Here is a 57204-nt window from a genome sequence, read left to right as displayed (position 1 = left end):
ACCATTACGGTGCATATTTGTCACCGAGACATTGGTCACAAAACAATTTTTCACTGAATTTTTAATGTTTATTAGTCAAAAATTTGAACCAAAATCAATAAAACGACCGATTATGTTAATTTAACACAAATATAACATACCACTCTCTGAAGCACCCTTTTGGTGCCAAGCTGCACTATTTACAAAATCATCACATTTCGTCATTCTAACTACTGTTTAGACGTATGTGGCAACTCAAAACACTATTTAAATTAATAATTTGAGAAATCACAAATCATTATCTACGCTTTAAACGGTCGTTACAAATTGCACCAAATCAGTTCAATTTTAACGACTTAAGATGCAACACAACAATAACTAGCACATTGTATTCAGGCTGGACCTGATTTACACGGAAATAACAGGAAGGATACACAATGGCAAAGAAACTCACTCTTATTGCTTCTTTAGTAGCGGCATCTGCTGCAATGATGAGTACATCAGCGTCTGCTGCTGACGGCACTCTCGACAAAGTCACTAAAGCTGGCGTTTTAACCTGTGGCGTTAGTACTGGTCTTCCAGGCTTCTCTAACCCTAACTCAAAAGGTGAGTGGGAAGGTATTGACGTAGAATACTGCCAAGCTCTTGCTGCTGCGGTATTGGGTGACAAATCCAAAGTTAAATACGTTCCATTGACTGCAAAAGAACGTTTTACTGCACTTCAATCTGGTGAGATTGATGTACTATCACGTAACACAACATGGACTCTACACCGTGACTCTGCACTAGGTCTAAACTTCGTTGGTGTTAACTACTACGATGGTCAAGGCTTTATGGTTAAGAAAGATCTAGGTCTTTCTAGCGCTAAAGAACTTGACGGCGCGTCTGTTTGTGTTCAATCAGGTACCACTACTGAGCTGAACCTAGCTGATTACTTCCGTAACAATGGTATGGAATATAAGCCAGTAGTATTCGATACTGCAGCTCAAACGTCAAAAGGTTTCGACTCAGGTCGTTGTGATGTGCTAACAACTGACCAATCCGGTCTATATGCACTTCGTCTAAATCTCCAAGACCCAAGCTCAGCGGTCGTTCTTCCAGAAATCATTTCTAAAGAGCCTCTTGGCCCAGTAGTTCGTCAAGGCGACGACCAATGGTTCAACATCGCTAAGTGGACACTAGCAGCAATGGTGAACGCTGAAGAATATGGCATCACGTCTAAGAACGCAGATGAAATGTTGAAGTCTAAAGATCCAAACATCAAGCGTATCCTTGGTGTTGATGGTCCTAAGGGTAAAGGCCTAGGCATACGTGATGATTGGGGCTACCAAATCATTAAACAAGTAGGTAACTACGGCGAGAGTTTTGAGCGTACAGTAGGTGAAGGTTCACCACTTCAAATCTCACGCGGCGTAAACGCACTATGGAATGCTGGCGGCTTCATGTACGCGCCACCAATCCGCTAATAACTATTAAGTGCTCAAATAAGGGCGGTTCATCCGCCCTTTTTTTAAAAGGATTTGAGGTTATAGCTGTATGAAACCTACTACGACTCAAGTCGCACCGCAGAAAAAACCTGCGAAAAGCGCAAATCTACTATACAACCCCACCTTCCGCTCTATTGTTTTCCAAGTTATCGCCGTTCTCGCTTTAGGACTCTTTTTCTATACGATCGTTAACAATGCGCTAAACAATCTAGCTGCTCGAGGCATCGCAACGGGTTTTGATTTCTTAAACCAAGAAGCTGGCTTTGGAATCGGTCTTACTCTGATCGAGTATGACGAAACCTTCTCTTATGGCCGAACTTTTTTCGTGGGGCTTTTAAACACGGCGCTAGTCTCTGTGCTAGGTATTGTGTTAGCTACTGTTCTCGGATTTGTCATCGGTATTGCTCGACTTTCTTCTAACTGGCTAGTTAGTCGATTTGCTGCAGTGTATATCGAGATTTTCCGAAACATTCCTTTATTGTTACAGATCTTCTTCTGGTACTTTGCTGTCCTTCAGGCCCTACCTTCCGCTCGTCAAAGTATGAGCCTAGGTGAAGCTATTTTCTTAAATGTTCGCGGTCTTTACTTCCCTGCTCCAGTGTTTGGAGAAGGCAGTAGTTTGGTGATCGGTGCTTTTATACTCGGCATTATTGCGACCATCATTATTAATATTTGGGCTAAGAACAAACAAAAGCTTACCGGTCAACAAACACCAATGTTTCGTATTGGTTTGAGCTTAATCGTTGTATTACCTGTTGTTGTGTTCTTTGTTATGGGCATGCCTATCACGGCGGAATACCCTGTACTCAAAGGCTTCAACTTTAAAGGTGGTATTAGCATTATTCCTGAGCTCGCAGCTCTGACACTTGCTTTAAGTATCTATACGGCGTCCTTCATTGCTGAAATCGTTCGTTCAGGTATTAATGCTGTAAACCATGGTCAAACCGAGGCAGCAATGTCTCTCGGATTACCTAAATCTCGGACATTAAAACTGGTCGTTATTCCTCAAGCAATGAGGATCATTATTCCACCACTCACCAGCCAATACCTTAACCTGACAAAGAACTCTTCTTTAGCTATGGCGATAGGTTACCCAGATTTAGTATCTGTGTTCGCTGGTACTACGTTAAACCAAGTTGGACAAGCCATTGAGATCATCGCAATGACTATGGCCGTTTACCTGACCTTGAGTTTGGTGACGTCTGCATTGATGAACTTGTACAACAAGAAAGTTGCATTGGTGGAGAGGTAATATGTCACAGCATCAATTTCAACCGGACCTTCCGCCTCCAGCCAATACTGTTGGTGTGGTTGGTTGGTTACGAAAGAATCTATTTAATGGCCCTGCCAACTCTCTACTAACGATTGTTTTAGGCTACTTTGCTCTCTCTCTACTTTGGTATACGTTCGATTGGGCTATTCTCAAAGCAGATTGGGTTGGTACTACTCGCGACGCTTGTTCGAGAGAAGGCGCGTGTTGGGTGTTTATCAGCGTTCGCTGGGAACAGTTCATGTATGGCTTCTATCCTCAAGCTGAGTTATGGCGCCCTCGCCTGTTCTACGCAACTCTGGCAATTTTCGTTGCTTTGCTTGCTTATGAACGAACGCCTAAGCGCCTATGGATTTGGTTGTTCTTTGTGAACATCTATCCTTTCATTGCTGCTGGCTTGTTATACGGAGGTGTGTTTGGACTTGAAGTAGTAGAAACGCACAAATGGGGCGGCCTACTTGTTACGCTGATCATCGCTCTTGTGGGTATTATCGTCTCTCTACCTATTGGTGTGGCGTTAGCTTTAGGTCGACGTTCAGAGATGCCGATTATTCGCAGTATCTGTACAGTATATATCGAGGTATGGCGTGGCGTTCCGCTAATCACTGTTCTGTTTATGGCATCGGTAATGCTGCCGTTATTCTTCTCGGAAGGTGTAGAAACTGACAAGCTTATTAGAGCATTGATTGGCGTTGTCATGTTCAGTGCGGCCTATATGGCGGAAGTTATTCGTGGTGGTCTACAAGCTATTCCAAAAGGCCAATATGAAGCAGCAGACGCGCTAGGTCTTACTTATTGGAAAAAAATGGGGCTTATTGTGCTACCGCAAGCACTTAAGATTACCATTCCTTCAATCGTAAACACCTTCATCGGTTTATTTAAAGATACCAGTCTAGTACTCATCATTGGTATGTTTGATGTACTGGGTATTGGCCAAGCCGCAAACACCGACCCCGAGTGGCTTGGTTTTGCTACGGAAAGTTATGTATTTGTCGCGTTAGTGTTTTGGGTGTTCTGTTTTGGCATGTCGAGATACTCGATTTGGCTAGAGAACAAACTGCATACCGGTCACAAACGATAAACGGAAATTCGAGGACGTATTATGACGCAACAAGAAGATTACATGATCCAGTTAAAGGACATGAACAAGTGGTACGGCGAGTTCCACGTACTGAAAAATATCAACCTTGATGTTAAAAAGGGTGAAAAAATCGTAATTTGTGGTCCTTCTGGTTCAGGTAAATCAACGATGATTCGTTGTATCAACCGATTAGAAGAGCATCAAGCGGGACACATTTTTGTCTCTGGTAACGAATTGACTGAAGACCTGAAAAACATCGAGGCGGTGCGACGTGAAGTGGGCATGTGCTTCCAACACTTTAACTTGTTCCCTCACCTAACGGTGCTGGAGAACTGCACACTTGCTCCTATTTGGGTCAAAAAGATGCCAAAAGAAGAAGCGGAAGCCATTGCGATGAAATATCTTGAGCGCGTTAAAATCCCAGATCAAGCTGACAAATATCCTGGTCAACTATCTGGTGGACAGCAGCAACGCGTAGCTATCGCTCGCTCATTGTGTATGAACCCGCAGGTTATGTTGTTCGACGAGCCAACGTCAGCCCTCGACCCAGAAATGGTTAGAGAAGTACTGGATGTAATGGTAGAACTCGCAGAGGAAGGCATGACCATGCTGTGTGTAACGCACGAAATGGGTTTTGCAAAAGAGGTTGCTGACCGAGTGATATTTATGGATGCTGGAGAGATAATCGAAGAAAACAATCCTGTTGATTTCTTTGAAAATCCGCAATCAGATCGAACGCAAAACTTCCTAAGTCAGATACTTCATCACTGATTGGCTCTTGATAAGAAATGGCGGCTTTTTCAAGCCGCCATTTTTACATTGTTTTGCCATTTGCAACGTAGAAATATCGTGTTACAACTTACTACACACTTAACCAGTTATTTTTATTATGATTTTGTTCAATGACTTGTATTTGTGGACTTGATTTTTCGAACAAACAGCCCCATAAATAGTCATATAAGTAAAAACAATCATCTATGAGGAAGATTATGAACGATCCTATGGTATCTCGCAGTTCATCTCAAGCGAGTGTACTGCAAACTAACAAAGTATTGCGAAATACTTACGCGCTGCTATCTATGACGCTACTTTGGTCTGCGGTCGTTGCAGCATTTTCTATGGCTATGAACCTACCTCGCCCAGGTTTGATTATTATGCTAGTTGGCTTCTACGGTTTGCTTTTCCTTACTGAAAAGAACCGCAACAACAGCATGGGCTTGGTATTTACATTCCTATTTACTGGCTTCCTAGGTTATACAATCGGTCCTATCCTTAACGCTTATGTTGGCGCTGGTATGGGCGATGTTATTGTTACAGCTCTAGGTGGTACTGCTCTAGCGTTCCTAAGCGCATCGGCTTACGCACTAACAACCAAGCGTGACCTATCGTTCCTTAACGGTATGCTACTAGCTGGTTTCGTTGTGCTATTGGTAGGTATGGTTGCAAACATCTTCCTACAAATGCCAATGCTATACCTAGCGATGAGCGGAATGTTTATCCTGTTCTCAACAGGTGTTATCTTGCTTACAACTCAACAAATCGTTCGCGGCGGTGAGACTAATTACATCTCTGCAACCGTAAGCTTGTATGTCTCTATCTACAACATCTTCATCAGCCTACTATCTATCCTAGGCATTATGAACGACGACTAATCAAGTCGCTGGATGTTAAGGAAAGCCCAAGGCAAGTTCTTGGGCTTTTTTGTATCTAAATACTGATTAAACCACCCTACCACTCTTGAAAAAAAGCGTGTAACTAGGCTAACCTTGCCACGTGTTTCAATTACAAGATCAAAAACATGTTTGAATTTAACGGTAAAACCATCGAAACCGACGCCGAAGGGTATTTGCTCAATCATCAAGATTGGGAGCCTGCGATGATCGAAACTCTAGCACAAGATGAAGGTATTGAGCTGACCGATGCACATATAGAGGTTGTAATGTTCGTTCGCGACTTTTATGTGGAGTTTAACACCTCACCTGCGGTACGAATGCTGGTAAAAGCGATGGAAAAGGCACATGGTCCGGAAAAAGGAAACAGTAAATATCTATTCAAGCTGTTCAAAAAAGGCCCGGCAAAGCAAGCTACTAAACTTGCGGGTTTACCAAAGCCTGCAAAGTGCTTATAAGTACTTAGAGAATTTTAAAACCACTGTAAACAGTACTTTGTTCGCAAGGCTCTTTGGTCACCGAATCAACCGTTGCGGTCCTTGGGCCTTGCATTAACCATTCACACAAAGCTTCAACTTTGGCTTGATCACCACACGCAACCACCTCAACCGAGCCATCATATAAGTTTTTAGCATACCCAGTCAGTCCCAATTTTAACCCTTCATGACAAGTGTGGTAACGAAACCCTACTCCTTGAACCATGCCTTTCACAACAACCTTCTGACAAATTTGAGTCATATCTTCTCTCCTGCATGAACAGCGTGCTAAGCTGATTTTAGTCCATCTATACAGTTTCTAAGTCAGGTTAGCGGAACTCTATTTGCATTTGTTTGAATCTTCACACAAAATAGCCAACCTTTTCTCTGTTTCAACTTCGTAAGGCATCCCATGGCTCCAGCTATTCATCTTGTTAAAGGTCGCGACAAGTCACTTCGACGCAAACATCCTTGGATTTTCTCTAGAGGTATTTCTCACGTCGATGGCCAACCGTCACTCGGCGAAACAGTCGACGTGTTCGCTAGCAATGGCGAATGGTTAGCTAAAGCTGCATACTCTCCTAACTCTCAGATTCGAGCACGTGTGTGGAGCTTCGAAAAACAAGATATTGACGTGAGCTTTTTCGTAAGCCGTATCAACCAAGCACAATTACTAAGGGAAGACATTATTGAACGCGATGGCCTGACAGGATATCGCTTGATCGCAGCAGAGTCTGATGGCTTACCGGGTATTACCATCGACCGCTATGAAAACTTCCTAGTTTGCCAATTGCTCAGTGCCGGAGCAGAATTCCAAAAGGATTCCCTTGTAGAAGCGCTTACGCAGTGCTTCCCAGAATGCTCTATTTATGAACGTTCTGATGTATCGGTTCGTAAAAAAGAGGGATTAAAAGAGCGCACAGGCGTACTGCATGGAGAAACACCATCAAAACCAGTCGTCATTGAAGAAAATGGCGTAAAAATTAGCGTCGATATCATTAACGGTCACAAAACGGGGTTCTACTTGGATCAGCGCGATAGCCGGTATCAAGCTCAAAAGTATGTAAAAGATAAAGAAGTACTAAACTGCTTCAGTTATACCGGTGGATTTGGACTTTATGCATTAAAAGGCGGTGCCAAACGTGTCATTAACGCCGACGTTTCTCAACTGGCGCTTGATACCGCGAAACATAATGCCGAGCTGAATGGTTTCACTGAGAAGAAAAAAGCGGTATTCCTCAATGCAGATGTCTTCAAGTTATTGCGTGAATACCGAGATCAAGGAACCAAGTTTGATGTGGTTATCATGGACCCACCAAAGTTTGCCGAATCGAAAGCTCAGCTCAATGGCGCTTGTCGCGGCTATAAAGATATCAACATGCTAGCAATGCAGATCTTGAAGCCCGGTGGTACCCTTTTGACTTACTCTTGCTCAGGGTTAATGGACGGCGCATTATTCCAAAAAATAATCGCAGACGCCGCTGTAGATGCTAACCGTTCTGTTAAGTTTGTAGAACGATTTGAACAAGCTGCAGACCACCCAACAGATACCGCTTACCCGGAAGGCTTCTACTTAAAAGGTTTTGCTTGTAAAGTTCTTTAGACCTAATGCACTCTAGAGTCAAGACTCTACAGCACTTTCTAAGCCATTCTTTTTTAGAAAAGAATGGCTTTTTTGATTGAGCTGTCTCAAAAATAAGACATTTTTTCATTTCCCTAATTGAATTAACGAATTTCTCTACTATTTTCAATAGTATGTGGCAATGTATAACAAAGCTAACATCTAGCCTGTACCTATCCCTCTTTAGGTTCAAGGTGTGATCGAGCTAGGTTGAAAGAACAAGGTTGTGCGCTATAGTAATTCTATGGTGCATTACCTAAGTTTATGACTTGACTCGAATAAATAGTAGTGAGTAGAAGTGATGAATTTGCAAGCTCAAAACCAAAAATCAGCAATTCGTCTAGCCAAGGATTAAGGAGAATAACATTGAACAGGTTCACTCTAACAGCAGCCGCTTGTTTTGTAGCCCTTAGCCTTCCGGTTAGCAGTCAAACATTAGAGCAAGCCGTAGCAAATACACTTGCTACCAACCCTGATATTAAAGCCGCTTATAACGAATACGTCAGTAAACGATATGACGCAGAAGCTTCTGTTGGTGCGTATCGTCCTAAAGTCGATTTGGACGGTGGTATCGGCTACGAAAGAACGGATTATGACCGTGAAAACTCTTTGAACAGTCGGAACGAGAGCTTAACTAGAAAGGAAGTTGGTATTAGTCTTACTCAATTAATTTGGGACGGCAACGAGACATTAAACGATATGGATCGAACTGCGGCGGAAGCAGAGTCCGTGAGATATCAATTACTCGCAGATGCCTCAGACATTGCGCTTGAAGTTGCTCAGATTTATCTCGACGCAACCAAAGCCTACGAAATATTAGCGCTCTCTGAAGCTAATCTAGAAGTACACAAGAAAATATATAAAGACATTAAAAAGCGTGTTGACTCAGGTATTGGTTCAACCGCAGACCTTTCACAAGTCGAAGCTCGTATTGCAAAAGCTCATGGTAACTTACTAGCCGCGCAGAACAACCTTTTCGATACACATACACAGTTTAAACGCCTAGTAGGGCAAGCTCCTTTAGGTCTCAAATATCCTAGAGCTGATGAAGTTGCTATTCCACCAACCGTAGATGACGCACTAAAAATCGCAATGGAGCACCACCCAGTGATCAAAGTCTCACAGGTGGATGTAGACTCTGCTCGTTTCCAATACCAACAAACCAAAGGGGTTAACTACCCTACTTTCTATATCGATGCAGGCCATAACTGGCGCGACGATGCCGGTGGTAATATCGGTACCGATAATGAAACTCGCGCTATGCTTAGAATGCGTTACAACTTATACAATGGCGGCTCAGATTCCGATCGCACTGAAGCTGCAGCCTACCAACTCAACAAAGCCAAAGACTTCCGTGACAGAACCTATCGCATGGTAGAAGAAGGGTTAAAACTCTCTTGGACAGGTTTAGAATTCACCATTCAGCAGCGTGAGTTTTTGTCAGATCACGTCGACTCTGCTTCTGACACTGTTGTTGCTTACCAAAAACAATACAAGATAGGCAAACGTACTCTTCTTGATGTTCTTAACACCGAAAACGAGCTGTTCGAAGCTCGTAAAGGTTATTTAGACGCTAAATACGCTGAGCAGTTTGCTCGCTATCGAGTGATGAATGCTACTGGTGATTTGCTAGCAGCATTACGAGTTGACACTCCAAAAGAGTGGAACGAGAAGGTGGAGTATTAATATGAAACTACAGACCAAATTACTGCTATGTGGCCTTGTTTCTCTGCCGCTTTTTGCATCAGCAACAACGCCTGAAAATGATAAATACGACTACATCGTTACCCCTCTCGCCGATCAAAAAGCCGATTTAATTGACGACGATGGTGATGGCGTTATTAATGCTCGTGACTTATGTATTGCGACACCTGAGGGCGCTGCTTTAGATAACGATGGCTGTGAACAATATGTCGACGTGTCAAATACGATGGCGTTGAGAATTTTGTTTGATAATGCGTCAACATATATCAAGCCAGTGTTCCAAACACAAATCAGCCAAATGGCGGACTTCTTAAAGGAATACCCAGATACCACTATTGAAATTCAAGGCTATGCGAGTGTTGTTGGTAACCCAGAGAAGAACTTGGTACTTTCGAAGAATCGCGCTGAGGTTGTTCGTGAAGCTATCATCAACAACGGCATTGCCCCTGAACGTTTAACTATTGTGGGCTATGGCGATACCCAGCCAGAAGAGCTTGGTGATACCGAGTTTGCACATGCGATGAACAGAAAAGTCGTTGCTTCTGTTGTTGGTTATAAAGGTGAAGTAGAAAAAGAATGGACTATCTTTACTACTATCGGTAAATAGTTCACTCTTCACTCAGTTAAACTAAGAGCGCTATGTATTAGCGCTCTTTTTGTTTTAATTCATTTAGATATTCGGTATCTCATGCTAACCTTGTAGCAATTCTTATTAAGAGTATAAAGTGATGAGTAAATTAACTTCAGATATCGAACAAAACCTTAACCTGTTTATTGAGGAAACCACCAAAAACCAGCTTGTCTGGGGCCTGCGTAATGAAGATGGCTGGTTAGCGTGCGATTCTACTGAGTTCGAAAACACAGAAGTTATGCCGTTTTGGTCGTCTGAGGAAGACGCAAAAACACACAACGTTGAAGAGTGGGCTGATTTTGAAGTGTTACACATCCCACTTGATATCTTTGTAGAAGATTGGCTACTAACTCTCGATGAAGATGGTGTGCTAATCGGTACCAACTGGAACAGTCAGCTAGATGGTAAAGAAATGGAACCATCAGCTATCGCTAAGTTGTACTTAAACGCTAAATAAACGCAAAAAATAGAGGCTTTCAGCCTCTATTTTTTTATTCTGACTTCTCGTTCAGAGAAGCCATGACTTCGGTCTTATTCTCTAAATAATGATTCAGTCCGTTCGATCGAAGATCACAAGATGGACAATCTCCACAACCGTCGCCAATAACACCGTTATAGCAAGTTAACGTCTCTTCTCGGATTAACTGTAGCGCATTAAACTTATCGGCCAGCGCCCATGTCTCTGCCTTATCTAACCACATAAGTGGCGTAACGATATCAAACTCTCTGTCCATGCCTTGAACCAAAGCACTATTCATGGCTTTGATAAAGTCATTTCGACAATCAGGGTAACCAGAAAAGTCCGTTTCACACACACCGGTAATGACTGCTTGCGCGCCGATTTGATAGGCGTAAATACCCGCCAGTGTCAAAAATAGTATATTGCGACCCGGCACGAATGAATTTGGAAGACCATTTTCTTGAAGCTCATGTGAGACAGGAATATCGTCGCGAGTTAATGAGCTAATGGCAAGCTCGTTGAGCAAGCTCACATCCATGACTTTGTGTGCTTTCACATTGAGCTTCTTCGCTAATGTTTCCGCTACTTCAATCTCCAGTTTATGGCGTTGGCCATAATCAAACGTAATTGCGTGTACTTCATCGTACTGCTTAAGTGCTTGGACTAAGCAAGTTGTTGAATCTTGTCCGCCACTAAAAACGACTACTGCCTTTTTCATCAATATCTCCTCGCCCTTTAAGCAATACTTAAATATTTATGTGTTTGAACTGATAAACGCCAGTTTCTCTGAATACAAGTTTCAATACACAGTTCAGTTGCACGTGGCTTCTGGCTGATTGGTTGAAGCGCAATAACCACATCACTGTTTAACTTTACACCCTGTAAAAGCTCATCTAATTGGTCGATGTTCTTTTGCGTCGCGACTGGGTGCTTGATTTCATCAGCACGTTCTAACGACGAAGGAAGTACAGGGAGTTTTCCCTTCATTGCTACCTTTGGTGATACCGTAACCCAGGTTGCTGGCGTGACTCTTATTTCTGAAGTACCGCTGGTCTCGATTTGGCAACGACATCCAATGGCTTCAAAGGCTTCACATAACGCGGTTAGGTCATACTCACAAGGCTCGCCACCAGTAATCACAATGTGCTTTGCGTTGAACTTCTGCGATTGATACATAGCTACAATTTCCGCCGCATCGACATCGCTCCACGTAGGGCTATCACCTTGTTTAGTGATGATTTCTCCAAACGAACGTTCGTCTTCATCATTCGCTTCCCATGTCTGCTTCGTATCACACCACGAACAGCCTACGTTACAAATTTGAAGTCGGATAAATACCGCCGGGACGCCGGTAAACATGCCCTCACCCTGGATGGTTTCAAACATCTCGTTGATTTTAAATCGAGTATTACTCATCAAATCATGCCAATTATATAAGATGAGCAGACCTTAAAGGATGCGACCAAGAAATTCAATACAAACTGTCATACTAAATCTCTGGTAGTGTAACGCGCTTTTTCATATCCTAGAGGCGTTTGATTTATTTCTTTTTTAGGTAAGTAACGTGTATAAACTCATTGCCATCGATATGGATGGAACCCTACTAACATCTGATAAAAAAATCTCTCCGCGTACTAAACAAGCTATCCAAACTGCAAAACAGCAAGGCGTCCAAGTGGTGCTTGCATCTGGTCGTCCACTCAACGGTATGTTAGATGCCCTTAATGAGCTTGGTTTGAACGGTGAAGAAGATTACGTCATCCATTTCAATGGTACCTATGTACAGAAGGTGGTATCAGGTGAAGTACTTCATCAACAAATCATCGATGGTCGTCGCGCCAAAGAAGTAGCGAACCTAGCGAAACAGCTCGGCCTGCATTGCCATGCCTTTAGCCGCGAATTGGGTTTGATTGCTACAGAAGCGAATCCTTTCACAGACCACGAAGCTGAGATCAATAAACTGGACATCACTATCTATGATTTCAATAAGCTAGAGGACGATCATGAGATCATCAAAGCGATGATTGTTGGCGAACCAGCTCTACTAACCGACGGCATCGGTAAAATTCCAGCGCGCTACCATGACGATTATACAATCGTACAAAGCGCCCCATTCTTCCTTGAGTTTTTGAACCCTTTAAGCAACAAAGGTGAAGGCGTCAAAGTTATTGCCGATCACTTAAATATCCCGTACGAACAAACCATGTGCTTTGGTGATGCAGAAAATGACCATCATATGATCAAATTCGCTGGTAAAGGTGTTGCTATGGCGAATGCCATGCCAGAAACAAAATCTATCGCCGATTACATTACCGACAGTAATGACGACGACGGCGTGGCTAAGGCCATTGAAAAGTTTGTGCTATAGTCTTCATTGCATTGACTAGATAACATACTGTTTTAAGGAAGAAATATGACTTATCGCCTCCTACTTAACGGAAAGAAAGCTGCTCAAGATGATATTAGAGAAGCCATTTATCAACTCCGTGGTGAAGGTTACCCTTTAGAAGTCCGTGTGACTTGGGAAGGAGGCGATATTGAAAGATTAGTACAAGAAGCGGCTGCTCAAGGCGTCTCTCGGCTCATTGCTGGAGGTGGCGATGGAACCATAAACGAAGTAGTCGATGCACTTCTAAAAAACAATATCACCGCAATGGAAGTTGCGGTTTTGCCACTTGGAACCGCTAACGACTTTGCGACTGCCTGCTCCATCCCAACCAATTCTGCTTACGATGCCCTGCTGTTAGCTGTTTCTGGAACGTCTAAGCCAATTGATGCTGCAAGAGCGAATGACCGTCACTTTGTGAATATCGCTACAGCGGGGTTTGGTGCACAAGTTACCGCAAACACACCTATTGCCCTAAAAAATTTCCTTGGTGGAGGAGCCTACACGCTCGCAGGCCTCGTTCAAGCCATTAACTTCCAACCTTTTAAAGGCACGGTGAAGTTTGATGGTCAAACTGTCACAAGCAATGTGGTTGTCGGCGCTATTTGCAATGGCAGAATGGCCGGTGGTGGCCAAGCACTCTCTCCAACCTCCTTTATCAACGACGGCTATTTAGATGTGGTGTCGCTTGAGGAATTCACCCCCAGCGATATTACTGCCGTAATTGAGGAACTAATGCAAGATGATGGTTATAGTGGAACGTTCGTTAAACGTAATCAGGTAAAAACCATTGAATGGATTTCCGATGGTATCATGCCTGTAAATTTAGATGGTGAGCCTATCGAAGCTACCAATATCGAGTTTTGTGTGCTGCCGAACACAATCCAATTGGTTTTGCCAGAGCACTGCCCAATGCTAGTGAGTCACTGATTTTCAGCTTAATGCAAGTAACAAAAAAGCGACCATTTCTGGTCGCTTTTTTTAATCTACTCAACACTACTTGATGTTAAGGAATGCTGCACCACGAACACCACCTGAATCGCCGTGCTTCGCTTTTACGATTTTCGGGCACTTCGCCACAGACATTAGATATTTAGGGATGCGCTTAGGCATTTCTTCATAAATAAGGTCGTAGTTAGACAGACCACCGCCTAAAGTAACCACATGCGGATCGTTGCCCGTGAAGATGTTAGCGAAACAAATAGCCAACAGTTCCATGAACATATCAACGAACTCAATAGCATCAGCGTCACCGGCTTCACGTGCTTTAATTATGTCGATTGCTTTCTTCTTCTCGCCATAATAATTTGCATAAAGTAGCTCGAACCCACGTCCAGATAGGTAGTTATCTAAACACCCTTTCTTACCACACCCACAATCAAGAAGCGGTGCTTTTTCACCAAGGTGGAACCAAGCATCAATAGGCAGTCGCATATGGCCTAGTTCACCGGCTACGTGGTTGCGACCAGAGAACACTTTGCCTTCGTAGATCAACCCACCACCAAAGCCAGTTCCAAGAATTAGACCCATTACAGATGGAGCATCTTTCAGTTCGTCATCCCATGCTTCAGACAATGCAAAGCAATTTGCATCATTCTCAAGTTTCACTTCGCGACCAATCTTCGCTTCTAGGTCACTACGCAGAGGTTTGCCTTTCGCACATGCAATGTTTACGGTGAGTACAGTTCCGTCGTCAGCGTCTTCCATACCAGGCAGACCAAGACCTACTTTACCTTCGGTTCCAAGTTCTGCATCGTACTTAGCCACTAAACCTGCTAGGGTCTCTACTAGTAGCGGATAATCATCGCCTGGTGTAGGTACACGTTCTGTCGCAACGCGTTCAAGTTTTTCATTAAATGCACCAAATTCAATTTTAGTGCCACCGACATCAAAGCCGTAATACATGCAACTCTCCTTGCTAACCTCAACTTGAGGCAAAAAATAGATAACTGTTGGCATTATCCATATCCCTACCCCCTCAAACCGTGACGTAGAGCGGATTTATGCCCTTGTTCGAACTGCTTGTTCAACAAGCCATCACATTAGAACTGGAACTTTAGAGCGAGTTCTCGTTTTTTATTAGACCTATGAAATTATTCAGTGCTGGTCGCGACAAATCTGGAGAGAGACGCGTTTTGCTCAACATGTAACTTTCGCGGAAAACCGCGAACCATTCTCTCAATATCATCGAATGACGCAATGACCCGAATTGCTCAAAGACAATACTCGCAACTTCTGCGGTAGCAAGATGATCTTCGTTCTCTGACTTTCGCATCATATAGTTAGACAAAGCATCAGGCTTAATCGAACACACAGGGAACTGATTGAGATATGGTGACTTTCTAAACATACGTCTAGCCTCACGCCAACTGCCATCCAAAAGGATAAACAAGAGTTTCTTAGTTCCCTCTACTTCGAACTGGTTTTGGTCGATTAAACGCTTTTTATCATCAACATAATCTTCTGGAAAGATTATGACGGGTTGATAGGTCTCATCTTTTAGCAGTGCAAGGAGTTCTGGTTGAGTTTCAGTTCGATGCCAAGGAAACGCATAACCTTCTTCGACCGTATCAAGTATCAGGCGGCCTGTATTACTTGGCTTCAGAATTTCCGCATCAGAAACCAACAGCAATACTGCAAAGTCATTGCTCGGTTTTGGCTGGTACTCACAAATACAATACTGTTGCGCAATTTGGCAGCTTTTACAACGTATGACTTTCGCTCCACGAGCATTAAATGGTTTAGTTGCCGCGGCTAGGCGCTCATCGTACATTTTATGGAAGGCGTGACGTCTCATTTTCATGGTATTCTAGCGAAAGGTGGCGGGATTCTACTCTGGTACACTTTGTAAGTAAAAGGAAACCCTATTCAATGGAACACAGTGACTCTATTCGATTGTCGATCTTTCTCTCTGTACTCATAATTTGTGCGGTGTGGGAATGGTGTGTACCTAGAAAACAACGTACAAGGACACGACGTTTGCGTTGGATTAACAATCTCAGCCTAGTTGGCCTTAACTCTCTAATTCTCGCCTTAGTCATGCCACTTCTTGCCATAGAAGCTGCACTCTTTGCTCAGAAACATAGTATTGGGCTTTTTAACCAGTTCGAAGTGAGCTCATGGTTAATTGCCCCACTTTGCGTAGTGCTGTTGGATGCAGCAATCTACTTTCAACATATAGTCTTTCATCGCGTTCCAATCCTTTGGCGATTGCATAGAATGCATCACGCTGATCGGGATATCGACGTCACCACAGGTTCTCGATTCCACCCTATTGAAATCATCCTCTCCATGTGGATAAAAATAGTGATCGTTATTGCCTTAGGCGTACCTCCAATCGCAGTACTTATTTTCGAAATTGTACTCAATGCCAGTGCGATGTTTAACCATAGCAACGGCAAGTTGCCTTTGAAGTTTGATGCCTTGCTGAGAAAAGTTATCGTAACACCGGATTTTCACCGTATTCATCACTCGGAGATCGTCAAAGAAACGCATTCCAACTTTGGCTTCTTTCTATCCATCTGGGACATCTGGTTTGGAACTTATCGTGCTCAACCTAAGTTAGGGCATGAGAGCGTGGTAATCGGTATTCCAGCCTTTGTCGAGCCAAGAGAACAAAGGTTGGACAAACTGCTTACCCAACCTTTTAGGAACGATGAGAACGACGCTAGTCATTCTCAGTAGAACTAAGCTTGGTTCAATTGATATTTATGTAACATCGATTGCTGGTGGCCCGCAATTTCCGCTACTTGCTCAGCACTTTCTACCATGGACTCCAACTGCATACTCGAATGCTCACCTTGCTCAGTAACTTGAACGATTGAGCGCCCCACTTCAGCCGTGGCACGCTCTTGTTGTTCAGTAGCCACAGAAACTTGCTCTGCTCTGTTACGGATCTGATTCACCGAATGGGCAATGTCAGTAAAAGACGTTTTTACTCGCTCGCTAGACTCCAAAGCAAAAGACATTTCTTTGCGTGACTCGACAACCGATTGACGTGAGCCTTGGGCTGCTTGGATGAGCTCCGACATCATTTTTCGAATATTTGTGGTTTGTGCAGAAGTATCACTAGCGAGTTTACGAACTTCGTCCGCTACAACAGCAAAACCTCTGCCCTTCTCGCCAGCCCTTGCAGCTTCAATAGCCGCATTTAATGCTAATAGATTTGTGTTATCAGCAATCCCACTGATCATATCCACCATCTCTTGTATCTGCTTCACTTTGCCATCTAGCTCAGTCATTGACGCTTCATTGTTGCCTAACGTCGTATCCAACATATGAAGTCGTTCTTGGTTGTCAGATACCGCTTCCAAACCAAGGTTGGCATAACTATCCGCTTGTTGAGAATCGTTAAACGACGCGGTCGTCACTTGAGCTATCTCGTTAATCGATGCTTCCAGTTCTGTAATCGTTGTCACCATGCTATCTAGGGAGGCATTTTGTGAACGCAAACTCAGACGAGTTTCCTCTGCCGCACCGTGACTTATCTCCGCCGTTTGATAGAGTGTTTCACAGTTTCTCGTTACCACTTCAATTGAATCATGGGTCGACTCGATCACTTGGTTCAACTTTCTGGCGATATCTTGCATTTCAGCAGGACCCGCTAGCATCACTTTGCCCGTTAATTCGTATTCTGTGAGCCCTTTCAATTGAGAGATGATGTTCTTTAAAGGTCGATTTATCCATCGACGCAGAGAGAAGAAGATTACAACGATTGTTGCAATTAGAAACGTTGTAGCAGTAATTAACCATTGTGAGGTTGTATCAAGAGTATAATTCACTACGGCTTGACTATCTTTTATTAGTGTCGCGGCAGTAGCAGAGATTTGCTGTAGAAGTTGTACCGTTTCGTCGGCTAGCACAGCAGCGCGCTCCAACTCCAGTTTTTGCTTTTCGACCACTTCGAGTCTGTCGAGTATTTGACTTAATACACCGCCTTGCTTAAATCCGTCTTGAACCATTTCATATGGTGCAATAAGACTGGCAAACTCTTTGACTTCAGGGTGCCAATCAGAGAAGTCTGCAAATGCTAGATTGATTCCAGCGATTCGATTACGCATTTCACGATATTCACTTTTCGCTTTACTCAGTTCTTCTTGCATCATCATGACCAAGAACGTGCTCTCCATTGAGCTGGCACTCGCAATAAATCTACTCGCCGCATCTGAAGACAATGGATTGTCTTGAGACAGAATTAGGCTAATACGGTTCATTTCCGGGCCAATAGAACTTAACCCATAACGGAATCCCGTCACTTGCTTATCTATACCAGCTTTCATTGCAATGAGTTGAGACTGAAACGCCAATACGGACTCAGTAACGGATTGCAGTTCGGCTATTTTTTCGCTGAGTTGAGCTCTTTGCTCTTTACTCACTGCGCTATCGATCTCTTTTGCAATCTCGAACAGACTATTGACCCTAGCTTCACTATGGCTAGTCAACAGCTTGATACGTTCCTGGATAACATTTAACTCTGCCTGAGAAGATAACTGGCTACCGTAGTTCAGTAACTTTACTTGTTCCAACGTATCCTGTGTTAGGGCTGCATTATTCATTGCTAGAGGGAGTACGCGGTCCGATAAATTATCGAATTGACGTTTTACTTGTGTTAATCCATTTGAACTTAGCCGGCTTAGAGCAATAAAAAAGATACAGATTAAAATGAATATTGCGCTGAGTGAATGAATTATTGAGGTTGGACGTTTTCGTTGTGTTGACGATGTCATAGCGATTCCGTTGCATCAATCGTAAAATTGCGACCAAATTTTGCGGATAAATAGTACAAACCGTTAATTTGGTATAAAATTATTCGGAAATGGTAGAGGCCGTTAATGACATATTTATTACACATAAATGTAAGCAGTGTGACAGATGAAAATTGTTAAATTATTGATTCCATACGGTATAGTGGCATTATTGACGGCTTGTTCGAGCCAACCAAGCCAAGCACCGCACACACAAGTTAATTATAGAAGTGCTGAAAATGCACCATTTTTGGCTGAATACAAGAAATGGCAAGGCGTTCCTTATCGACTTGGTGGCACCAATTATTCTGGCGTCGATTGCTCGGCATTTGTGCAGGCTGTCTATCAAGATGCTTATGCTGTTAGCTTACCCAGAACCACTGCGCAGCAAGTTAAAATAGGTCACAAAGTAGCTTACAATAATGCTCAAAGCGGTGATTTAGTGTTTTTTAAAACGGGAAGAAAAACTAGACACGTGGGTATTTATTTAGGTGGGAATACATTTATGCATGCCTCAACATCTAAAGGTGTGGTCCTTTCTCGACTCGACAATCCTTATTGGGCATCAACATTTTGGCATTTTAGAAATATTCAGTAATAGAATGCCTCCCTCTCAAAGGAATAAAATATCCTGAGAGGGAACGATCCTTTTGTTAATTTCTTTAATCATATATTGCAACAGCAGTATCAAATAGATTTTTGACTAACGCTATATACTCTTCAAGAAATGCAACCTGCTCATTGGTGGCCGGCTTGTTCCAAACTCCAGCCAATACTTCTTCCAAGTCTTGAATCACTAAGTCTACTTCTTTTAGCAACTTAAATCGCACACTTGAATGCAGCTCTGGGTTTTGTTCAAACAACACCATAATGTTGGACGCGACCATGTCCGTAGACACATCTTCTAATGTTTCTTCGCCCGTATCTCCAGAAGTTGAAGTGAATACATCGAGATTCATGGCGAGATGTTCGATTAATGCCTGATAGCCGTCAGTATCTACAACCACGACTGAACTCCTAGCAATTGTTTAAATGACAAGAACTTAAACATAGCAAACCTAGTTCACGTTTGTAAGAACTAGTGCGAAAAATCGCGCTGCACGTCAATGATTCTGTGCGCTGGCAGTATGTTATGTAGTCAATATTGTTCTACACTAGCCATAGATTGGCAGACGGGAGTAACTTATGTGGCAAGCGATTTCAGATCAGCTATCCGATGCACTCATGTTCAACTTTTCTATCAAAGAACGTGTCAAAATGAGCGGTGGCGATATAAACCAATGCTATATGATTAGCGATGGTGATCAGCGTTACTTCGTGAAAACCAATCACAAAGACTTCCTTGCTAAATTTGAGATTGAGGCGGATAACCTCAAAGCACTCCATGACACTAATACGGTTCATGTACCCGAGGTGGTGTTAATTAGCAAAACTAAAGAATGCGCGTTCATCATTCTTAATTACATCCCGGTCAAACCTTTAGACGTGAGTACTGCCAGTCATCAATTTGGCATTGAGTTGGCGAAACTGCACAAATGGGGCGAACAAGCCGAATTTGGCTTTGATCGAGACAATTACATTGGTGCTACTTTACAACCTAATCAGTGGCATAAAAAATGGTCGCGCTTTTTCTCTGAACAACGTATAGGCTGGCAACTACAGTTACTTAAAGAAAAACAAATCAGCTTTACCGATATCGACCAGTTTGTCTCCCTTATCAACGAGCAGCTCTCTGGCCATAACCCTAAACCTTCTTTGCTGCATGGCGACCTTTGGAACGGCAACGTTGCTAACTCAGCCTTTGGGCCTATTTGTTATGATCCCGCCAGTTATTGGGGAGATCGAGAGTGCGATCTTGCCATGACAGAGCTTTTTGGTGGTTTCAAACAGGAATTTTATGACGGTTACGAAAGCGTACTGCCCATCGAGCCCATGTATGAGTATAGAAAGCACATCTATAATCTCTATCATGTGCTCAATCACTGTAATCTTTTTGGCGGTAGCTACCTAGACCAAGCTGAAGAGCTGATCTCAACGATTCATGCCTCTTAGAGGTTTACTCGACCTTCATCTCTTTTTCTAATATCTCAAGCAGCGAGGCGAAGCCAACGTCATGCGGCTCAGGTGACACACCACTCGAATTAAGCCAGTTGGTGATTAAGCCAACGGATTTAGCGGGTACTATGTCCTTGTCCCTTTGATCACCTGTCATCGTCAATTTGTTTGCCGGGATACCTAACTTGCCTGCGATGAGCCGATAGAATTCTGGGTGATTTTTAGAAACGCCAAGATTGTTAAAACAGAAGTAGCCTGTGATGTATTGAGCCAAACCACCACGTTCAAACGCCTGTTTTATCTCGATTTCATTAGAATCCTGTGCATTGGTCGCAACATAAATGGGATACCGCTTAGAAAGCGCTGACAACAACTCCAATGCACCAGAAACTACTTCAACATTTGGCCAATCACACATTTTTCCAGTTTGTGTAGGGTCATCGACCATTAGAGTGTCACCCCAATCAAACAAGTACACTCGGTCTCGGCTCAACCAACACTTGTGGAGCTCTTGCCACTCTTCACGCAGGACTCCGTACTTTATCGAATCAAAGTACTCACCTAAGTAATAGCGAACTTTGCGCAGCCTCGCCTCTTGCGTCATTCCAAGTTTCTCAGCACATCGCATCATTCCGGGGTTTCCAGACCAAGTAGTAAAGCCTACTCGCTCGATCTCCAATGTTGCGAAAAGATGCTCAACCCATGGAATCAGAGCTTTCAGTCCAATGCCTCTACCCCAAAGTGATGAGTCGTAAATGGCCACACCAGCTTCAAGCCAACGCGTGTTTTCATCTTCCCAGTAATAGCTAACACTGCCGATTGCTCGCCCCAAATAATCTATAACCAAGCCTTTGTCGCCTGCTAAGAACTTTTGGAACTGTTGTTGCTTAAATTCAGATAGTGTTGGCCGAACATAACCGAAGTATGGGCCGTTGTATTTCGTCCACTCTTCGTCAACCGTCATAAGTTGATAAAGTGGCTCTAGATCTTCGGCTGACGCTTTGCGTAAGGTAATATCCTGAAACCTTAGTTTGGTATTGTTCATCCAAATCCTCGCCTAATCATTAAGATATTTCCAGCTATCTGCGCCATCAAAATAGCGAATTTGTATGTTATTTATCTCTTCTGGGGTCACCATTTTGAAATTGATGGCTACTTTCTGGGTTGGCGATTTATCCGTTGAAGTGTAATGCGTCACACATCCGCATTCGGGACAGTGGTGAAAGTCGATAAAACCATCACCCCATTGATACGCCGTCGTAGGTTGCCGCAATACTGACACCGTCACTGAATCAGACTCATAATAACCCCATAATGTCCCATAACGTCGACATACAGAGCAGTTGCAACTTGTCAAACTCGTCGGCCAGTTGCCAAAACTGAGAGTAATATTTCCGCAATGACATTGCGCGTTATAGTGAGGCATTACTTCTTCCTTGTTTAAATTAGCGATATCTAGCTAGGTTACAAAATTAAGCTAAGGGCGATGGATAACATAATAGCACCAACAAAGAGCTCCAATACTTTCCATGATTTTGGTTTATGGAATATAGGTATTAGCAGTCGAGCACCATACCCCAAGGAGAAAAAGAATACGAAGGAAGCAATCACGGCACCGAGCCCAAACGATAACTGATTCGGAGCATATTGGGTGGAAATAGAGCCTAGCAAAACAACGGTATCTAGATAGATATGTGGGTTTAGCCAAGTTAGCGCTAAACAAATCAAAATGGTTTTTAGCAAGCTTGAACTTGAATCCCCTTTAGGGTCGAGTTGGTGTTTGCTGTTGAAAGCAGAACGCAAGCTTTGGATTCCGTATACAGTAAGAAAAGCAGCCCCCGCATAACGAGCTACTATTTCTATTTGCGGAAACCGTTCAATAATGACACCGAAGCCACCGACACCTGCAGAAATGAGAATGGCATCAGAAACTGCACATACAGAACACACGGCAAATATATAGTGTTTCTTTAGCCCTTGTTTTAGAACAAACGCATTTTGAGCACCAATTGCAAGTATCAACGACAGACCCAAGGAAAAGCCTGTCAAAAAAGTCGTTACATCCAAGTAAACCTCTCAATCCTTTATCGAGGAGAAGTTATCTTGTAACGCGTAATTAATTGAATTTCAAGCTATGTTTCGTTCTCGTGTCTTACCGTTACGAACACATCATCGCTATCTAATGTGACCTCAAACAATATTGGTCGACAACATACATAGCAGTCTTCAATATACTCTTGCTCATCAACGGAACAGTCGATTGAGGTTTCAAAAGCCTCCCCGCAATACGGGCAGTTTACTCGCCACTCTTTTAATGCTTCCATCGATAACACTCATGGTAGGTTTTATCAAAGTGTAGAATCGTAAAAAGAGATACTCAAATATGGCAGTCAGAGATATCTATCGCCAAAGGTGCTCAATACTAACGTAGTGCTGCTACTCATATCATAATCTTGATAAAACTAACGACGCTTTTTTGTATGCCACGCCTTTTTTGTAAAAGATGTCTCCTTCAATAACCATTCCAAATCTCTTATAGAAATCGAACGCAGACTCCCTCGCATCGCACCAAAACACCTCAATCTTTTGACTTTCGAGCATGTTCAAGACAAACTCGATGACCTGTGAGCCAATACCCTGACCTTGGTAATCAGGAAGCGTTGCAAATTTACGCAACCTACCTTGATTACCATCAATGAATATCGAAGCAACACAGACCAAATTATCATCCACAGATGCGCCGATATGTATCGCTCGGTTATCTCCTTCTACCAGCGAACTCTCTATTGGTAAATCGGGCCACAGAACGTGCTGACGAATAGGTAGGACCTGTTCGAGTTCGACTAAAGATATTTTCACCACGTTATTATTACCTACTTTTTAATTTAACCAAGCAAGAGTTGCGGAAAGTAGCAGAGGGAAAACGCCTGCAACAAACAAAGAAAAACCAAAAGAGTAGTTTTGTCGATAGTGCTTATGTTTTTCAGCTTCAAGATTATGGTCTCTAACCATTGCTCTCGTCTTTTGTGACACAACATCGACGTCATAGGTTCGGCTTCTTCTTCCGCCATCCCAAACCAAACCAGCCACGCCCCATAACACGATAGCGACGTAAAATGAGAAATCAGAAAGTTCGGATGTTTTCAACATAGGGAAAATGTAGCCAGCTATGCAGACCACAATCCCCGAAATTATATTCGCTATGAGAACGAAGCGAAATAAAGAGCCCATATTCAATAGGCTTCCTTCAGTTCAATGGCGCTCATCTTGTCAGCAATTTGGTCATAAACACACTATTAGGATCGAGCGAATAGCTAGCAAATGGTTCACACTCTACAAAACCATCTCTTTGATATAGGTTTCTTGCTGGTTCGAAAAACGCTTCTGTTCCTGTCTCTAAGCTTAGTCGGGTCAAGCCGTTTTCTTCGGCCATACTGGTTAAATGAGCAAGCAACTTACTTGCGACTCCCTTTCCACGAGCATTCTCTGTCGTGCGCATCGATTTTATTTCACCATGTCCCGACTCAATGGTTTTTAAGGCTATACATCCTGCCAAATCATCTTCTAACCATGCAGTCCAAAACGTAATCTCTGGCTGACGTAGAGCGTCAAGATCAAGAGCATGGACACTTTCTGGAGGAGAGGTCGCGTACATGTCATCCAAATGAGCCTGTAAAAGGGCTTTTATTTCTGGACCCGTTAAATCATCCTTAATTATTTTCACTTTCTCTCCTTAACTAGATTTACAATATTGGCTTTCCACGTAGGGACTTCTTCTGCCCTTGTTTCTTCTTATTATCCACTCGTCTTATTTGCGATGAACGAGTTGGCTTTGTTGCACGACGTTTCTTTTGCACGACCATCACTGACCGAATCAAATCAGCTAGCCTCGCAAGTGCGTCTTCCCGGTTTTTCTCTTGAGTACGATGTGATTGCGCTTTAATCACAATGACACCTTCCTTAGAGATTCTAGAGTCGTTGCTTGCAAGCAAACGTTCTTTATATATCGCGGGTAGTGTCGAGCGTCTAATATCAAAACGTAGATGGATAGCAGAGGACACCTTGTTAACATTCTGACCACCACTCCCCATCGAACGAATTGCATTTAGCTCGATTTCCCAATCTGCCAACGTTACCGTATTAGAAATCTGTAACATGCTGAATTTAAACTGAGTAATCAAAGACTATAATGTCGTCTAAAATCGGTCTGAACACCGATTTTAGAGCATCATGTTCGGGGTGAGGCAGATAGTTCTGTCGACCATTTTCATCCTTGAATGTCATCATTACGCTGTGCGTATAGGATTTATTTTTACCTTCAGGGCTATCGTTCACACCCCACTCTACCGCTTCTACTCCTGCTATTTTGCTTGGCATAGCCTCAAACAAAGCCATAAGCTCGTTAATGCTTTGCTCTGTTGCTTTTTCGTTGAATCGAATCAACAAGATATGTCTAATCATTACTAGAGTTCTACTTAGCGAATCAATCACTCGATACTACAGAAATTCAACCACAGTGACTAGACAAGGACATTTTAGTAGTGCCCCATTCCGCCATGAAAGCCGCTAAAAATACCACCAAATATCATACCAAAGAGGCTAAATATCAACCCAAGGATGATCATAGCTGGTATTGATGCGATGGCGAACTTGACCATAAATATCACCATGGATAGAAATGGCATTTTGATGTCTACGACTGTCACCTCACTATTCTTTGTATTTTCTTCCGTCATAATCGTACCTCTGAGCTTCTATATTCAACTTATTTAATAACCAATATTACAGATAATAAAAAGGCTCTAATTTATGAAATTAGAGCCTTATCAATGAATAATTGTCTTGATACTAAGCGTTAGACTCAGACGTCAATTTATCCACCATATGTAAATGCACGTCTTGTTGAGGGAAAGGTATAGAAATGCCCTCTTTATCAAAGCGTAATTTAACTTCTTTAGTCACATCCCAATACACATCCCAGTAATCATCTGTTTTTACCCAAGGTCGAACGATGAAGTCTACTGATGAGGTATTCAGTGTATGAACTCGAATGTTAGGCTCTGGTGATTTAAGAACCGCAGGATGCGCCTCGATAATCTCGTGTAAAACAGATTCAGCTTTGAGTAAGTCATCTCCATAACCAATACCAAACACCATATCCACTCGACGAGTGCGCTCGTGAGTAACGTTTTTGATAACGTCTCCCCAGATCTTACTGTTAGGAACAATGATGATTTGGTTATCAAAGGTGCGAATCGTGGTATTGACCAAACTCATATGGCTTACCTTGCCATCTACACCACCAGCAAAAACAAAATCACCAACATCAAATGGGCGGTAGATAAGAAGCATCATACCCGCTGCGAAGTTCGACAATGTATCTTGTAGGGCAAAACCAATAATCACACCCGCGATACCAAAACCCGTCAGGATAGGCGCTAAGTTAAGCCCTATCTGTGACAGCCCAACCATGATACCGATAATCCAAACAATATTGCCCGACATAGACACAAAGAAGTTTTGCATCAAGTGAGAGAGCTTCAAATTCTTGTTATGAACTGCTTTTGTCACAATCTTTCGCACCAGCTTTACAATCGCACGTGTTACGAAAAGAATAAGAATGAAAATAAACACTTGGAACAGTTGCTGCGGCGCATTATCGCCTAACCAATCGACGGCGGCACTCCACCAATGGCTAAGCAGCGAAATCAACACTTTTGAGTCCAAAATGTCTTGAGTGATATTGCCAGTAACAGAGAATACTTGTCTTTTATACTCAGAGGTTTCTAATCCAACATCATCACCCAGAACGATTAAATTGCGCAGACTGTCAGTTTCAATGCCAATACGCTGCTTGAGCACTAACTGACTAGTTTGAAGCGCGGCTTTGTCTCCTTCTGGCGCCGATGCCAACTGAGAATTGATTGCCTCCACCTGTTGATTGAAATATTCAATCGACGCTGACGTTAACCTCAAATTCTTCGCTACTAGCACTTCAAATTTTGCTTCACCACTTTCGTCTGGTACTCCTAACTTTTTTAACCAAGTTAGATTTTGCCAACCCGCGTTAAAGGTTGCACTTAGGTACTCTTGAACTTCGCTATAAGTATTAAGGATAGAGAGTTTGTTCTCGGCCTTTGCACTATTAAATTGCTCACTAACAGTTTTTAGCTTGTCTTCTAGGTAAGTTTTCGCACCTTCAGTATACTTCTGTTGGAATCGCACCTGCTCAATGAGCATTTCTTTAGGTAAGCTTTCTGATTCAACGGCTTTTCCAATTACATCTCTTAGTTCATTATTTTTATTGAACAGTCGAAATTGAATAGCATCCTTTTGGTCGCCACTTGACGCCTTTAAGGTTTCAGAAAGATCGCGTATTTCAGCGTTAATATTGTCCAAAGCGACTTGTGCTTTAGAAGAAACCTCTGTCTGCGATTCTGTTTGAGCTTGGACGCTACCACTTAGTAGCGACAGTAACAATATGAGAAAAGCAACCGTGGTATTGGCCCTAAAAGATTGAGGGAAACAAACACTCATTCACAACTCCCTGAAGGTGTTAGGTTTAGATTAGTTGATTTAATGATAGGTCATAAAACCATTTATACACTCATCTCTAGATAGAGATTGATGACATGATCACCAATACATCATTGTTCGGTGTCATATACATGAAATCTCTTGACTATGCTTAGGTAGATTCTGACAACACCACTGTGAGATTCGAAGCCTATACGCTTTGACCTTATCAAATTATAAAACGTCAAGAATTTACCTAACGGCCATTGTTAACAAATAGTGTTCTACTCTATTATGCATGCCAAAGATTAGTTCGATTCATTTCATTACAAAACGATGAGGAAATAACATGAAGTTTCGCCGTTTATTATTTCTAACTACTATTCTCATCGCCAGTGGATGTTCATCATTGAGTGAACAACAAAAATTGGCCGAGCGGAATGAACTCGACGCCATGGCGCAAACCACTATATCGGAGTTGCTAAAAAAAGAACCGCACCTGCAAGCTCAAATGAATGAAGCATTGGCCTACGGTGTTGCAAACATGAAAGTAACCAAAGTACCTGTTGTGGGTGTCGGTGGCGGCGAAGGCGTAATGGTAATAAAAGGCACTGAGCCACACATCTACTTTACGGTTAAACGACTCGATTTCGGCGCTGGTTGGGGTGCTCGTTCATACAAGGTGTTAATTCTTCTAAACACACAAGAATTGGTCGATGATTGGAGAGACGGTGAGTGGAAATTTGAAATCGGAGCGGAAGCCTCTGCAGGCAGCGCCGCAGCACAAGGATCTTCTGGTGATATGAACCCCGAGTTCACTTTACATGTACTTTCTGACGGCGGAGCATCAGCAACAGTAACAGCCAGAGTTATTCGCGCTAAAGTAAACCAGTCGCTTACTGACTAGCCTAGCCTATCGAATGCCACGAGTAATCACATCATAGTTGCGTAGCAAATAATCAATATCGTTGATATAGCTGCGCCTATGACCTTCCTCTATGCATTGCTGCATACCTTGATCACCTGCATCGACCCTGTGTTCCATAAAGCTGACTAGATACCTCAAACGAGACACCATCGTTTCAACCAATTTCAATCGGCTTACTGCATCTATTTCATACGCATCCAAATACGTTTTTGCTCGACGGATTTGTTGCTCAATATCACCGAGTTTATCTACCGAGTTGGTTTTGAAAGGTGCCCAGCAATAGACAGAATAAGATAAGTCCCATAACCTTGAGCCAGGATGAACGGTATCAAAATCAAATACCCCGGCGACGTTATTCGCTTCTAATGCCACGTTGTAGGGCGCAAAGTCCCCATGACACATGACTTGATAATCGGTGTCTGAGCTCAACATCCAATCTAAACTTGCGACATCATACTGCTCAATAAATCCCACACTCGCGTCATGAAGCCGCCTTTGCAGTCTCGCCGCTGTTTCCAATGCCTGTACACTGGCTATTTCCTCAAGTAACGGGTAGTTAAATGTCTTGCCTTTGACCAATGAAAGTGTCTCATTATCGTTATCCAGAGCGAGTACTTTAGGTACGCCATGAAAGCCTTGCAGCTCTAAAAACTTAAGGAAAATATGTACAGAACGAGACCACGGACTTGCAGGTCTAATAACCGTGTCGGTCTTTACTACAATCGGGCTCATTGATTCCACTCATTAAGGTTTAAATTAGATATCGACGTTTGCAGAGGCATTGAATGAATACATTTTTACTTCTTTGCGCACTTCCCATCCCATAGAACGATAAAACTCTTGTGCAGCCTCGTTGTCAGCTTTAACAAATAAGTGCGTTTTCTCGATACCAATTTGAGCAAAAGAGTCCGTCACTTTCTCCACCAACGTTTTACCTATTCGCTTTCCACGATGCTGGGATGCAACCGCCAGATGCTGCAGGTAGCCACGTCTCCCATCTGTTCCGGCTAAGACAGCACCCACTACTTCTCCATGTAGGATGGCCACAAAACTCATATTCGGATTTTTATCTAGATAAGCAATGATGTTGTCGCGGCTATCCGCCTCTCGAATCACCATATGATCAGTTTGCTGCCACAAGGCCATCACGTTATCGTAGTCGGCGATTTGCATCTCGCGGAAAGTTACGCTCACTTGAGTTACTCCTTTATACTCAGGTCATTCTTATTGTCTAAAACCTTCCGTCAGGTACAAGGATATTTAGACTCCATTTCTGCTACTGCTTTAACAAGCAGTAGCTCTAGATCTTTCAGGTGGACTTTTGATAGGTTATTTATGTAAAGACTCGACTTTGCCGTTCTAAACTGGCCATGTTTTTCTAGTTCGTGTTGGAGATTGTCATAGCCTTGCATGATGTATAGGGTCAGATTCTGTTTCTGTGGCGAAAAGCCAGTCATCATCCAAGAGTACGTTCCACGAGTGTTAGTGTAACGGTATTCACCAAAGCCGATAATGCTTTCTCCCCACATAACAGGTTGTCGAACAGTCACATTAGTAAACATTGTGAGCAAAGTCTCAGCATCTCGCCTTCTTTGTTCATTCTTAACCAATTCAATAAAAACACAGGGGTCTTCCGCTGTAGGACGAGATTTTAGCGTACTCATCGTTATTTATTATTAGATGGTACCGCGTGTTTTCATATTGCACGAACTACATGAATTCATGCTTGTAGTCATAAAAATCCATAATATGTTTCAATGCCCAATCTCGATAACGGTCCGCCTCAATAAGGATATCGTGCTTCGCGTGAGGGATGGTCAATAGTCGAGAGCTCGTACACTTTTCATTAAACAAATCTTGTGCCGATAGGGAAACGACATTGTCACCTTCTGGCTGAATAATTAAGATTGGCGTTTTGATGTCCTTGGCTTGGGAAATACATGTTTTACCGGCAGCCATCGCTTCAGTAATCCACTTGGGACTCACTCCACCAAGCCTTAACTTGGGGTGATTATTCAGTAGGTCACTGTATGCTTTAAAACGCGTTGGACTACTTGTATGATCATTTCCTTCAAACGTCTTGGTTACAAACGCGGTTTGCTTGGGCGCAAAGTGCGGCGTTTTCTGCAGCTGACTGATCATCTTAATCGTTGCCGTTTGTATGCCACCTACTACCTTAGGCAGCTTGATTCCAAACATCGGGCTCGTCAACGCACACGCTTTAATCGTGCCAGGATATTTTGCAATATATTGCGTTGCAATCGCTCCGCCCATAGAATGCGCCAACATCATCACTTCATCACTGTCTTTGTTTCTAACTACATTCTCAAAAAACTGCGCTAAATCATCTACATAATGGACAAACTGATCAATATGACCCAACTCGCTATTTTCAACCAAGCGTTGTGACTCGCCTTGCCCTCGGTGATCAAAAGAGTAAACACTAAAATGTTGGCTGAGCTCATACATTAACTCTTTATATTTCCAACACGACTCATTGCGGCCTTGTACTATGACTAATGCTCGATTTAAGTTATGTGGGTTGACATTGACCCAAGCAATATCGCAATCCATAGCACCTTTAAAATGACCAACAGATCGATTAGCCCAAACCCCATCGATCTTTTGGTGATAAGCATCATCATTGGCAAATTCTGATGTCATCATTTTATACCGTTTATATGGCGTATAAGGAATGTCGAGTTTTCTGCCAACGCTTTCTACAAACAAGCGTCCTAAACGCACACCATGCATGAAATCCGCATCGAGTTGTTTTTTAGTACTTCCAATTACTGAAGACTTAAGATTTATTGCTGGCGAGATTTCGTAAATGTTGACGTCATCGGGTGGCGATTCGAGAAAACGCTGTGTTTTACGATAGCTTTCCTCGTGCTTGATAAGCATTGCTGACAGTTCACTCATCGTTTTAGTAGGCGCTCGCTTTAAAATCGCTTCCAACAACGGATGGTGGTCATCAAAATCGATAGGCATAGTACGAATGACCACAATATGTTTGTAGCCACGACGATAAGCCCCTTCTACTGGTATAGGAGCTGAAACACCACCATCGAGCCACCTTGAATCATCAAACACAACAGGATTTTTGTGCAATGCGGGAATAGCACATGACGCTCTTAGCACATCTTTCCAGTTGTCGACGGTGACGTCAAAGCATTCTGATGTCAGCTTTTGAGCGTGAGTGGCGACCGCAATAACCTGTTTGGTCTTTAATAAGTCTGAGCCCTTACTCCAATTCAGCGGTATGTTGACTTCCGCATTGTCGACCAAAAAGTCTAAATCCATCCCATTACCGCTTAAGAGATACTTAGTGAGTTTAAAGAATTCAGGATGGCGAGTTGTTTCTGTAATAACTTTGTAAGCATGACCTTGGTGCCCACAAATATAAGAAGCGAGATTTAACGAACCTGCGGACGTACCAATAAGCAAATCAAATGGATTGAAATCAGCGCGCAAAAACGCATCAAGGACACCTGCGGTAAAGATCCCTCGTTGTCCTCCACCTTCAGTTACCAATGCTATTTTATTTACATGTTGTTGGCGCAGCATAAAGTTGTCGTGATGTTTGCTGCTTATGATGTATCGCTTACCCATGATGATTCCAAAATCTATTAAACGCTAAAAATCCACTCAGTTCAGAGTGTGTTGCTTAAGAAGAATGTGTGAACTAAAGATAGTATGGAGATAGTGCAAAAATAAATTCAAGAAAATTTATAGGGTGTTAATCAATCTAAAACCTTTTGCCAATACCCCACATCCAACCACTGCTCAAACTTAAATCCGATTTGCTTAAAGTGACCGACCTGCTGCATTCCCATCTTGTCATGAAACTTTACGCTGGCATCATTTGGTAAAGTGATAACACTCATAATATTCTTAACACCACGCGCCTGTAAGTCATTAAACAATGCGTCGTATAATCTGGAGCCTACACCTTTTGTTGGTGTTTCATTGTCAACATACACAGAGGACTCAACAGTAAATCGGTAGGCACTGCGTGCATTCCATCTTTTTGCATAACAATAGCCAACCACTTGTCCTTGATGTTCAAACACCAGCCAAGGCAGATCGGAATCAACAACAACGCGAATACGCTCGGCCATATCAGCATCGGTTACAGGGTGTTCCTCAAACGTACATGTCGAATGAGCAATATAGTGATTGTAGATCCTAGCAATAGCTATACTGTCTGTCTCTTGAACATTTCTTATCACTTTACTCTCCTTTCTTCGTGACATTGCGCTGATAAATAATATCGTCGTACGTTTTTCCTCCGATAACATACGCCTCTTTCTCTATCGCTTTAATATGAAATCCACATTTCTCTAACACTCGTTCAGAGCCATGATTACCTTGAGTCACGACAGCATTAAACTTTGAGAGGTCGAGTTGCGATATTCCCCAATCTAGAACGCATTTTAGCGACTCTGTTGCAATACCCACCCCTTGATATTCGGTGAGCATGAGATAACCGACTTCCGCAACGCGATTTGATACCTTGAACCCGGTAACACCGACCTTAGCTTGGTTACTTTTTAACACAACTGTCATGCATAACCACTGATCGCTACCTGACTGCCAAACCGGCAGTCGCTCTTCGAATCGTTGTTTGATCTCCTCTATCGAGGGAGCATCAAAACACAAACGGATAATCTCTAGATCTTGGTGTAGTTTTTGGAAAAGATCGAAGTCACTACGATCAATTTGTCTTAGCTGCAATCGAGGTGTTTCTAGAGTAAGCATGATCAATTACCTCGGAAACACTTTTTCAAAACGCTCAAGCACCAAGTCATCATACTCACTAAATGTAATGTTCAGTTCGTTCGCATACCCTTCAAAGAAACGTAGATGCGCTTGCTTCCACCATTGATAGGTCCTGTCTCCTTCACCTTCCGCATAAGCAAACGCTTCAGATACCTGATTAAACGGACAAACTTCAACCGATGTCAATTTGACGATACAGATAGGATTTTGTTCCCAGTCCAAAACAACAGACAACCGCCCAACTTGAGGCAATGGCTTTTGCTCAATCTCATACCCCGCTTTTAGGCTACATGAAGCGGTTTTAATACCTTCATTAATTAGCTTCGCGCATTGGTTGGCATTGTATTCATCGCCACAAAAATGCTCGGCAATCACATCTTTTATGCTTGCTCGCTCTGAGGTAGTTAACTGTTCTAAGTACTGGTTTAGAAATGTTTGCTGTTTAGGCGTCACTGCTTAACTCCTTTGCCATGACGATGACTTCAACACCCTTATTGTTGAGTTGATGTCGCTTCTCCCACCCTAATTTGGCGTAGAGCCCACCCGTAAGGTTCTCTGTTTGAAGGTAGAGTGTCTTGATACCGAACTGTTTGGCTTCTGCTATCATTTGCTTCACTAACTGCGAAGCTACTCCTGAGGCTCGATGCGATGGATGTACATAAACACCACCCAACCAAAACTCGTAATTCTCGAAACTAGGAATTTCATTTCGTCTTAAGTGTGCGGTAGCAACCAATTCACCACCTTGTACACCCACGACACTGACAGGAATACCACCATTCTCGAGTAAATCATCAAGCTTGGTTGTATAGCTTTCAAGTGAATTGTTAGGGTCTCTTTTTCCCCACTGATGATAATACCAATTAACAATGGTAGCCTTAAACTCAGGGTGTTGAGAGATAGTGTCGAACGTGAGCACAGATCTAGTCATATATCGCTGGATTCCATTTCTGCATTAAGATCTGAGGGTTATTCACTTCTTGATAACCAAACTGCCGATACAATCCATGAGCGTCACTTGTCGCAAGCATGATACGTCTTAATCCTTGCAGCTCTGGATGATCGTCAATGGCTTTAATGAGTTGCTTACCCAACCCTTCTCCTTTTGCTTTTTCAACCACAAATACATCGCTTAAATAAGCAAACGTCGCTCTATCAGTTATCATTCGAGCGAAGCCGACTTGCTCATTAGAGGTGGTATACACACCAAAACAAAGAGAATGTTCGATGGATTTTTCGACCACGCTGAGAGGAATACCTTTAGCCCAATAGCTATTAGCTAACTCACTATGGATAAGAGGAATATCTAATAAACGTTTGTCCGAAGAAATGAAATATGACATGTACAACCCTCCCTATTTGCACCAATAGGGTTAAAGGAATATACAATTATCACTGAAAAATCAACTGGATATTATTGAGTTCTACGTTTTACATTAACAAAGATAACCAAGACGAGCCCCAGAGCAAACACGATAGGCGCTCCCCATAGCAACGCATTATGACCACTCATAGATGGTCGATAAAGCACGTGTTCTCCGTAACGAGCAACCATAAAGTCCTTCACTTCTTGATTTGTTTTCCCTTGTTTGATTAATTCGAACACTTTTAGACGAATGTCTTTCGCGACCGGAGAATTTGACTCAATTAAGTTCTGATTTTGGCACATTGGGCAACGTAGTGTTTTAGCCAGTTCTATCGCTTGTTTCTGCTGTTTGGGTGAATCAAATTCAAACAGTTCCACAAATTGACTCTCAGAGCCATGAACAACTGGCACCAGGATAGAACATAATAAGACTAAGCCAGTGATTACGATATTCCTAAACAACATTAGTGCCTCCTACACTATTTTCACATTGCACACGCTTAGGTGCGAATAAGGGAGACAACAACATCCAAACTCCAGATAAACAAACCAACAACGCCCCTAACCATATCCATCGCACAAACGCTTTAAACTGGATGCGAACCGCGTAGTGCACAGCATCCACTTTATCACCCAATGATATGTAAATATCGCCATCCCATTTTGGTGTCATCGAAGGCTCTGTCATGTTCATCACGCGCACGGGATAATGCCTCTTCTCAGGATAAGCACGTTGTATTTTTGAAGGATTCGATAGTGGAGTAATTTCAATCTCAGCTTGTTCTGAGCTGAATGAGCGAGCAACGTAGAGATGGGTATCAAGATAACGAACGTTAAAATCACCAAACTCTACACTAGAACCCGGTCCTAGCTTCCTTGTCATTTCATACGAATACTCTGCATTCATCGCAGAGCCAAATGCGGCTACAGCAATACCAACGTGCGCCAGTATCACTGCATATAGGCCATGATTCATCTTATGACTGTACAATAGCCGCAGATGAGACAATACCACCCACACACTGCCCCAGACTGTCATAAACGCCCAAAATGACCACTCTGCACCAACATGTGCGTTATGGAGTGAGTAATACAAAACGACGGCAAATGCGACGATTAAACTGGCAACAAACAAGACCGCCATGAGTGGGGTAAGCACTCGTTTCTCATCAGATTTCCACCGACAAAACGGTACAAACCCCATGACAAATAAAGCAAAAATGGAGAGTGGACCAAACAACAAATTGAAATACGGCGCGCCAACGGAAATATTGCCTAAGCCCAGAAGCTCATACACCATTGGATAAAACGTCCCAAACACCACAACCATGGTCGCCAACGTAAACAGGTTTGCAGCAATTAGTATCAGAAACGGTTTGGTTCGAATGTCAGTGATAGCCTTAGAATGAAGGCTATCCGAACGTAGTATCAAAGAAACAAAGGCCAGAACAAAAATGATGGTTAAAATCGCCAACAGACTGAAACCTTTGGTTGGGTCAACTGCAAATGCATGAACAGAAGTCAACACACCCGAGCGAACAATAAAGGTGCCTAAGATACTCAAGCAGAAAGTAATGAATGCCAAAGAATAGGTCCAGAACACCAACTGACGGTGTTTAGCAAGCATCATAGTGTGTAATAGCGCGCAACTGGTTAACCAAGGTAGCAATGAGGCATTCTCCACAGGGTCCCAGAACCACCAGCCTCCCCAACCGAGTTCGTAATACGCCCACCAAGAGCCGACAGCGATACCCGCAGTCAAAAATAGCCATGCAACCACAGCACACACTCTTGCACTCACCACCCATTGGGTTGAATTAGCCGATGCCTCCAAAGACGAAGTAAACAGAGAACCCAAGGCTAGCGCTAATACCGATGCAAACCCGACATAGCCGACGTACAACAATGGCGGGTGAATGATAAGACCAATGTCTTGAAGCATTGGGTTTAAGTCTCTGCCTTGAGTTGGTATTACGGCATTTAACTCAAATGGATTAGACGCAAGCAATGTAAACCAGGCGAATATAGCGACGAGAAGCTGCATTAACCACAAAGCATGTCGTCTGACAGAGTCTTGAATGAAAGAAAGAGCTGCGCCCCAAAGTGACAGCGTCACAACCCAGAATAACATCGATCCCTGATGGCCACCCCAGGTGGCAGCAATCTTGTAACCGAGATGAAGTTGACTGTTTGAATTATCTGAAACGTATTTTATTGAGTAGTCATCAACAGCGAAGGCGACAGCAAGTACCACGATAGCAGCAACCGCAAATAACATGCTTAGTAACGTCAGTAATTGCACCACTTTATCTAGGTGCAGTCTATGTTGCAGCGGCAGTCGATAGGAGGCGACTCCGCTTATACTCGCAAAACTACTCGTGACAGCAACGACTATCAAAGTGAATAATCCAATGTACCCGATCATGTAACCTCTATGTTGTTGCCAAGAGTGAAAACGACTCTGCTGCTCTTCTAAAACACACTCGATGAAAATTTGTGCCGAGAGTGCTTTAGAAGATCCCCGCTTTCACGGGGATAGTATATTTAGACTACCGTCATTTGACCTGCATAAAGCACAAACGTACGTAGCATCAGAACACCGATTAAGCTAAGGCTTGTGACGACTAAGATAAAGCCGTGGTTATGCTTTGCCTTTTCAGAGCTAAAGAAGTTCATTGCCAAAGGTAACAACATACCCATACCAATAACGCCATACCAGAACCAGCTAGACCAGAATCCACCGCCGATAGCGTTCCAAGCGGCCGCTTCATTTTGACCACCACTAAAGATAAGACCGGTAAAGAAGGTAACGATGACAAACAGTTCGAACAAGACGACAGGACGTTCAAAGCTGTGTACCCATTTGACACTTGGGCTGTGCGCATCTTCTTTAAACACCAAAATACCAAACAATAGACTTGCAGCGGCACCCGACGACAAACTTGAGAACAAGAACAAAATCGGAAGCACTGGGTTGTTAAGCATTGGATAGGTTTTCAGTGCCGATAATAAGAAGCCAGTATAAGCCGCTAATACGATAGCTAAGAAACCTAAAAACAACTCCAAACCATTCTCAATTTTCTCGAACTTAATCAGAATGTTTTCTACAAAATCAAACTTGCTTCCCAACACATCCATAATTGGCTTTCTGAAAATCATGCCAATCCACACAAACAAGACAACCATGTAGACTTGGAACAAGATGACACCCATCGACATCACTGACGTTGGGTTGAAGTAAATCATAATTTTCCAAAACTCGAGTGGCTTGGTTAAGTGGAATACCAAGATCAACAGACCAACAATAATGCCAAATGGCGCCAACCAGGCCATCGCCTTCAGGATGCCATTTTGCGCTGGATCGCCTTCTATGACTTTTCGCTTAAGATAAATCGCTATCAGTGCAGAACCTGCGGACATACCAGCCAAGAATAGATAGATCGCAATAATCCAATCCCACACAAGAGAGTCGAAATGAAAGGCAGTTTCCCAAGTACTCATACTATACCTCCCCCTTATGGAACGGAACTTTGAACAGTTTAGGTTTAGTCCCTAATTGTTCTTTATCACGGTATATCACCTTGATACTCTTCATCTTATTAATATCGCTGTTTGGATCATTCAAATCACCAAACACCAAAGCGTTAGTCGGACAACTTTCCACACACGCCGGTAACTTGCCTTCTGCTAAATTGGTATCACGACAGAAGTTACATTTATCTGCAGAACGAGTTTCCGGATTGAAGAAGCGCACTTGGTAAGGACATGCTGCCAAGCAATAACCACAACCTACACATTTTTCATTGTGTACATCGATGATACCTGTTTCTTCATCTTTATAAGCTGCACCTGTAGGACACACGTAAACACAAGGTGGATTTTCACAGTGTTGGCAGGAATCACGAGTAAATCGATATTCCACATCTGGGAACTCACCGATAGGCTCTGAGCGATGAATTTCCAAACGGGATACGCCTTCCGGTACTTTGTTGACTTCACGACAAGCGTCTGTACAAGCGGTACAACCAATACAGGCATTTTCGTCATGTAACATGCCATAGCGCACCGCTTTTTTGGTGTCATCACTCGCTACCGACTGTCGTGACGTTAGCACTGAAGTTGTTGCCACACCCGTGGTAAAGATGACAGCGCCTGTGCCAGCGAGAAAATTTCGTCTTGAACAACTCATATTACTTGCCCTCCTCTTCACGTTTTTCGTTGAAGTCTTTGTGGCAATCGACACACATCTTAATGGTTGCTTTGTGGTCGTAAGAAAGTACTTTCGCTTTCTCGGCATGCACAGAGTGGCAATTGGTGCAGGTTAGGTTTTTCGCATGCACGTCATGAGTCCAGCTATCGTCGCGCAAATATTGTGGCTGATGACATTCGGTACATCGGCTGTTTGCTTTGAGGATGGTTTCAGGATCTAACCATGTTTTATCGGTACCCGGCTGTGATTGCGCGGGATGATATTTAATGACCGTAGAGCCGCCATCACGGTGATCTGGACCGATATTGCTGTGGCATTGAGTACAATTAACTTCGCTGCCAATGATTTCGATTGCGTCCTCTCCGTGAGAGCCAGCAAGTGTCTGTTTAGAGTCTTTGTGACACTGAACACATTTATAGTCCTTGTCACGAATCAACTCCACCTTATGCCGTTGAGATACCCCTTCTTTTTCGAGGGCTGCTTCATCAGCTAAGGCATTGAGTGTATAACCATAGAGAGTAAATGCTAGGAGGGCCTGAAGCATTATCACCATGGTCAATTTAACATTGCCCATTGTATCCTTTCCTTAAACCCAATATTGAAGGTAAAACCTACAAAGTCAGATTAATAATTAATAACTTTCCTCTAATAATTACTTGAATTAAGTAATTACCAACGAAATGTAATCAATTCTTATTTAGGATGAGCCACAACGCTTCACATGACGATCATAGTTTCCTATGTGTTATTTGCCTATCACTTTAGAGGTAATTAGTGAGCAATATCACTAATGTTTACGTGTGAATTTTTACATAACTTCCATTTAAAAATGATAATTAATACCATTAAAAATAAGACCAGCTACCCCTTTAGGGTTAGTTGAAAATAGATGTGAACTCAATCACTTAGATAAATTGATCTAAAACAGTAAACGCCCCGACATGTAATTAAGTATTAATGGATATGAGCTAATATTAACAGGTCTTAATAAGATAAGACGTCTCCAAATCTTATTTAGGGAAATAGCCCCACAACGCATTTCAAAAATTAGAATATGGAGATAACACTGTGAAAAAGCACTGGATTCTAAGTTCCGTTGCTGCAATAGCTCTATTAGGCGCCGCGAGTGTGCCAGCTTATGCAGCATCAGAAGAAGGGTTGATTGACCCTCGAAATCAAGCCTACGAAAAAGATCATCCCGATCAATATAAAACGTGGAAAGAAACAAGTGAAAGTGAAGAAATAGAAGATGCTTTGGCGCATGACCCTAATATGGTCATCCTATGGGCAGGCTATGGCTTTGCTAAAGACTATAATAAGGCGCGCGGTCACTTTTATGCATTAGACGATGTAAGACAAACACTGAGAACAGGCGGTCCAACAGATCCTAAATCAGGCCCTATGCCGATGGCATGTTGGAGCTGTAAAAGTCCAGATGTTGGTCGTGTGATCGATGAACGTGGCGAAGATGGCTACTTTGAAGGCAAATGGGCAAGGCTCGGTGCAGAAATCGCTAACCCTATAGGCTGCGCTGATTGTCACGATACTCGCAGTGACGCGTTTAAAAACGGTGAACCTGCATTGGCAATCGCAAAGCCGTATGTAGAGCGTGCATTCGAAGCTATTGGCAAGAAGTTCGATGAACAATCTCGCTTAGACCAGCAAGCATCTGTCTGTGCTCAGTGTCACGTAGAATACTACTTCACTGGCCCAACGAAAGCGGTTAAGTTCCCGTGGGATATGGGGACAACTGTTGGTGAAATGGAAGAGTATTACGATGCATTGAACTTCAAAGATTGGCAACATGCAGTTTCTAAAGCGCCAATGCTAAAAGCTCAACACCCAGGATACGAAACATGGCGTGATGGTATCCATGGTAAGAACGGCGTAGTTTGTGTTGACTGTCATATGCCTAAAGTGACCAAAGAAGATGGTACGGTCTTTACTGACCACAAAGTTGGTAACCCATTTGATCGCTTCGAAGATACTTGTGCTAACTGTCACACTCAAACGAAAGAGCAATTACAAGGCATCGTTTCAACGCGTAAAGCTCAAGTTCTTAATATGAAGCTTACGGCTGAAAAGCAAATCGTCGCCGCTCACTTTGAAGCTGGCGCTGCATGGGATGCAGGTGCGACTGAGGAAGAGATGAAACCTATCTTGATGGATATTCGTCACGCACAATGGCGCTGGGACTATGCTATCGCCTCCCATGGTGTGCATATGCACGCTCCAGAAGTGGCACTTGAGGTGCTTGGTACGTCAGTAGACAAAGCAGCAGATGCACGTGCGAAACTTATCCGACTGCTTGCTAAGAAAGGCATCACTGATCCAGTAGAAATCCCTGATATCTCAACTAAAGAGAAAGCTCAAGCAGCATTAGGTATGGATATGGATAAGATGAACGCAGAGAAACAGCACTTCTTGGACACCGTCGTACCTGAGTGGGACAAAGAAGCAGAAGCAAGAGAAGCGAAGTACTAATATTTCACTAATATGATTCTGTGATCTATTCGATTATTAGTTAAAGCCCCAACCACTTAGTTGGGGCTTTTTGCTACCATTAAATCTATGACTATCAGACACCTAAATTGGCTCTCAATGAAAAAGCATATCGCACTTGTTCTCTGCGTAGTAAGCTCTCCCCTACTTGCAGGCACATACAACAGCGTTTCTGTCGGCACAACCAGTGACGGTGGTTTTGGCGTAGGTCTTTATCACGATCGTAACTTAAGCTTCGGCTTTTATAGCAACTTGGCTGGTGGAACAGGACTAAACAATGATGATTTCGCTCTTAATGTGGGTCTAGTAAAATCATTGAGTGAGAATTTTGTCGGTTATGTTGGTGCCGGAATTGCCAACAGAAGCGAAGAGCAGTTCAATGATTCTCCAATCAAAACTTATGACTCATCACTCCGTTTTAATGGCAATATTGGATTATTGTTTAAAACTGGTGTCACCGGTTTCACCGCTGATGTAGGTTATAACACCGGTCTTGAGGCTGCTTACTTTGGCGTAGGCTACACCTACTAGCGACTACCAGTAATTTTCACTCGCAAAATTGCCCGGCTTACGACGCAGATGTTTAGTAAGTCCTAGCTCTAGCAATGTCTCACTTGTATCTTTGACCATGGCAGGGTTTCCACAAATATAAACAAAGCTGTCTGGCGCACTCAGCGCTAAGCCCACCTGTTTCTGAACCTCCCCTTTAAGTAATAACTCGGGAATTCGACCGTTAAGACTAGTGGGATGAGCTTCTCTTGACACCACTGAAACGAAATGAAACTTATCTCCTAACGCGTTTTTCGCGCATTCGATAGAGTCTGAGTATACCAATTCACTTTGGGTTCGTACGGCGTGGACAAGAACAATGCTATCAAAGCGTTTAGCAATCGAGTCGTCTTCTAAAATAGAGAGAAAGGGACCAATCGCCGTACCGGTAGAGAGCATCCAAAGTGCTGTGGCATAATCCGGTATTTCTTCTAGAGTCATAAAACCCGAAGGTTGTTTGCCAACAAACAGTTTGTCTCCCACCTCTAGGTCGTTTAATTTCGGCGACAGTTGACCGTTGTCATCAGCAATGATGAGAAACTCCAGATGATCTTGACCATAAGCATGCTCTGGGTGATTAACCATAGAGTAAGCTCGACGTACCCATTCGCCGTCTGAGTTCGGTAAACCCAATTTAGTAAACTGACCAGCGACATAACTTTCTATCGATGCTGCCACTTCAAGGCTAAAAAGCTTTTCTGTCCACTGCTTCTTAGCGAGTACACGCCCTTCAACCAAACCGTTAGGAACCAACACATTTTCTATGTTCGCCATACTTTACCTCCGATGAAGAAAACATAAGCTTCTGTTCATCATAGAGCCAAATCCGACAAAATTTAAACTACAGTTTATGGGGGAATTAGGTTTTTTGAACCATTTCATCATAGATTTAAATAACAGATGAAAGAATTTCTCAACATTCCGGTCTAACTATATTGTGTGTCGTAAAAAGGATGTGTTAGTGACCATGAAACCTTGTTTTCCAGCTGTGCCACTAGATGTGCCTAGCGAAAGCCCAGTTCGTTACTGGTTGCACGAATACCAACATCAACTACTTGAATTTACCGACATGGAACGCAAGGCACTTTCGCGCCTTTTGCCATTGCTAGTGTGTGGTGAACAATCGTCTCAGTGGGTGTTTTACAACGAATCGGTGAGGCAAAAAAAAAGTCCCTTAGCAATTGCCGCCAACGATTTTGAGCGTATCGTTGCCGATGAGAAATACCATGAAGAGGCTCTAGAGTGGGTTCGCCATCAAATTGAAGAGCCTGCAGATATACTTGCAATAAAACGACGCAGCCAGCGATTCTTTGCCTCATTGGGAGCAAGAAAAACATTCGAAGAACACTTTGCTCAAATAGCTTGTTTGGATGCTCTAGTGTGTAAGTTGATGCTGTTTATTGAGAAAGGCTCTTTGGGACCACATCACCCTTTTACTCTCCTTTGCCGCGCCATCAAACAGGATGAAGCCAGGCATGTCTCAGTATCGAAGCTTCACGCCATAGAACTTGGATACGATAAATCTCAATGGCGTGAGCTGAACACCAACATCTCAGACAAGCTATATGAGCTACTCAATACCGAGCGTGACGCGTTTGAAGTACTTGGCGTAAATCTAGACGTGATTTTCGAGACTAAAGAGGGATAATTTATGACTGCAACTTTTCTACCCGGGCGCGTTTCACTGCTTGCTGCCAGCCATCAATTTCCCGAACAACACTTATCAAATGGGCAACTACTCGGCGCACTTGAGCAACTTTCCGGAAAACGCTTTGCCAGAGTGGCAGCAAGGATCGTTCCTTTTCTAGGCATTGAAGGTCGTCATTTTTCACGCAGCATTCACACTCATACTAGCGAGCCAAATCCTAGCAACTCTGATCTTGCCGTTCTTACTATTACAGATTTGCTCGCAAGCTCTCAACATACTCTCGCTGATATTGATTATCTTATTGGTCACACGACAACGCCAGACACTCAGCTTCCTCCTAGCATCGCTTGGGTAGCCGAGAAACTTCGATACCAAGGTCCATTTATGGAGCTACGGCAAGCTTGTACAGGTTTCGCAAGTGCTTTACAAATCGCCATTCCGCGCCTTGCTATGCTCAACAAACCCATCGCCATCGTGGGTAGTGAAACAGGGTCAGTATATTTCGATTACGATAAAGGTTTTCTCGACCAGTCTCAGTTAGTGAATTACATGCAAATGGGAGACGGTGCTGGAGGCGTCATTATTGGACCTGAGACAAACGAAGGAATAGGTACGATATCGCACTGTTTCACCGGTCAAATTGGTATAGATAAGTCACCGGGTTTATCTCTCGACGGCGGTTCTGCATCTGTTTACACTCAAGCGGGAAAGGCGCGCTTTCATCATAGTGCAACCGATGTCCGTAAAAGTGGTGAAGCTTTGTTTCAAGCGAGTATTCTCGCACTGAGAGAGCAAGGTTTTGAGCTGGACGATTTTGACTACATCATCCCCCACCAAGCAAGTGGGCGAATCGATAACATGTTGGCTGAAGCTTTGGATATAGACCCGAATAAGATCATCAACGATGCTAAACACTGGGGAAATCTAGGCTCTGCTGCGATTTGGTGTAGTTTTTCGAATCTAGTTCGTAGCGATAAGCTTGTGGTGGGAAATAAGGTCGTTATTCTAGGCGCAGAAGCCACCAAATACATGTATGGTGGCTTTATCTATACTCACAAAAGTTGAGGCCCTAGAGGTTACCAGTAAACGTTTAGTTGCCGCTCATGCGTTTTGCTTGATTAATTTTCTCAATAATAGCCGCTCTATCAATCCCTGGACGATTGGAATCAAGGATTTTCGTCCAAATTTCAATCGCTTTATTGTGTTCTGAATGTAGAAAATAGTCAGACGCAACAAGTAGCAATGCGGTGTCGTTGTACTCATCCATTTCGAACGCTTTATCAAGAAACTGCTGCACTTCAGGTGTGATCGTTTGGGACTCATCAAAGTATTTCGCGGTCGCTATTGCCGCGTACTGACCTGCGTAAGGGGTCTCAGACAATCGAATTGAGTAGTCAAAACAAGTAATCGCCGCATCAAACTCAGAGCTTTGCATGTAAAGCTGCCCTAACCTAAACCAATCTTTCGCATCATTAGGGTTCTGCTTTAATGCTTGCTGCAGTTCTTGCATCATGGATTGACCATTTTTAAATGGTGCAGCAGGTTCGGACTCAGGAAGTGTATTGCGCATTTGTGACCAAATACCCAAAGAAACACCACAGACGAGTACGCTAGCGACAGCGGAAAACAAAAAACGTTGTTTACGGCTACCGAGGCTTTTTAGACTCAGCAACGCGATAATGAAAACGACAATGCCGCAAAGTAAAGCAAACAGATAGATATTGAAGGACAATGCTTGTTACTCAAGATAAAAAAGAACCGACATTATATCGGTTCCCGTTAAGGTTCACTGTGAGTTCGTGGTCGTTTTCTAGAACACTCGGCGTTTTAGCCCAGCTCTTTCGAGGATTCTGGTTGAAATTTCTTCAACGGATAATGAAGACGTATTGATGTACGGAATTGCTTCTCGTCTAAATAAAGACTCCACACTTGCCAGCTCTTGAAGACACTGCTCAGTACTTGCGTAATCACTGCCTGCCAAACGATTTTCTCGTATTTCGGTTAAACGCTCAGGGTCAATGGTTAAACCAAACAGTTTGTGACGATGAATTTCAAACTCAGGCATCAATCTAAGGCGCTTAATATCGTCATCGATAAATGGATAATTCACTACACGTAAACCGAACTGCATCGCTAGATAAAGGCTCGTTGGTGTTTTGCCGCTACGAGACACACCAAGTAGTATAATATCAGCTTGCTCAAGGTTCTTGAGTGAAATCCCATCATCATGAGCAAGGGTATACTCGATCGCCGCGATACGATCGAAGTACTTATCCGTATCCTTCCCAACGCTGTGAGAACGTTGCAACTTAGGTTTCGGTTCTAGCTGCAAATCGTCCTTTACTTGCGCCACAATACTTTCTAACACATCGTAGCAATACGCAGAAGACTGCATAAGACCTGTGCGAATTTCAGGTACAACAATGGAGAAAAACACTAACGGTTTTACACCGTTGCGTTCATAAGATTGATTAATTTCCCTAATGAGTTCATCAAGCTTATGTTCGCTTTCGACAAATGGAAACGTTTTCTCATTCGCAGTGAATGGAAACTGTCCTAAAACCACGTGTCCCAATGTCTCGCAAGTAATCGCTGTTCCGTCAGAAACGTAGAACACGTCACGACTTTGACCATTATTTTTCATTTTTTATTTAATTTTTCAAAAAAATTTAAGTAGGATGCATTACATAATATCGATAACAAACCCTAGCATTCAATAACGTTCCCCCACAGTTTTGAAAAATAGTTAACTATTTTTTTACTGAATACGTAATCGATTGCTATATCCTACAGCTGCAATGTTTCTGGAGATAGACATGCAACAAAACAACACCCTTTGGTTCAATGGCCTGTCCATGGACGATGTCGATAAGGTCGGCGGTAAGAATGCTTCACTAGGCGAGATGGTTTCCAATCTTGCTAATGCGGGAGTGTCAGTACCGAATGGCTTTGCGACGACGTCTTATGCCTTCAACCAGTTCCTCGATTTCGAAGGATTGGATGAGCGCATTCATGGCCTACTAGACGAACTTGATGTTGATGATGTTGACGCACTGCGTAAGACAGGCGCGACCATCCGTCAATGGGTATTAGAAGCCCCATTCCCTGCTGACCTAGAGCAGGACATTAGAGAAAATTACCAAGAACTCATTGAAGGCAACACAGAGCTATCTGTAGCAGTTCGCTCTTCTGCGACTGCGGAAGACTTACCAGATGCCTCATTTGCTGGCCAGCAAGAAACATTCTTGAATGTAAAAGGCATCGACTCCGTTCTTGAAGCCACTAAACACGTATACGCTTCGCTATTTAATGACCGTGCGATTTCGTATCGTGTCCATCAAGGTTTTAACCACCGCGGTATCTCACTATCGGCTGGTATTCAGCGTATGGTGCGTTCTGATCAAGCGTCATCCGGCGTGATGTTCACCCTAGATACTGAATCTGGCTTTGACCAAGTCGTGTTCATTACATCGGCTTGGGGTCTAGGTGAGATGGTCGTTCAAGGCGCCGTTAACCCAGATGAGTTTTACGTCCACAAACCGCTTCTTGAGCAAGGACAAGCGCCGATTGTTAAAAAGACCTTCGGCTCCAAACTCATTAAAATGGTGTACTCCAACAATCAAGAAATTGGTAAACAGGTCGACATCATTGACACGTCTGATGCAGAGCGTAACCAGTTCTCGCTAACTGATGAAGAAATCAAAGAACTTGCTAAACAAGCGGTGATCATCGAAAAGCACTACCAGCGTCCAATGGACATTGAATGGGCAAAAGATGGCATTGATGGCAAGCTCTACATCGTTCAAGCGCGCCCAGAAACGGTATGCTCTCAAAGTGAACAAAATGTCATTGAACGTTTCCAACTGAACAACAAAGCGGACGTGTTGGTTGAAGGCCGTGCTATTGGCCAACGCATCGGTACAGGTCCAGTTAGATTGGTCGATTCACTTGACCAGATGTCTCTGGTTCAAGAAGGAGACGTGCTAGTAACAGACATGACCGACCCTGACTGGGAACCTGTCATGAAAAAGGCCTCTGCAATTGTTACCAACCGAGGCGGCCGTACTTGTCATGCCGCAATCATCGCTCGTGAACTAGGTATCCCAGCTATCGTTGGTTGTGGTAATGCAACAGAGAGCCTTGCCGACGGTGCGACCGTGACTGTCTCTTGTTCAGAAGGCGAAACTGGCTACGTTTATCAGGGAGAGCTTGAGTTTGAAATACGACGCTCAGCAGTTGACGAATTACCTCTTTTGCCGACCAAAGTAATGATGAACGTTGGTAACCCAGATCGTGCCTTTGACTTCGCTCAAATCCCTAACGAGGGCGTAGGTCTCGCGCGTCTTGAGTTTATCATCAACAAAATGATAGGTATTCACCCGAAAGCCCTGCTTAACTTCGATCAGCAATCTCCAGAGCTACAAGCAGAAATTACTCAACGCATTCGCGGCTACAATGACCCGATCGATTTCTATGTGAGTAAACTCACTGAAGGTATTGCTACGATTGCGGCTGCTTTCTGGCCTAAACGTGTGATTGTTCGTATGTCTGACTTTAAGTCAAATGAATACAGCAACCTCGTCGGTGGTAAAGCATTTGAACCACACGAAGAAAACCCTATGCTTGGATTCCGCGGCGCGTCTCGCTACATTTCACCGGTGTTCGAAGATTGTTTTGAGTTAGAAACTCGCGCATTAAAACGCGTACGCAATGAAATGGGTCTTAAGAACGTTGAAATCATGATTCCATTCGTACGTACACCAAGCGAAGCTGCGCAGGTTATCGACCTACTGGCTAAGTTTGAACTACGCCGTGGAGAGCAAGGTCTTAAGGTCATTATGATGTGCGAACTGCCTTCAAATGCAGTTTTAGCCGACGAGTTCCTTAAGTATTTTGATGGTTTCTCCATCGGTTCAAACGATATGACACAGCTGACACTTGGCTTAGACCGAGATTCTGGCGACGTGGCACACCTGTTTGATGAACGTAACCCAGCCGTAAAAGCGATGCTGAAAATGGCTATCGATGCAGCCACACAAGCTGGTAAATATGTCGGCATCTGTGGTCAAGGTCCTTCCGACCATGACGATTTAGCAGAATGGCTAATGGAACAAGGCATCAGCTCAGTATCCCTGAACCCTGACACGGTTATTGATACCTGGTTGAAGTTGGGTAATGTTGCTAAGCAATAATTAGCCGCATGTTATGACTAAGCCAGAGCCATTCGCTCTGGCTTTTTTGTTGGCAGATTGTCTGTTTTCGATAGTTTTGAGCACGTTAGTCACGTGTTTTAACCAAAGGTTCCGTTTTATTTTTGCAATAATACTTGTCGACTTTTTCACTTTTTAATTGCGCTATCTCAAGCCTATTCTGGATAAGCAGACCAAAGCTCTACATATGAGGTAACGCTATGAGAAAATCCATTGCAATTGTTGCGGGTGTACTTACCTGTGTATCTGTTGGTGCTTATGCCACCGAGTCAACTGCCCAAGATACTGAAAATTCCGTTGACTACGTTCAAGTTAGAAACGGTATCGCGTACCAAGTAAACGAAACCACACCTTTCACCGGTGAACTTACACGAAGATATAATTCCGGGCAAAACGCCCTTCATGTCCGATTTGCTAACGGTAAAGCCGTAGGTGCAGAAACCACTTACTATCCAAATGGCCAGGTCTCTTCTACCATCAATTACAAGGACGGTCTCGCAGACGGAGATTGGAAACAGTGGTATGAAAATGGTCAGTTGAAAGTCGATGCAGAATATAAAGGAGGCGTATTAAATGGCGCTTTCGATGAGTGGTCCTATAATGGTCAAAAACTTGTCTCAGCGAAGTATGATGATGGCGAACTGCAAGGTAAGTTGTCTTCTTGGTATGAGAATGGCCAACCAAGATCAGTTGAAAACTATGATTCAGGCAAGAAAGACGGTCTAGCCATTAGCTACTATCCAAATGGAAACAAAGCTTACGAAGCAACTTACGATCAAGGTGACATCAATGATGGCATCGTGACCAAATACGCACCTGATGGACAGAAACAATATGAAGTAACCGTCAAAGATAACAAGATGGTTTCTGAACAGCATTGGTTTGACAATAAATCCTAGTCCATCAGTTTAGCCTTTCGGAGGAGATGCTTATGTTTACTACCCTACCATCACCACGCCCAGATATCCTGGTCATTGAATTTGATGACAACGTCGATTTAGTGCAAGAAAAACACATTATCGCTGAGGTAGACAAGCTATTGGCAGAACATGAAAGAATAAGTGTGATGGCAATACTTGATGAAAGTGCTAACTGGTCGCTTGCGGCAGGATTTAAGGACATTGTCTGGACACTGACAAATCTAAAACGAATCGAAAAAGTAGCAATCGTTGCTGACAGCAAGGTTATTGCTTGGTTGGTGAATGCGGATGCTATTATCGCTCGAATGTTTGATATTCAAGAAAAAGCATTCGCCTCAGCCGACTTTGAACAAGCTTGGAACTGGATTCAAATTCCCAAGTAGTTCGCGTTCAATGTAAGATCATTGAAAGTTCACAGACAGTAAATAAAAAGCCAGATCCTTAGGGTCTGGCTTTCTTGGTCTGGGTAAACTGCTTGCACTCATTAATCTAGGTGCTCAATAAGCCAAACCTCTTCAGCAAATCGAGTTAAGCCTTGTTTTATGCGACGATGATTATCGTCTGCCTCATCCCGTTCCAACAACGTTAAACGGTATTCTTCACCAAAGTACGCCTTTACTTCACTCGACGGAACACTAAACGGAGGCCCGGACATTTCAGCTTGGACATAATCAAGCGTAATCAATAGGATTCGACCACCCGGCATTAGAGAACGCTTCAAGTTCTCAACGTATAAGGCTCTTAACTCTTCCGGCATAGCGATAAGTGCAGCACGGTCATAGATAAGCTCTACAGGCCGTATAGGAGCTGTGAAATAGTCACCTACGTAGATATCTATCTCGTCAAACTGATACAACTCAAATTGGCCATTAATTGGAGTGACCATTGGTGTATAAAAATGCTCGGCAAAAAAGGCACGTACAGCGATCTGACTGAGCTCTACACCTTGAACGCTATCGTGGCGCTGTGCTAGCCAAACAAGGTCCTCAGATTTACCACAAAGCGGCACAAAAACACCGTCAGTGCGATTAGGTTTTACTTGGTTCCAGTATTTGATAAGCAACGGGTTCACATCTTCCAGATGAAAGCCGATTTTATTCGACGCCCATTTATCATGCCACAATTCAAAATCGTTCATTTATCGTTCATATTCGGTGTGGATAATCATTAACGTAGAGTTTACAGAATGAGGACAAAAAGTCATGCCTCTGAAGGTAACTTTATTGCGAGACTTAGGTCACACATCAGACACTGTTTCGTGTTTTTAGGTTGGGTTCGGTAAGTTAGTCCCCATACTATAGGTAGTGCAACTCCTGAACGTTATCGTCCTTTTTGCATACCGTTTTCGTAACGTAACTAGGAGAGAGAATGAGCATGTTTCTTCGTACCGCAGCACTAATGCTATTGGTACTCAGCCGCGCACCTGCATTTGCGGCAACGCTTAATCAATCCGATTCAACTACTTCAAAAGGAAACCAAGAACAGAACGAAGTTTGTCCATCTGTATTCAAACATAGCCTAAGTGGCTTATATGGCATCGATGCTGTTAACCGCAACGCACTTCAACCGCATTCAGACTTTGATATCTTATATAGCAAAGCTCACCAAGCTCAGCACGAATTAGAGTCGCTGTGTAAAACTACCGCCCTACTTACTGGTACCGACGCTTATTTCGCAGGCGTGAAATCTTATGACCGTGCACAGGAAAAAATCCGCACAGAACTTAATGGTGAAGTAAATCAAATCACCGACTTAGCTCGTGGCACAATTGTAGCCGATGATGTTGAAGGTCTTGTGGGTGCTTATGAAGCTCTCAATCGCGAAGCCAAAGTCGTTCGTGTTAAAAACCGCTTCAAGAGTCCAGCTCCTTCTGGCTATCGTGACTTGAATATTTTGGTTCAACTCCCTAAGACTGGCATCATTGCAGAAGTTCAGCTTCACTTGAAAGCCATTGCCGACGTGAAAAGCGGTCCAGAGCATGATCTTTATGAGATTATTCAAGGTATCGAACGCAACGCAGCTGCACAAGATCGTAGCTTAAACGATATTGAAACTGCGCAAATCACCAGCTTAAGAAGACAATCTTTAGAGCTTTATCAAAATGCGTGGCAGCCATACATTACCACCAACATTAAAGCGGCATAATGTCGCTTTAGCCTTGCTCATTAACGAGTATATTCATCGACAGAAAACAAAAAGACCACAATATGTGGTCTTTTTGTTTTCTAAAGTAAGAACTTAATCTACTTTGATATTCTCGACTCGTGCCTTCAGTTTTTGGCCGGGACGGAATGTAACTACGCGTCGAGCAGAAATTGGAATATCTTCACCAGTCTTAGGATTTCGACCAGGACGTTCATTCTTGTCTCTCAAGTCAAAATTACCAAAACCCGACAGTTTTACCTGTTCGCCACTTTCGAGTGATTTTCTGATTTCTTCAAAAAATACTTCTACCGTTTCCTTGGCATCCCTTTTACTGAATCCGAGTTTCTCAAATAGGTTCTCAGCCAGATCGGCTTTTGTGAGCGCCATAAAACTCCCCTCAAAGCTAATTTAAACCTTACTATCACAGCGATAGCGCTAAACATTTCGTTTGACCAATCAACAACATAACGGTCTAACTTTGAAAAGTGTAAGCCAACCTTCTGATTTTCGCCAACTTTTTTATATCATGGAAATGTCAGGATATTTTCTTATCTATTAGCAAGTTACCGTTTTAATAGCACAAAACAAAAGTTTCGATAGCATCCAAAGCACAACCGCAGTCATATATTCCAATTAATATCTAAATATTAGTTATAAATAAAATAACAACAAATTACAAAATACCTAACCTAGACCACAGTTTTACAGCATTTATCTCATAAAAACAGTAAGTTGCAGATGTATCTCAATATGAAACACGTTTAACCTGCTCGACAGAAAGTTATACAATCTCGTGTATAAAGAGCTATATTTTTAGGTTGCATCAGTTCTATGTGATTAAACAAAAAAAGCGAGCCAACTAAATTGACTCGCTTTTTCAACACTTAACTAAGTGAATAACTAATAATTAGTCACGCAATGAAGCACCAAACTTCTCAGATACGTGAGCAACAATTGTATCCACTGCACCAGCGATATCTGCGTCTTCTAGAGTACGTTCAACTGATTGCAACGTTAGTGCAATAGCAAGACTCTTCTTGCCTTCTTCAACACCTTTACCAACGTATACGTCGAACAGTTTCGCGTCTTTCAAGAACTCACCACCCTGTTCTAGACACGCTGCAACGATGTCGCCTGAAGCTACAGCTTCATCAACAACAACTGCAATGTCACGACGGTTTGAAGGGAACTTAGAAAGCTGTACCGCTTCTGGAATCACTTTAGAGTTAATCGCAGACCATTCAATTTCGAACACGATAGTACGGCCATTAAGACCAAACTTACGTTCAAGCTCTGGGTGCACAGTACCAATTACACCAACCTCTTTACCATCTACAACAATTGCCGCAGACTGACCTGGATGAAGCGCTGGGTGTTTCGCTGCAGCAAATGAATATGCTTTCTCGTTTGCTGACAGTTCTAGGATTGCTTCTAGGTCGCCTTTAAGGTCAAAGAAATCAACTGTGTTGGTTTCAATGTCCCAGTGCTCTTCGCTGCGTGTACCAGCAATAACCCCAGCAAGCATTGGCTCTTGGCGCATACCGTTTTCTGCAGTTTCACAAGGGATGAAACGTAAACCGTACTCAAATAGGCGAACACGTGGCTGCTGACGCTTCTGGTTGTGAACAACCGTGTTAAGCAGCCCCTGAATCAGACCAAGACGCATTGCCGACATTTCCGCAGAGATTGGGAATGGCAATACGAGTGGTTCAACGTCAGGAACGATTAGCTTTTGCTGCTCTGGCTCAACGAAGCTATAAGTGATGGCTTCTTGGTAACCACGATCAACAAGCAGGTTACGAACACGCTTAAGAGGCAGATCCGCTTCAACATGATTGTGCATCTTAAGTGCTGCTGCTGGATGCTGGTTTGGAATATTGTCATAACCGTAGATACGACCAACTTCTTCAATCAGATCCTGCTCGATAGCGATATCGAAACGCCATGTTGGTGCTGTTGCCGTCCAACCAGACTCTGATGCCTCAACAGTCAAGCCTAAGCGCTCAAGGATTTCAACAACGTCCGCATCTTCAATGTGATGGCCAAGTAGCGCATCTAGCTTAGTACGACGCAGTGCTACTGTGTTTGCTTTTGGCAGGTCAGCTTCTGACTCAACACCAACAACTGGTGCCACTTCACCGCCACAGATGTCAACAAGAAGCTCTGTTGCACGCTCCATTGCACTTGTCTGAAGTGCGAAATCCACACCACGCTCAAAACGCATTGAAGAATCAGTGTGAAGGCCGTAGCTACGTGCGCGACCACGGATGTGGTCAGGCGCGAAGAATGCACATTCTAGTAGAACGTCTTTAGTCTCAGTGGTAACACCAGACTCTTCACCACCAAAGATACCAGCAATTGCCAGTGCTTTATTGTGATCAGCAACAACTAGAGTATCTGCGTTCAGCTCTGCTTCAGTACCGTCTAAAAGTGTTAGCTTTTCGCCTTGCTCCGCCATACGAACCACGATGCCACCTTCGATCTTTGCTAGATCGAATGCATGCATTGGTTGGCCCTGCTCTAGCAGAACGTAGTTAGTGATGTCAACGACTGGATCGATTGAACGAATACCACAACGGCGCAGTTTTTCTTGCATCCACAGTGGTGTTTCAGCTTGAACGTTCACGTTCTTAACGATACGACCTAAGTAGCGAGGACACGCCGCTGGTGCTTTCACTTCGATAGAAGCAACATCTGCAATAGAAGCTTCAATCGCGTTTACCGCTGGCTCTGTCACGTCTGCACGATTTAGAACACCTACTTCACGAGCTAAACCACGAATGCTGAAGCAGTCTGCACGGTTAGCCGTTAGGTCTACGTCTACCGTTACGTCATCAAGAGCTAGGAAGTCGCGGAAATCGGTACCGATAACAGCGTCTTCTGCCAGTTCCATGATACCATCAGACTCAACGTCGATACCCAGCTCAGTGAATGAGCAAAGCATGCCGTGTGAAGGCTGACCACGTAATTTCGCTTTCTTGATTTTGAAATCGCCTGGAAGAACAGCACCAACGGTTGCTACTGCTACTTTCAGACCTTCACGGCAGTTAGGAGCGCCACAAACGATGTCTAGCAGTTCTTCTGCGCCAACATCAACTTTTGTTACGCGTAGTTTGTCAGCGTCTGGGTGTTGACCACACTCAACCACTTTACCTACTTTAACGCCAGTGAAAGAGCCAGCCACTGGTAGTACGTCGTCTACCTCAAGGCCAGCCATTGTAATTTGGTGCGTAAGCTCGTCAGTCGTAACCGAAGGGCTAACCCACTCACGAAGCCATGATTCGCTGAATTTCATTGTGATGAACCCTCTGGATTACTTGAACTGTTTTAGGAAACGAAGGTCGTTCTCGAAGAACGCACGCAGGTCATTTACGCCGTAACGTAGCATTGTTAGACGCTCTACGCCCATACCAAACGCGAAACCAGAGTATTTCTCAGGGTCTATGCCAACAGCACGAAGTACGTTCGGGTGAACCATGCCGCAACCAAGAACTTCAAGCCACTTACCATTCTTGCCTTTTACGTCTACTTCAGCAGAAGGCTCTGTGAACGGGAAGTAAGATGGACGGAAACGAACTTCAACTTCCTCTTCGAAGAAGTTGCATAGGAAGTCATGCAGAATGCCTTTTAGCTGAGCGAAGTTTACATTCTCGTCAACTAGCATACCTTCCACTTGGTGGAACATTGGCGTATGAGTTTGGTCATAGTCGTTACGGTAAACACGACCAGGTGCGATGAAGCGGAATGGCGGTTTACCATTTTCCATCGTACGAATTTGAACGCCAGACGTGTGAGTACGTAGCATCAAATCTGGGTTGAAGAAGAAAGTATCGTGGTCAGTACGAGCTGGGTGGTCTTCTGCGATATTTAGTGCATCGAAGTTGTGGAATGCGTCTTCGATTTCTGGACCAGACTCAGTGTTAAAGCCTAGCTCACCAAAAAACTGTTCAATGCGCTCAACAGTACGAGTAACTGGGTGTAGACCACCGTTCTCGATACGACGACCCGGTAGAGTAACGTCGATAGTCTCTGCTGCAAGTTTTGCTTCAAGTTCAGCACGTTGTAGTGCATCTTTACGAGCAGCAATCGTTTGTTGAACTACGCCTTTTGCTTTGTTGATCTCTTGACCAGCACTGCGGCGTTCTTCTGGTGGTAGTTTACCTAGGCTTTGAAGTTGAGCTGTTAACTCACCTTTCTTACCTAGATACTGAACACGCACTTCGTCAAGTGCGACTAGCGAGTCTGCAGCTTCAATCGCTGCGCTCGCGTTAGCAATGATCTCTTCTAGATGTTGCATCGTTTCCTCGTCTACCGTCCGGTAGTATCCATAAGGGTGTTTTTTGATAGCTGTACATACTAATAAAACCCGCCGCTAATGCCAAATTGATTTGTAATTTGAACGGGTTATTGGGCAAAAAAAACTCGTTTTTTGCCCTTTTAGCAGAAATCACACCGGAAACGATGACCATTTGCCGATATTCGGCAATGGTTAATTCGCTTTTGCGCGAATAAAAATGAAGTTTGGACGACGTGAAAGTTTATCAAATGTCTCAGGTGATACTTCTTTCATCGCCGGTTCAGGTTGACCTTCGGAAAATTTGTCAAGAGTAAAACCACTTTCCGCCAAGCTATCAAACAAGTTAGTAAACGAACGTCTAAAGAATGAAACCTCTACGGGTTCGCCAACGGTATTCCAATCTTCGGTGATACGCTCTACTGCAAAATAGTTACTAAACGCGTCATCTTCAAAATCAACAAGTGGATGATGGGTAGAGAAGATGAACAACCCACCTTGTTTGAGCACACGATTTACTTCTTTAAAAAGCGGTACCAAATCTTCAAGGTAGTGCACCATTAAAGGACAAACAACAAAGTCATAACTGTCGTCGGCTTCTTTAGGAAGTCCATCAGACAGATCTTGCGCATAACATGTGACAGCGTCACCTAGCTTTTGTTTGGTAATTTGAACCATTTGTTCTGAGAGATCGACAGCGGTTACCGTCGCACCTTGATTAACAAAGTGCTGCGCATAAACACCAGGACCACACCCTAAGTCTAATACCGCTTTGTTGTTTACCTCACCCACCAAAGCTAGTGTTGAAGGACGCTCATAAAGGCCATTGTACGCGTTATTTTCAATCGCATCTGCGTACTTTTCTGCATGCTTTGTATACATTTCACCCATATAAATACCCCCTACTATCAACCTATTAATTCCACATTCGGGTCGCGCAATCTACCGCTACTACGATTACTCGTCAATCTCCTCTGCTTGCCATACTAGGCGTAACATGTCCTTGTGTTGAATCCCGTGTTCGAAAATTGGGTCATCATAATTATCAAGAAAGAAGTTCTTAATCACTCTATCTACTCGAAAGCCGTGCTTTTGATAAAACGAGAGTTGATAGCCAAAGGTACCTGTCCCCAATTCGACACTTCTAATTCCTCGGTTCGCTAGTTCCGCTAATGTTTCGTCCAGTAGAACTCCGCCAAATCCTTTGCCATGGTACTCTGGGTAGATAGCGATATTGAACAGTTCAGCCTTACCATTAACCTGATCAACTTCTATTAACGTTGCTCCAATCAGTCTGTCTTGCATAAACACGGCAAAGGCATGGCACCGCCCTCGATAAACGTTAATCGCGGCTTCCTCAGGGTCAGCGAGTAACAAAATATCCAGCGGTAACTGCTCTTGGGCAAGTTCTTTTACTTCAAACATCAAAGTATTCATCTTTCAGCACTTTTTCCATCAGATAGTTATCCAACACGACGCCACGAATGTCAGCCTGGTTCGGTCGCAGTACATTAAAGCCAAAATGAAGGAAGAACGGTTTTGCTGTAATGCTTACATAGGAGTACAGCCT

The 57204-nt window shown here is 43.3% G+C and carries 66 protein-coding genes and 1 pseudogene (1 of these 67 running past the window's edge); 24 read left to right on the top strand and 43 right to left on the bottom strand.

Annotated features, from left to right (window positions below; translation table 11 throughout):
- Positions 1-416: 416 nt before the first annotated feature.
- From AWH66_RS16345 to AWH66_RS16320, 6 genes are all read left to right on the top strand, one after another.
- Positions 417-1445 carry an amino acid ABC transporter substrate-binding protein gene (locus AWH66_RS16345; protein WP_006074559.1) on the top strand — a complete coding sequence of 343 codons (1029 nt, stop codon included), beginning with the start codon at positions 417-419 and terminating at the stop codon, positions 1443-1445.
- A gap of 70 nt (positions 1446-1515) precedes the next feature.
- Positions 1516-2718: an amino acid ABC transporter permease gene (locus AWH66_RS16340; RefSeq protein WP_063606361.1), complete on the top strand. Its 1203-nt coding sequence runs from the start codon at positions 1516-1518 to the stop codon at positions 2716-2718.
- A 1-nt stretch (position 2719) separates the two neighbouring features.
- Entirely contained in the window at positions 2720-3817 is a 1098-nt protein-coding gene (locus AWH66_RS16335; RefSeq protein WP_062459765.1) for an amino acid ABC transporter permease, read from the top strand.
- Between the two features lie 21 nt (positions 3818-3838).
- Positions 3839-4588: an amino acid ABC transporter ATP-binding protein gene (locus AWH66_RS16330; RefSeq protein ID WP_031496112.1), complete on the top strand. Its 750-nt coding sequence runs from the start codon at positions 3839-3841 to the stop codon at positions 4586-4588.
- 218 nt (positions 4589-4806) lie between these two features.
- Positions 4807-5469: a Bax inhibitor-1 family protein gene (locus AWH66_RS16325; RefSeq protein ID WP_038230452.1), complete on the top strand. Its 663-nt coding sequence runs from the start codon at positions 4807-4809 to the stop codon at positions 5467-5469.
- Positions 5470-5615: 146 nt separating this feature from the next.
- The gene (locus tag AWH66_RS16320; protein WP_063606360.1) at positions 5616-5945 is read left to right on the top strand and encodes a TusE/DsrC/DsvC family sulfur relay protein; all 330 of its coding nucleotides are present in this window, start codon (positions 5616-5618) and stop codon (positions 5943-5945) included.
- A 4-nt stretch (positions 5946-5949) separates the two neighbouring features.
- Here the strand turns inward: AWH66_RS16320 and yccX are convergent, their stop codons facing one another.
- On the bottom strand, positions 5950-6225 hold the full coding sequence (yccX, locus tag AWH66_RS16315) for an acylphosphatase (RefSeq protein ID WP_063606359.1): 276 nt from the start codon (positions 6223-6225) through the stop codon (positions 5950-5952).
- Between the two features lie 150 nt (positions 6226-6375).
- Here yccX and AWH66_RS16310 point away from each other — a divergent pair, with 150 nt between their 5' ends.
- The 4 genes from AWH66_RS16310 (at position 6376) to AWH66_RS16295 (ending at position 10376) form a co-directional block, all read left to right on the top strand.
- The gene (locus tag AWH66_RS16310; protein WP_062459756.1) at positions 6376-7566 is read left to right on the top strand and encodes a class I SAM-dependent methyltransferase; all 1191 of its coding nucleotides are present in this window, start codon (positions 6376-6378) and stop codon (positions 7564-7566) included.
- Between the two features lie 384 nt (positions 7567-7950).
- The gene (locus tag AWH66_RS16305) at positions 7951-9270 is read left to right on the top strand and encodes a TolC family outer membrane protein (RefSeq protein ID WP_062459753.1); all 1320 of its coding nucleotides are present in this window, start codon (positions 7951-7953) and stop codon (positions 9268-9270) included.
- Position 9271: 1 nt separating this feature from the next.
- Positions 9272-9895 (top strand): OmpA family protein, encoded by a 624-nt coding sequence (locus AWH66_RS16300; protein WP_063606358.1) that lies wholly within the window; start codon positions 9272-9274, stop codon positions 9893-9895.
- Positions 9896-10016: 121 nt separating this feature from the next.
- Positions 10017-10376, top strand: coding sequence for a DUF2750 domain-containing protein (locus AWH66_RS16295; protein ID WP_063606357.1), 360 nt, complete (start codon positions 10017-10019; stop codon positions 10374-10376).
- 34 nt (positions 10377-10410) lie between these two features.
- On the opposite strand, the gene queC is transcribed toward AWH66_RS16295, so the two are convergent.
- Both queC and queE read right to left on the bottom strand, forming a co-directional pair.
- Positions 10411-11097 (bottom strand): 7-cyano-7-deazaguanine synthase QueC, encoded by a 687-nt coding sequence (gene queC, locus AWH66_RS16290; RefSeq protein ID WP_063606356.1) that lies wholly within the window; start codon positions 11095-11097, stop codon positions 10411-10413.
- 17 nt (positions 11098-11114) lie between these two features.
- Positions 11115-11795, bottom strand: coding sequence for a 7-carboxy-7-deazaguanine synthase QueE (gene queE / locus AWH66_RS16285; RefSeq protein ID WP_063606355.1), 681 nt, complete (start codon positions 11793-11795; stop codon positions 11115-11117).
- Positions 11796-11943: 148 nt separating this feature from the next.
- Here queE and AWH66_RS16280 point away from each other — a divergent pair, with 148 nt between their 5' ends.
- Positions 11944-12747, top strand: coding sequence for a Cof-type HAD-IIB family hydrolase (locus tag AWH66_RS16280; protein WP_063606354.1), 804 nt, complete (start codon positions 11944-11946; stop codon positions 12745-12747).
- Positions 12748-12792: 45 nt separating this feature from the next.
- Entirely contained in the window at positions 12793-13695 is a 903-nt protein-coding gene (yegS, locus tag AWH66_RS16275) for a lipid kinase YegS (protein WP_063606353.1), read from the top strand.
- Positions 13696-13761: 66 nt separating this feature from the next.
- On the opposite strand, the gene nagK is transcribed toward yegS, so the two are convergent.
- Together nagK and AWH66_RS16265 are read right to left on the bottom strand one after the other, a co-directional pair.
- Positions 13762-14670 (bottom strand): N-acetylglucosamine kinase, encoded by a 909-nt coding sequence (gene nagK / locus AWH66_RS16270; RefSeq protein WP_006074168.1) that lies wholly within the window; start codon positions 14668-14670, stop codon positions 13762-13764.
- A gap of 151 nt (positions 14671-14821) precedes the next feature.
- Positions 14822-15568 carry a tRNA-uridine aminocarboxypropyltransferase gene (locus tag AWH66_RS16265; RefSeq protein WP_172427886.1) on the bottom strand — a complete coding sequence of 249 codons (747 nt, stop codon included), beginning with the start codon at positions 15566-15568 and terminating at the stop codon, positions 14822-14824.
- Between the two features lie 68 nt (positions 15569-15636).
- On the opposite strand from AWH66_RS16265, the gene AWH66_RS16260 reads away from it, so the two are divergent.
- Entirely contained in the window at positions 15637-16449 is an 813-nt protein-coding gene (locus tag AWH66_RS16260) for a sterol desaturase family protein (RefSeq protein WP_063606352.1), read from the top strand.
- A 2-nt stretch (positions 16450-16451) separates the two neighbouring features.
- Here the strand turns inward: AWH66_RS16260 and AWH66_RS16255 are convergent, their stop codons facing one another.
- Positions 16452-18491, bottom strand: coding sequence for a methyl-accepting chemotaxis protein (locus tag AWH66_RS16255; protein ID WP_063606351.1), 2040 nt, complete (start codon positions 18489-18491; stop codon positions 16452-16454).
- Between the two features lie 145 nt (positions 18492-18636).
- On the opposite strand from AWH66_RS16255, the gene AWH66_RS16250 reads away from it, so the two are divergent.
- A complete protein-coding gene (locus tag AWH66_RS16250; RefSeq protein WP_006074175.1) occupies positions 18637-19107 on the top strand; it encodes an NlpC/P60 family protein in 471 nt (156 codons plus the stop codon).
- A 64-nt stretch (positions 19108-19171) separates the two neighbouring features.
- Here AWH66_RS16250 and AWH66_RS16245 read toward each other — a convergent pair whose 3' ends face one another.
- Positions 19172-19516, bottom strand: a complete 345-nt coding sequence (locus tag AWH66_RS16245) for a DUF3802 family protein (protein WP_063606350.1) — start codon at positions 19514-19516, stop codon at positions 19172-19174.
- A gap of 178 nt (positions 19517-19694) precedes the next feature.
- On the opposite strand from AWH66_RS16245, the gene AWH66_RS16240 reads away from it, so the two are divergent.
- On the top strand, positions 19695-20561 hold the full coding sequence (locus AWH66_RS16240) for a fructosamine kinase family protein (RefSeq protein ID WP_063606349.1): 867 nt from the start codon (positions 19695-19697) through the stop codon (positions 20559-20561).
- A gap of 4 nt (positions 20562-20565) precedes the next feature.
- Here the strand turns inward: AWH66_RS16240 and AWH66_RS26155 are convergent, their stop codons facing one another.
- From AWH66_RS26155 to AWH66_RS16195, 12 genes and pseudogenes are all read right to left on the bottom strand, one after another.
- A complete protein-coding gene (locus tag AWH66_RS26155; RefSeq protein WP_240495631.1) occupies positions 20566-20982 on the bottom strand; it encodes an HAD family hydrolase in 417 nt (138 codons plus the stop codon).
- 60 nt (positions 20983-21042) lie between these two features.
- Positions 21043-21609: pseudogene (locus AWH66_RS26150) on the bottom strand (GNAT family N-acetyltransferase); the annotation flags it as partial.
- A gap of 12 nt (positions 21610-21621) precedes the next feature.
- Positions 21622-21990, bottom strand: coding sequence for a GFA family protein (locus AWH66_RS25470; protein ID WP_083400054.1), 369 nt, complete (start codon positions 21988-21990; stop codon positions 21622-21624).
- A gap of 38 nt (positions 21991-22028) precedes the next feature.
- The gene (locus AWH66_RS16230) at positions 22029-22631 is read right to left on the bottom strand and encodes a LysE/ArgO family amino acid transporter (RefSeq protein WP_063606347.1); all 603 of its coding nucleotides are present in this window, start codon (positions 22629-22631) and stop codon (positions 22029-22031) included.
- 65 nt (positions 22632-22696) lie between these two features.
- A complete protein-coding gene (locus AWH66_RS25465) occupies positions 22697-22888 on the bottom strand; it encodes a CPXCG motif-containing cysteine-rich protein (protein WP_006074186.1) in 192 nt (63 codons plus the stop codon).
- A 121-nt stretch (positions 22889-23009) separates the two neighbouring features.
- Positions 23010-23426 (bottom strand): GNAT family N-acetyltransferase, encoded by a 417-nt coding sequence (locus tag AWH66_RS16225; protein ID WP_083400053.1) that lies wholly within the window; start codon positions 23424-23426, stop codon positions 23010-23012.
- 18 nt (positions 23427-23444) lie between these two features.
- Entirely contained in the window at positions 23445-23714 is a 270-nt protein-coding gene (locus AWH66_RS16220) for a hypothetical protein (RefSeq protein ID WP_240495628.1), read from the bottom strand.
- Between the two features lie 112 nt (positions 23715-23826).
- The gene (locus tag AWH66_RS16215; RefSeq protein WP_063606345.1) at positions 23827-24288 is read right to left on the bottom strand and encodes a GNAT family N-acetyltransferase; all 462 of its coding nucleotides are present in this window, start codon (positions 24286-24288) and stop codon (positions 23827-23829) included.
- 19 nt (positions 24289-24307) lie between these two features.
- A complete protein-coding gene (arfB, locus tag AWH66_RS16210; RefSeq protein ID WP_006074195.1) occupies positions 24308-24721 on the bottom strand; it encodes an alternative ribosome rescue aminoacyl-tRNA hydrolase ArfB in 414 nt (137 codons plus the stop codon).
- Positions 24722-24728: 7 nt separating this feature from the next.
- Entirely contained in the window at positions 24729-25025 is a 297-nt protein-coding gene (locus AWH66_RS16205) for a Dabb family protein (RefSeq protein WP_063606344.1), read from the bottom strand.
- A gap of 74 nt (positions 25026-25099) precedes the next feature.
- Positions 25100-25300, bottom strand: a complete 201-nt coding sequence (locus AWH66_RS16200) for a hypothetical protein (RefSeq protein WP_063606343.1) — start codon at positions 25298-25300, stop codon at positions 25100-25102.
- A gap of 112 nt (positions 25301-25412) precedes the next feature.
- Positions 25413-27101 (bottom strand): mechanosensitive ion channel family protein, encoded by a 1689-nt coding sequence (locus tag AWH66_RS16195; protein ID WP_063606342.1) that lies wholly within the window; start codon positions 27099-27101, stop codon positions 25413-25415.
- A 328-nt stretch (positions 27102-27429) separates the two neighbouring features.
- Between AWH66_RS16195 and AWH66_RS16190 the strand changes: the two genes are divergently transcribed.
- Positions 27430-27987, top strand: a complete 558-nt coding sequence (locus AWH66_RS16190) for a lipid-binding SYLF domain-containing protein (RefSeq protein WP_063606341.1) — start codon at positions 27430-27432, stop codon at positions 27985-27987.
- A 6-nt stretch (positions 27988-27993) separates the two neighbouring features.
- Here AWH66_RS16190 and AWH66_RS16185 read toward each other — a convergent pair whose 3' ends face one another.
- The 14 genes from AWH66_RS16185 to nrfB form a co-directional block, all read right to left on the bottom strand.
- Positions 27994-28740: a phosphotransferase enzyme family protein gene (locus tag AWH66_RS16185; protein WP_063606340.1), complete on the bottom strand. Its 747-nt coding sequence runs from the start codon at positions 28738-28740 to the stop codon at positions 27994-27996.
- A gap of 24 nt (positions 28741-28764) precedes the next feature.
- Positions 28765-29181 (bottom strand): GNAT family N-acetyltransferase, encoded by a 417-nt coding sequence (locus tag AWH66_RS16180; RefSeq protein ID WP_063606339.1) that lies wholly within the window; start codon positions 29179-29181, stop codon positions 28765-28767.
- 71 nt (positions 29182-29252) lie between these two features.
- On the bottom strand, positions 29253-29672 hold the full coding sequence (locus AWH66_RS16175; protein WP_063606338.1) for a DUF1801 domain-containing protein: 420 nt from the start codon (positions 29670-29672) through the stop codon (positions 29253-29255).
- A gap of 46 nt (positions 29673-29718) precedes the next feature.
- Positions 29719-31620, bottom strand: coding sequence for an alpha/beta fold hydrolase (locus AWH66_RS16170; RefSeq protein WP_063606337.1), 1902 nt, complete (start codon positions 31618-31620; stop codon positions 29719-29721).
- A 131-nt stretch (positions 31621-31751) separates the two neighbouring features.
- On the bottom strand, positions 31752-32240 hold the full coding sequence (locus AWH66_RS16165) for a GNAT family N-acetyltransferase (RefSeq protein WP_063606336.1): 489 nt from the start codon (positions 32238-32240) through the stop codon (positions 31752-31754).
- A 1-nt stretch (position 32241) separates the two neighbouring features.
- Complete coding sequence (locus AWH66_RS16160) at positions 32242-32769, bottom strand: GNAT family N-acetyltransferase (RefSeq protein WP_063606335.1); 528 nt, start codon at positions 32767-32769, stop codon at positions 32242-32244.
- A 6-nt stretch (positions 32770-32775) separates the two neighbouring features.
- Positions 32776-33243 carry an ASCH domain-containing protein gene (locus tag AWH66_RS16155; RefSeq protein WP_063606334.1) on the bottom strand — a complete coding sequence of 156 codons (468 nt, stop codon included), beginning with the start codon at positions 33241-33243 and terminating at the stop codon, positions 32776-32778.
- On the bottom strand, positions 33233-33721 hold the full coding sequence (locus AWH66_RS16150; protein ID WP_063606333.1) for a GNAT family N-acetyltransferase: 489 nt from the start codon (positions 33719-33721) through the stop codon (positions 33233-33235). The genes AWH66_RS16155 and AWH66_RS16150 overlap by 11 nt, the downstream gene beginning before the upstream one ends.
- Positions 33714-34133 (bottom strand): GNAT family N-acetyltransferase, encoded by a 420-nt coding sequence (locus tag AWH66_RS16145; RefSeq protein WP_063606332.1) that lies wholly within the window; start codon positions 34131-34133, stop codon positions 33714-33716. The genes AWH66_RS16150 and AWH66_RS16145 overlap by 8 nt, the downstream gene beginning before the upstream one ends.
- A 71-nt stretch (positions 34134-34204) precedes the next feature.
- Positions 34205-34621: a cytochrome c-type biogenesis protein gene (locus AWH66_RS16140; RefSeq protein ID WP_063606331.1), complete on the bottom strand. Its 417-nt coding sequence runs from the start codon at positions 34619-34621 to the stop codon at positions 34205-34207.
- Positions 34611-36581, bottom strand: coding sequence for a heme lyase CcmF/NrfE family subunit (locus tag AWH66_RS16135; RefSeq protein WP_063606330.1), 1971 nt, complete (start codon positions 36579-36581; stop codon positions 34611-34613). The genes AWH66_RS16140 and AWH66_RS16135 overlap by 11 nt, the downstream gene beginning before the upstream one ends.
- 119 nt (positions 36582-36700) lie before the next feature.
- Positions 36701-37657, bottom strand: a complete 957-nt coding sequence (nrfD, locus tag AWH66_RS16130; RefSeq protein ID WP_063606329.1) for a cytochrome c nitrite reductase subunit NrfD — start codon at positions 37655-37657, stop codon at positions 36701-36703.
- Between the two features lies 1 nt (position 37658).
- Positions 37659-38345: a cytochrome c nitrite reductase Fe-S protein gene (gene nrfC, locus AWH66_RS16125; RefSeq protein WP_006074225.1), complete on the bottom strand. Its 687-nt coding sequence runs from the start codon at positions 38343-38345 to the stop codon at positions 37659-37661.
- Between the two features lies 1 nt (position 38346).
- Complete coding sequence (gene nrfB, locus AWH66_RS16120; protein ID WP_063606328.1) at positions 38347-38940, bottom strand: cytochrome c nitrite reductase pentaheme subunit; 594 nt, start codon at positions 38938-38940, stop codon at positions 38347-38349.
- A gap of 494 nt (positions 38941-39434) precedes the next feature.
- On the opposite strand from nrfB, the gene nrfA reads away from it, so the two are divergent.
- Positions 39435-40850, top strand: coding sequence for an ammonia-forming nitrite reductase cytochrome c552 subunit (nrfA, locus tag AWH66_RS16115; RefSeq protein ID WP_063606327.1), 1416 nt, complete (start codon positions 39435-39437; stop codon positions 40848-40850).
- Between the two features lie 117 nt (positions 40851-40967).
- A complete protein-coding gene (locus AWH66_RS16110) occupies positions 40968-41399 on the top strand; it encodes a hypothetical protein (protein WP_063606326.1) in 432 nt (143 codons plus the stop codon).
- 3 nt (positions 41400-41402) lie between these two features.
- Here AWH66_RS16110 and AWH66_RS16105 read toward each other — a convergent pair whose 3' ends face one another.
- Positions 41403-42191, bottom strand: a complete 789-nt coding sequence (locus AWH66_RS16105; protein ID WP_063606325.1) for a ferredoxin--NADP reductase — start codon at positions 42189-42191, stop codon at positions 41403-41405.
- A 187-nt stretch (positions 42192-42378) separates the two neighbouring features.
- Here AWH66_RS16105 and AWH66_RS16100 point away from each other — a divergent pair, with 187 nt between their 5' ends.
- On the top strand, positions 42379-43065 hold the full coding sequence (locus tag AWH66_RS16100; protein WP_063606324.1) for a hypothetical protein: 687 nt from the start codon (positions 42379-42381) through the stop codon (positions 43063-43065).
- Between the two features lie 3 nt (positions 43066-43068).
- Positions 43069-44130 (top strand): 3-oxoacyl-ACP synthase III family protein, encoded by a 1062-nt coding sequence (locus AWH66_RS16095; RefSeq protein WP_063606323.1) that lies wholly within the window; start codon positions 43069-43071, stop codon positions 44128-44130.
- Between the two features lie 25 nt (positions 44131-44155).
- Here the strand turns inward: AWH66_RS16095 and AWH66_RS16090 are convergent, their stop codons facing one another.
- Positions 44156-44797 (bottom strand): TPR domain-containing protein, encoded by a 642-nt coding sequence (locus AWH66_RS16090; protein WP_083400052.1) that lies wholly within the window; start codon positions 44795-44797, stop codon positions 44156-44158.
- A 78-nt stretch (positions 44798-44875) separates the two neighbouring features.
- Entirely contained in the window at positions 44876-45709 is an 834-nt protein-coding gene (gene ppsR / locus AWH66_RS16085; RefSeq protein WP_063606322.1) for a posphoenolpyruvate synthetase regulatory kinase/phosphorylase PpsR, read from the bottom strand.
- Between the two features lie 154 nt (positions 45710-45863).
- On the opposite strand from ppsR, the gene ppsA reads away from it, so the two are divergent.
- The 3 genes from ppsA (at position 45864) to AWH66_RS16070 (ending at position 49578) form a co-directional block, all read left to right on the top strand.
- Positions 45864-48257, top strand: coding sequence for a phosphoenolpyruvate synthase (gene ppsA, locus AWH66_RS16080; RefSeq protein WP_063606321.1), 2394 nt, complete (start codon positions 45864-45866; stop codon positions 48255-48257).
- Positions 48258-48475: 218 nt separating this feature from the next.
- Complete coding sequence (locus AWH66_RS16075; protein ID WP_063606320.1) at positions 48476-49174, top strand: toxin-antitoxin system YwqK family antitoxin; 699 nt, start codon at positions 48476-48478, stop codon at positions 49172-49174.
- Between the two features lie 32 nt (positions 49175-49206).
- Positions 49207-49578, top strand: coding sequence for a SpoIIAA family protein (locus tag AWH66_RS16070; RefSeq protein ID WP_063606319.1), 372 nt, complete (start codon positions 49207-49209; stop codon positions 49576-49578).
- A gap of 101 nt (positions 49579-49679) precedes the next feature.
- Here the strand turns inward: AWH66_RS16070 and AWH66_RS16065 are convergent, their stop codons facing one another.
- Entirely contained in the window at positions 49680-50333 is a 654-nt protein-coding gene (locus AWH66_RS16065) for a thiopurine S-methyltransferase (protein WP_063606318.1), read from the bottom strand.
- A 230-nt stretch (positions 50334-50563) separates the two neighbouring features.
- On the opposite strand from AWH66_RS16065, the gene AWH66_RS16060 reads away from it, so the two are divergent.
- The gene (locus AWH66_RS16060; protein ID WP_063606317.1) at positions 50564-51340 is read left to right on the top strand and encodes a RelA/SpoT domain-containing protein; all 777 of its coding nucleotides are present in this window, start codon (positions 50564-50566) and stop codon (positions 51338-51340) included.
- 93 nt (positions 51341-51433) lie between these two features.
- Here AWH66_RS16060 and ihfA read toward each other — a convergent pair whose 3' ends face one another.
- The 6 genes from ihfA to AWH66_RS16030 all read right to left on the bottom strand — a co-directional run.
- A complete protein-coding gene (ihfA, locus tag AWH66_RS16055) occupies positions 51434-51727 on the bottom strand; it encodes an integration host factor subunit alpha (RefSeq protein ID WP_006074250.1) in 294 nt (97 codons plus the stop codon).
- 520 nt (positions 51728-52247) lie between these two features.
- Positions 52248-54635 (bottom strand): phenylalanine--tRNA ligase subunit beta, encoded by a 2388-nt coding sequence (gene pheT, locus AWH66_RS16050; protein WP_063606316.1) that lies wholly within the window; start codon positions 54633-54635, stop codon positions 52248-52250.
- 18 nt (positions 54636-54653) lie between these two features.
- A complete protein-coding gene (gene pheS, locus AWH66_RS16045) occupies positions 54654-55637 on the bottom strand; it encodes a phenylalanine--tRNA ligase subunit alpha (RefSeq protein ID WP_006070684.1) in 984 nt (327 codons plus the stop codon).
- A gap of 192 nt (positions 55638-55829) precedes the next feature.
- A complete protein-coding gene (locus AWH66_RS16040) occupies positions 55830-56525 on the bottom strand; it encodes a class I SAM-dependent DNA methyltransferase (RefSeq protein WP_063606315.1) in 696 nt (231 codons plus the stop codon).
- Between the two features lie 66 nt (positions 56526-56591).
- Positions 56592-57071: a GNAT family N-acetyltransferase gene (locus AWH66_RS16035; protein WP_083400050.1), complete on the bottom strand. Its 480-nt coding sequence runs from the start codon at positions 57069-57071 to the stop codon at positions 56592-56594.
- On the bottom strand, positions 57052-57204 hold the 3' end of the coding sequence (locus AWH66_RS16030) for a GNAT family N-acetyltransferase (protein ID WP_063606314.1). The gene runs 336 nt beyond the window's last position; the window shows 153 of its 489 coding nt (coding positions 337-489); its start codon lies off the right edge, out of view; the stop codon is at positions 57052-57054. Before AWH66_RS16030 ends, AWH66_RS16035 begins: the two co-directional genes overlap by 20 nt.

This window comes from Vibrio barjaei (assembly GCF_001639065.2).
Taxonomy (GTDB): Bacteria; Pseudomonadota; Gammaproteobacteria; order Enterobacterales; family Vibrionaceae; genus Vibrio; species Vibrio barjaei.
The sequence above is the reverse complement of the archived record's forward strand: the minus strand, read 5'-3'. Positions and strand labels throughout refer to the sequence as shown.

Coding starts and splice junctions, on each gene's coding strand:
- AWH66_RS16345 (WP_006074559.1), top strand. CDS start 417: ATGGCAAAGAAACTCACTCTTATTGCTTCTTTAGTAGCGGCATCTGCT.
- AWH66_RS16340 (WP_063606361.1), top strand. CDS start 1,516: ATGAAACCTACTACGACTCAAGTCGCACCGCAGAAAAAACCTGCGAAA.
- AWH66_RS16335 (WP_062459765.1), top strand. CDS start 2,720: ATGTCACAGCATCAATTTCAACCGGACCTTCCGCCTCCAGCCAATACT.
- AWH66_RS16330 (WP_031496112.1), top strand. CDS start 3,839: ATGACGCAACAAGAAGATTACATGATCCAGTTAAAGGACATGAACAAG.
- AWH66_RS16325 (WP_038230452.1), top strand. CDS start 4,807: ATGAACGATCCTATGGTATCTCGCAGTTCATCTCAAGCGAGTGTACTG.
- AWH66_RS16320 (WP_063606360.1), top strand. CDS start 5,616: ATGTTTGAATTTAACGGTAAAACCATCGAAACCGACGCCGAAGGGTAT.
- yccX (WP_063606359.1), bottom strand. CDS start 6,225: ATGACTCAAATTTGTCAGAAGGTTGTTGTGAAAGGCATGGTTCAAGGA.
- AWH66_RS16310 (WP_062459756.1), top strand. CDS start 6,376: ATGGCTCCAGCTATTCATCTTGTTAAAGGTCGCGACAAGTCACTTCGA.
- AWH66_RS16300 (WP_063606358.1), top strand. CDS start 9,272: ATGAAACTACAGACCAAATTACTGCTATGTGGCCTTGTTTCTCTGCCG.
- AWH66_RS16295 (WP_063606357.1), top strand. CDS start 10,017: ATGAGTAAATTAACTTCAGATATCGAACAAAACCTTAACCTGTTTATT.
- queC (WP_063606356.1), bottom strand. CDS start 11,097: ATGAAAAAGGCAGTAGTCGTTTTTAGTGGCGGACAAGATTCAACAACT.
- queE (WP_063606355.1), bottom strand. CDS start 11,795: ATGAGTAATACTCGATTTAAAATCAACGAGATGTTTGAAACCATCCAG.
- yegS (WP_063606353.1), top strand. CDS start 12,793: ATGACTTATCGCCTCCTACTTAACGGAAAGAAAGCTGCTCAAGATGAT.
- nagK (WP_006074168.1), bottom strand. CDS start 14,670: ATGTATTACGGCTTTGATGTCGGTGGCACTAAAATTGAATTTGGTGCA.
- AWH66_RS16265 (WP_172427886.1), bottom strand. CDS start 15,568: ATGAAAATGAGACGTCACGCCTTCCATAAAATGTACGATGAGCGCCTA.
- AWH66_RS16260 (WP_063606352.1), top strand. CDS start 15,637: ATGGAACACAGTGACTCTATTCGATTGTCGATCTTTCTCTCTGTACTC.
- AWH66_RS16255 (WP_063606351.1), bottom strand. CDS start 18,491: ATGACATCGTCAACACAACGAAAACGTCCAACCTCAATAATTCATTCA.
- AWH66_RS16250 (WP_006074175.1), top strand. CDS start 18,637: ATGAAAATTGTTAAATTATTGATTCCATACGGTATAGTGGCATTATTG.
- AWH66_RS16240 (WP_063606349.1), top strand. CDS start 19,695: ATGTGGCAAGCGATTTCAGATCAGCTATCCGATGCACTCATGTTCAAC.
- AWH66_RS26155 (WP_240495631.1), bottom strand. CDS start 20,982: ATGTGTGATTGGCCAAATGTTGAAGTAGTTTCTGGTGCATTGGAGTTG.
- AWH66_RS25470 (WP_083400054.1), bottom strand. CDS start 21,990: ATGCCTCACTATAACGCGCAATGTCATTGCGGAAATATTACTCTCAGT.
- AWH66_RS25465 (WP_006074186.1), bottom strand. CDS start 22,888: ATGGAAGCATTAAAAGAGTGGCGAGTAAACTGCCCGTATTGCGGGGAG.
- AWH66_RS16220 (WP_240495628.1), bottom strand. CDS start 23,714: ATGTTGAAAACATCCGAACTTTCTGATTTCTCATTTTACGTCGCTATC.
- arfB (WP_006074195.1), bottom strand. CDS start 24,721: ATGTTACAGATTTCTAATACGGTAACGTTGGCAGATTGGGAAATCGAG.
- AWH66_RS16205 (WP_063606344.1), bottom strand. CDS start 25,025: ATGATTAGACATATCTTGTTGATTCGATTCAACGAAAAAGCAACAGAG.
- AWH66_RS16200 (WP_063606343.1), bottom strand. CDS start 25,300: ATGACGGAAGAAAATACAAAGAATAGTGAGGTGACAGTCGTAGACATC.
- AWH66_RS16195 (WP_063606342.1), bottom strand. CDS start 27,101: ATGAGTGTTTGTTTCCCTCAATCTTTTAGGGCCAATACCACGGTTGCT.
- AWH66_RS16190 (WP_063606341.1), top strand. CDS start 27,430: ATGAAGTTTCGCCGTTTATTATTTCTAACTACTATTCTCATCGCCAGT.
- AWH66_RS16185 (WP_063606340.1), bottom strand. CDS start 28,740: ATGAGCCCGATTGTAGTAAAGACCGACACGGTTATTAGACCTGCAAGT.
- AWH66_RS16180 (WP_063606339.1), bottom strand. CDS start 29,181: ATGCAAATCGCCGACTACGATAACGTGATGGCCTTGTGGCAGCAAACT.
- AWH66_RS16175 (WP_063606338.1), bottom strand. CDS start 29,672: ATGAGTACGCTAAAATCTCGTCCTACAGCGGAAGACCCCTGTGTTTTT.
- AWH66_RS16170 (WP_063606337.1), bottom strand. CDS start 31,620: ATGGGTAAGCGATACATCATAAGCAGCAAACATCACGACAACTTTATG.
- AWH66_RS16160 (WP_063606335.1), bottom strand. CDS start 32,769: ATGCTTACTCTAGAAACACCTCGATTGCAGCTAAGACAAATTGATCGT.
- AWH66_RS16150 (WP_063606333.1), bottom strand. CDS start 33,721: ATGACTAGATCTGTGCTCACGTTCGACACTATCTCTCAACACCCTGAG.
- AWH66_RS16145 (WP_063606332.1), bottom strand. CDS start 34,133: ATGTCATATTTCATTTCTTCGGACAAACGTTTATTAGATATTCCTCTT.
- AWH66_RS16140 (WP_063606331.1), bottom strand. CDS start 34,621: ATGTTGTTTAGGAATATCGTAATCACTGGCTTAGTCTTATTATGTTCT.
- AWH66_RS16135 (WP_063606330.1), bottom strand. CDS start 36,581: ATGATCGGGTACATTGGATTATTCACTTTGATAGTCGTTGCTGTCACG.
- nrfD (WP_063606329.1), bottom strand. CDS start 37,657: ATGAGTACTTGGGAAACTGCCTTTCATTTCGACTCTCTTGTGTGGGAT.
- nrfC (WP_006074225.1), bottom strand. CDS start 38,345: ATGAGTTGTTCAAGACGAAATTTTCTCGCTGGCACAGGCGCTGTCATC.
- nrfB (WP_063606328.1), bottom strand. CDS start 38,940: ATGGGCAATGTTAAATTGACCATGGTGATAATGCTTCAGGCCCTCCTA.
- AWH66_RS16110 (WP_063606326.1), top strand. CDS start 40,968: ATGAAAAAGCATATCGCACTTGTTCTCTGCGTAGTAAGCTCTCCCCTA.
- AWH66_RS16105 (WP_063606325.1), bottom strand. CDS start 42,191: ATGGCGAACATAGAAAATGTGTTGGTTCCTAACGGTTTGGTTGAAGGG.
- AWH66_RS16095 (WP_063606323.1), top strand. CDS start 43,069: ATGACTGCAACTTTTCTACCCGGGCGCGTTTCACTGCTTGCTGCCAGC.
- ppsR (WP_063606322.1), bottom strand. CDS start 45,709: ATGAAAAATAATGGTCAAAGTCGTGACGTGTTCTACGTTTCTGACGGA.
- ppsA (WP_063606321.1), top strand. CDS start 45,864: ATGTTTCTGGAGATAGACATGCAACAAAACAACACCCTTTGGTTCAAT.
- AWH66_RS16075 (WP_063606320.1), top strand. CDS start 48,476: ATGAGAAAATCCATTGCAATTGTTGCGGGTGTACTTACCTGTGTATCT.
- AWH66_RS16070 (WP_063606319.1), top strand. CDS start 49,207: ATGTTTACTACCCTACCATCACCACGCCCAGATATCCTGGTCATTGAA.
- AWH66_RS16065 (WP_063606318.1), bottom strand. CDS start 50,333: ATGAACGATTTTGAATTGTGGCATGATAAATGGGCGTCGAATAAAATC.
- AWH66_RS16060 (WP_063606317.1), top strand. CDS start 50,564: ATGAGCATGTTTCTTCGTACCGCAGCACTAATGCTATTGGTACTCAGC.
- ihfA (WP_006074250.1), bottom strand. CDS start 51,727: ATGGCGCTCACAAAAGCCGATCTGGCTGAGAACCTATTTGAGAAACTC.
- pheT (WP_063606316.1), bottom strand. CDS start 54,635: ATGAAATTCAGCGAATCATGGCTTCGTGAGTGGGTTAGCCCTTCGGTT.
- pheS (WP_006070684.1), bottom strand. CDS start 55,637: ATGCAACATCTAGAAGAGATCATTGCTAACGCGAGCGCAGCGATTGAA.
- AWH66_RS16040 (WP_063606315.1), bottom strand. CDS start 56,525: ATGGGTGAAATGTATACAAAGCATGCAGAAAAGTACGCAGATGCGATT.
- AWH66_RS16035 (WP_083400050.1), bottom strand. CDS start 57,071: ATGAATACTTTGATGTTTGAAGTAAAAGAACTTGCCCAAGAGCAGTTA.